This window comes from Campylobacter concisus (assembly GCF_902460625.1).
GTDB lineage: Bacteria > Campylobacterota > Campylobacteria > Campylobacterales > Campylobacteraceae > Campylobacter_A > Campylobacter_A concisus_AD.
The window spans coordinates 268274-314968 of sequence record NZ_CABPUT010000006.1 but is presented as its reverse complement, the minus strand read 5'-3'; the positions used below and the strand labels follow the sequence as shown (position 1 = coordinate 314968).

The following is a 46695-nucleotide window of genomic DNA, read 5'->3' as shown; positions in this document are numbered from 1 at the left end:
GAGCTAAATTTAGGGAAAAAGTATTGTATTTTTTTTTAAAAGAGTGTAATATAGCCACATAACTTCTTAAAAGGATGGTTCATGAAAAAAGCTGAATTTATTCAAGCTGTTGCCGATAAGGCTGGTCTTTCAAAAAAAGATACTCTAAAAGTTGTTGATGCTACTTTGGAGACAATCCAAGCAGTTCTTGAAAAAGGCGATACAATTAGCTTTATAGGCTTTGGTACTTTCGGTACTGCTGACAGAGCTGCAAGAAAAGCTAGAGTTCCTGGAACTAAAAAAGTTATCGACGTTCCTGCTAGCAAAGCAGTTAAATTCAAAGTTGGCAAAAAACTTAAAGAAGCAGTTGCTGCTGGTGCTGCTAAAAAAGGTAAAAAGAAATAATTTCTTTTTAGGGGAGCAAGTCTCCCCTTTTTTCTTTCTTCTCACAAATCTAAAATTTCAATCTTAACTTAGCCCGAGTGGTGAAACTGGTAGACGCGCCAGACTCAAAATCTGGTAAGGGCAACCTTGTGTCGGTTCGAGTCCGACCTCGGGCACCATTATACGTCTAAATACTTTCTAAATTTATCCGATATTATCTGCAACATCTTTAAAAAGGATTTTAGATGAATATTACACCTTTAAAATATAACTTTATAAATTTAAAAGATTTAGAAAATCCTACAGATATGCTCCATACCTTTAAGGATAAACAAGGTTTAGAGATAAATAACGAACAAATTTCAAATTTAAAAGAAAGTATCAAAGCAAGCAAAGTTATAAACATCACTGATTTCGAGATCAAAGAGCAAAACAGATACAAAATCCTACAAAAAGTAGAAGAAATTTTAAATAACTACTCAAAAAATCTCATCTACAGCAACAATAAAATTTACTCCGATGAGCTTTCTAAAGGCTATCATTTTAATGAAAATGCCTACTTTAAAAATATAAAAGCTTCAGATAGTAGCAGCATGCTATCTACACTAAAAAGTGGATACTTAGAAAATACAAAATTTAAAAATTTAAACGATTACGCTTATTCAAACACTCTAAAAACAAAATATGGAGAAGCAGAAGTATTTTTAGATATTTACGGCGATAACGATAAGCTTGGCACTACAAAATTAGAAAATAATAGCTATCTTTTTAGCTTTGATAGCAACAATGACGGCGTGCTAGATCAAAAAGATATACTCTTTGATAAGCTAAAAGTAAGAGGTTATGACAAAGACGGAAATGAAAAAATAGCAAATTTAAGCGATGTAATGCCAAGGGTTGATCTTAGGCAGTTTATCAGCACAAATGTCATAAATCACAACCAAATAAAAAGAGAAGAGCTAAATCGTAAAGCAACGATCACAAATAATCCCGATCTTTACGTGGATACAAAAGATATTGATTATAGGCACTCTTACTACGCCTCAGATCCAAATACTTTGTTCGCTGCAGAAAACAGATATGAAAAGATAGAGAAAAATGATATAAATAATTTCTTTAAAAAATATGCCCAAAAAGATGACTGGGTCGACCTAAGACACAATAATATCTTTGGCAAAGATAGCTCTTTTAAAAATTTTGCCTATCTTAAAGTGGGCTTTGATGATACCGCAAGATTAAGCGAGTTTAATCCGATCATTGAGCCAAGTAAAGATTACAAAAAAGATGAAAATTTCTCATATACAAAATTTCAAAAAGATAGTTTTATGAAATTTTACAAAGATTATAACGCTGAGTTTGACGCATATAATAAAATGATAGAAAATCTTGGCAATAATTTAAAGAAATTTGAAGAAAATGCAGACGCTTATATATCAAAGCTTGAGAAGACGAAATCAGCCAAAATGATCGCAATGGAAAATGAATTTAAGCAAGCAACTGGACTTGAGTTTAGTATCTCAAATTTAAAAAAGGTAAAAAAGGCTTTTATAACAAATGAAGCCACAGCTGCCGCATCTTTGCAAGATAGCGATAGCGTCATAGCTATGAAGCTAAACAAAGACGGCACCATAAGGCTAAAATTTGACAGTGGCAGAGAGATAGACGTAAAAGAGCTTTATAACGATACTGGCAAGCTAAACACATCAAGCGAGCTAAAAACTAGTATAAATTTAGAGGCAAAAGAGATGAATAATGTGCAGCTAAATAGCTTGGATTTTAAAGATATTGGCTTCATGCAAGGTGATAAAATCGTAAGTCTAAAAGATGCCGGAGCGATCGCTATTGCCAATCTATCTAATAAATTTGAGAGTAAATTTTTAATCAGTCTAAATAATGGCAAAAGCATATCTACAAGAGAAATTTATAATATCAGCTATCTTGAAAACGATTTAAAGAGTAAAGAAAAGATAGATGAGAGAGATAAATTTTATAAAAAGGTTGATATTAAGGTATAAATTTTGAGAGCAAATTTTAAAAAAGGTTTATTGTAATTTAATCTTATGGGTCCTATAATCAATTTTCCGTAAAAATTTAGATTTAAAAGAGAATGCTATGAACTTCACTCCACTTTTTGCAATTTTTTTCATAATCGCAACTGGTTTCTTTGCTAAAAAAGTCGGCATTGTTGAACAAAAGCACTCGATCCCATTTGTGGATTTTGTCCTTTGTTTTGCAATGCCTGCGCTAATCTTTGACAAAATTTATCACGTAAACGTCGATGTTTCGCTTATAAATACAATTTTAATTGGCTTTGGTTCAACAGCTATCAGCGCTGTCATGGCATTGGTGCTTGGTAAGATTTTTAAATTTACTAAAGTAACAACTGTTAGTATGGTCATGTTAAGCCTTTTTGGTAATACCCTATTTGTCGGTATGCCTGTCATTCAAGGCTTCTTTGGCGATGCGATGGTAAATGAAGTCATCTTTTACGATCAAATAGCCACTGGTATCCCACTTTCGATCCTTGGGCCACTTATCCTCTCTTTTGCTGCACCAGAAAAGGTTTCGCTATTTCAAAATACGATGAAAATTTTAAAATTTCCACCATTTATCGCGCTTATTATGGCTCTTATCTTAAAAGAAGTCCCACTTCCAGATTTTATCTTTGCGCCACTTAGGATGTTTGAAGGCAGCGTCACTCCAGTGGCACTTTTTGCGATCGGTGTTGGTCTTAACTTTAGCAGCATCACAAGCTCATATAAAGGCGTTAGTGTCGTGCTTTTGTGTAAGATGATCTTGCCAGCTATCGTATTTTTCATCATATTAAAATTTTCAGGTATCCAGATGAGCAAAACTTGGGTCGTTGGTCTCTTTCAATGTGCGATGCCAACATCAGCTCTTGCAAGTGCGATGGTCATAAAAGCTGGCCTTGATAGCTCGCTAGCCATCTCATCAGTGGCCATAGGCGTGCTGTTTTCATTTATCACGCTTCCAGTTATCTATTTTGTATTTGCATAAATTCACGCTCACTTCACACTAATGAGATAGTATTTCATCATATTTCATTTAAAGGAGACGTTATGAAGAAATTACTACTAGTTGCACTTGGTGCTATGTTTATGCTTGGTGGTCTTGCAAATGCTACTGAAATGATGAAAAAAGATGACATGGGTAAAGACGAGATGATGAAGAAAGAGCAGATGATGAAAGATGACATGGGCAAAAAACCCATGATAAAAAAAGATGAAATGAAAAAAGATGACATGGGCATGAAAGACGAAATGAAAAAAGACGACATGGGTATGAAAAAAGACGAAATGAAAAAAGGTATGTAAAGGTGCTTGATGGTTAGAATTTTGCTCGTTGAAGATGATGAAATTTTACTTGATCTCATCAGTGAGTATCTAAGCGAAAATGGCTATGAGGTCACTACTTCAGATAATGCCAAAGAAGCGCTTGATCTCGCCTACGAGCAAAATTTCGACCTGCTTATACTTGACGTCAAACTCCCACAAGGAGATGGCTTTTCACTTCTTTCTTCCTTAAGAGAGCTAGGTGTTAGCGCACCTAGCATCTTTACCACCTCGCTAAATACCATAGACGATCTTGAAAAAGGCTACAAAAGTGGCTGCGACGACTATCTAAAAAAGCCATTTGAACTAAAAGAGTTACTCATACGTATACAAGCGCTTCTAAAGAGAAATTTCTCACATCACAGTGGCGATGCGATCAAAATTTCAAGCGAATTTAGCTTTCATCCACAAAGCAAAACACTAAGCAAAGATGGTAAAAACGTAAATATCTCTAGTAAAGAGAGCGACCTACTCGCCCTATTTTTGCAAAACAAAGGCAAAATTTTAACCAAAGATGAAATTTTTAATAAAATTTGGAAATTTGACGAGGAGCCAAGCGAGCTTAGCCTTCGTGTCTATATCAAAAATTTACGTCAAATTTTAGGCAAAGATGCCATTTTAAATAGGCGTGGGGACGGCTATGTCTATGTCTGAAAAGACGCAAATTTTATTTAAAATTTTATCCCTTTATCTTGTTAGCACTGTGCTATTTTTAGGATATTTTTTCATACATGATTATAAAAACAAAAAAGAAACGCTCATTTTAAACGAGGTAAAGTCTTTAAAAGAGATAAAAATGGGCATTTACATGAAAGCTAGAATGAATGGACTTGATTCAATTTCAAGTCTAACAAAAGAAAAAGGCGTGCATGCTTGCATCGTGTTAAAAAATGGCGAGAAAATTTATAAAGACTTTGACTGCCAAAAGATCGACAAAAGCAAAAATGTAAATTTGATCGGCGGCAAGGTCGCGATATTTGAAAAGATCCAGTACATGGACGACAACACTACAGACGAGCTCTCATACGCAGATATTTTTCTAGTTGGTAAAGATATCAAGGCTGAAATTTTATCTTTACAAATTTCAACCACGCTAAAGGCGCTCTTTTTCTTTTTTGCCCTACTCTTTGTCGCCTTTTACCTAGCAAAACTAAGCCTAAGACCGCTTTATGAAAAGATAGATACGCTAAACCGCTTTATAAAAGACTCAACACACGAGATAAACACGCCTCTAAGCGTCATCTCGATGAGTATAGAAACAGCCGATCTTGACAACCTAAATGAGCGAAATTTAAAGCGTTTTAACAATATCAGCCTTGCCGCAAAGAGCCTAAATAACATTTATGACGCGCTCGTTCATCTAAGCTTTAACCTAGATAAGCCTAGCAAAAAAGAGCTCATAGATCTAAATTTGCTAACCACACAAAGACTGAACTATTTCTCGCCATTTTTTGCCAAACGCGGACTTGAGATAGATACTAGCCTAAAGCCAAGCTTTATAAATGCAGATCTTGGGGATGTGAGCAAAATTTTAGATAATCTCCTAAGCAATGCCGCAAAATACGCAGCGCAAAATTCAGAAGTACGCATCGTTTTAGAGCCAAATTTCTTTAGCATAAGCAACCTTGGCATTGGTATCAGCAAAGAGCAACAACTACAAATTTTTGATCGCTACACGAGATTTAACGACGATCAGGGTGGCTTTGGCATAGGACTAAGTCTAGTAAAAAGCTGCTGCATAAAAAATGGCATAGATGTAAAATGCCAAAGCGAACTTGGCAAAGAAACTACTTTTTCACTTTCTTGGAAAGACTAAACCCAAAATTTCTCATATTAGATAATAAATTTTATTAAAAAAGATAATTTATAGCAAAAATTTATTTTTGATAAATTTTATTAATATTATAATCCTTTTACAAAATCTTAATCGAGGAGAAAAGTATGAAGTTACTAGAAAAATATGGGCTTTTCATAAATGGTGAGTGGCGTGACGCAAAAGACGGCACTACCCTTGATGCTAAAAATCCAGCAAACGGCGATCACCTTGCAAAGATCGCAGATGCGACTGAAGAAGATGTAAATGACGCAGTTCGTGCTGCACGTGAGGCTTTTAAGAAATTTAAACACACTACAATTAGCGAGCGAGCAAAACTGCTAAACAAGATCGCTGATATCATTGATGAGCACAAAGAGCACCTCGCAAAAGTTGAGAGCATGGACAACGGCAAGCCGATCCGTGAGACGCTAAATGTCGATATCCCTTTTGCAGCCGAGCATTTTAGGTACTTTGCTGGCGTTATCATGGGTGAAGAAGGCAGTGCAAACGTACTTGATGAGAAGCAACTCTCTATCGTTTTACGCGAGCCACTAGGCGTCGTAGGTCAGATCGTACCTTGGAATTTTCCATTTTTAATGGCAGCTTGGAAGCTAGCTCCAGTGATCGCAGCAGGCGATGCGAGCGTATTTAAACCTTCAAGCGAGACAAGTCTAAGCGTGCTTGAACTATTTAGGCTGATAGATAAAATTTTGCCAAAAGGTTTAATAAACATCGTAACTGGCAAAGGTAGCAAGAGCGGCGAGTGGATCAAAAACCACCCAGGCCTTGACAAGCTAGCATTTACCGGCTCAACAGAGATCGGCCGTGATATCGCCATAGCAGCAGCTAGACGCATCATCCCGGCCACACTTGAGCTTGGCGGCAAAAGCGCAAACATCTTCTTTAGCGACGCAAATTTAGACAAGGCACTTGATGGTCTTCAGCTTGGAATTTTATTTAACCAAGGTCAAGTTTGCTGCGCAGGGTCTAGAATTTTCGTAGAAGAGAGCTTTTATGACAAATTTATCGAGGCTGCTGTTAAGAAATTTAGCACTATAAAAGTTGGCGATCCGCTTGATCCTAACACTCAAATGGGCTCACAGATCAATAAAAAACAAGCCGAGCAGATCTTAGAGTACGTCGAGATCGGCAAAAAAGAAGGTGCAAAAGTAGCAGTCGGTGGCAAAGCCTACACCGCAAATGGTTGCGACAAGGGCGCATTTGTCGAGCCAACACTGTTGGTTGATGTGACAAACGATATGAGAGTGGCTCAAGAAGAAATCTTTGGACCAGTTGGCGTTGTCATCAAATTTAAAGATGAAGCCGAGCTTATCAAAATGGTAAACGATAGCGAGTATGGCCTAGGTGGCGGAATTTTTACTCAAGACATCACAAAAGCTCTAAGAGTTGCAAGGTCTATGGAGACTGGCAGAGTCTGGGTCAATACTTATAATCAAATCCCAGCAGGAAGCCCATTTGGCGGATATAAAAACTCAGGAATCGGCCGCGAGACACACAAGATCATACTTGAACACTACACTCAGATGAAAAATATCATGATCGATCTCACCGGCAAGGTCAGCGGATTTTACGCACAATGATTTTAGGGAGCTTAGGCTCCCTACTGCTTTAAATTTCTAAATTTAACCTTTTAAATTTAACCCTTTTCTAAATTTATCATCAAACAACAACCTTCATTTTTAAGCTTAATAGACTAAAATTTGGCACAAAGGAGAAAATTTGAGCGAGCAAATTTATATTATAGGCGATGTGCACGGCTGTTTTAATACACTTTTAAAGCTCATTGATCAGTTTCCAAACAAAGAAAAATCACAAATTTGCTTTGTAGGAGATGTGATAGATAGAGGGCCTTGTAGCTGCGAGACAGTCGAGCTAATCATACAAAATAATTATAAAATGGTAATGGGAAATCATGAGCGAAGGCTGCTAAGCAACAAAGATTTCTTTTTAAAAAACAAAATACCATTTGATACAAGTTGGTTTTACAATAATGGCGGCGAAGAGACATACAGATCATATCTAATTCAAAGCATAAATTTCAGAGAAAAACACATAGAATTTTTAGAGAGTATCCCAGTATATTTAGAGTTTAAAAACCACAAAAACCAAAATGGCGAGCATTTGGTCGTTTCGCACTCGGCCGTTGGCAAATTTTGGACTTTAAGAGATGATGATAGTTCAAGAGATGAGTTTAGAAGGCATGTACTATCAGGCAGAGGCGATATGATACAAGTTGAAGGCATATTTAATGTCTATGGTCACACGCCAGTGCGCGAGGCTAAGCTCTATACAAATAGCGTAAATATCGATACGGGATGTGTTTTTAATGAAGAGGGATATGACAAGCTAAGTGCCTTAGAATTTCCATCGATGAAAATTTATACGCAAAAAAATGTTGAAAATTTTAATAAACAAGGATAAAAATGTGGTTTTCTAAAAAGAGCTCTAGTTTTGCAAGCAGAGTTAATAAATTTTGGAGCGAGTTTGGCAAAAATTTAGACGCCATCAAACAAAATTTAGAAGATAAAAATTTTGAAGCTGCAAGCAAAATGACCGAAGAAGCGCTAAATTTATGTTTAGTTGATCCAACTTTTATGATAGGCCTTATTGATGGAAAGATCGATCTGGTACTCACTCCAGAAGGACTTAAACATAGGCTTTTGTGGCTTAAATTTATAAAATCGCGCATGCCAAAAGAGTATGAGGCAAAGCTTACTTGCACACTTGGCAAACCACGTGCACCACGAAACGTCGCTACTATACAGATGTATGGCGTAAGCGTTGATGCAAATGAGGTCATGGTCTATGCAAATTTCAACGACAAAAGTGTAGATATGTGCCTATATAACGAGACTCTAAGCAAGCTTAAAAGCGAAGATGAAAATAAGGCTTATACATTATCGCTCATACTTTGTGACAACGTAGTTGGCGAGATGATTATGATAAATATGCTTGGAGAGTTTGAGATAATAGACGAGCCAAGAGAAAAAGGCGTGCCGCTGATCGACTTTGCCGATCTTATAGATGAGAAATTTGGTAAAGAAGCCTCAAACGAGCCGCTTAAGAATTTTATGGTCTATGAGCTAGAGCCTCGTTCAAATAAACTACGTGACGACGTTTTTACAGGATATACATCTCTTAGTGAGCTACTAAACGAGTACTACGACGGTATAAGCGATACCTATAACGAAGCTTTTGAACTTGGCATAAATTTTTGCTTTTTAGCCATATCTCACAGTGGCGACATACAATTTGGCGTTGATAGCAAAAACAAAATTTCAGATGCGCTAAAAGAGAGTGAAATTTGCGAGATCATAGGTGAAGCAAATGGCGAGATGAGATCTTATATAGATCTTATCTGCTTTGACAAATATGAGCTAGAGAAAAAGGCTAAAGAATTTAGTAAAGAGCTTGGCGTAAAGATAGAAATTTGCGAGTTTAAACGTTGATTTTACATAAGATTTTACATAAAATAATACAAATCACGCTAGCTGGTAAATTTTTATAAAAATAGATTGCCAGCTGGTACTAACTATTAAATTTATCTTTTAAATTTTGAGCTGTTTGAGAGATAAGCACAAAGCTTTAGCCCATATAAAAAGATGATCCACGATATATAGATCCAGACAAAAAAGAAAAGTACGGCTGAAAACGAGCCATAAACGCTTAGATAGGTTTTATTATAAAGGACATAATAGACAAAGGCCGACTTGCCAATATACCAAACAAGCGAGGCGACAAATGAGCTAAAAAATGCGCTCTTAAATTTTATCTCGTCATTTACTGAGATGAGATATGTGACACAAAATATCGCCCAGATGATGAGGTATGGAAAGATACTTAAGAAATTTATCGAGCTTGTGATCACGTTTGAGTTTAGCATCTCTTGAATGAGACTTGAGAGATAAAAACTACCAGCAAGACCAAGTGGCGCAAGCGTGATAAGCGTCCAATACGAGCTAAGTGCTGACCAAAATCCTCTAGCCTTATTTGCACGTGTCACTTTTAAAACTACATACTCGTAGTCACTAAAAAACATAGCCGATGTAAATATCATGGCCACAAAGCCCACCAAGCCTAAATTTCCGCTATTTTGTAAGAAATTTTGCAAATAGTTTGAGATGATCTCTTGGTTGCTTGGCAAAAGAGCTGAAAATATAAAATCTTGAATCTTGGCGTAATATTCCTCAAAGCTAGGCAGTTTTGTAAAGATAGAAAACGATATAAGAAGTATTGGAATGATCGATAAAATCGTATGAAAACTAAGGCTTGAGGCATAGTGAAAGAGCTCTTTGTCCTTAAGCGTTGGGAGTAAATTTAAAAACTCCTTTAAATTTTGCTTACTTAAGGACAAACGGCTCATTTATCAGTTGTCTTCTTCAAAAAGTTTTTCATAGTGAGCATCGTAGTTGTTGATGTGCTCACTATTTAGCTTCCAAAACACAGTGTCTATATCGCTAACTCTTGTATAAAATGGCAGCTGATAGTACTCAACCTCGCCACTTTTAAATTCTTTTAGTACTTTAAAGCTTTGGCAATCAGCAAAAACGCTTCTGCCATCCATCGCTACGAAAATTAGACCAGCTGCACTTTGAGCACACATTTTTCTAAAGTCATCTCTGCTTGGATTTGGCTTGTATTCGTAGCTTAGATATGCTCCTATAATATCTGGGTGGATAAATATCATATTTGGAAACGCAGATGTGATCTCTTCGTAAATTTCTTTATTTGGCACGATGATTAATGAGCGGTTATAAAGATAGTTTAGCACGACCATATCACCATTTGCAGGTGCAATGCCTGGAAGTGGGAGCGCCTTTTGCTCAAGCAGATCAAACACCTCAAATCTAATCTTAGCAAAGCCAGAATTTTTTGAGATAACACTAACTCTTGCGATGATAGAGCTATCAGTATCAAATTTATGAAGCACGACACCACTTGAGCCGATTAAAATTTCTGGACTATCAACTATCGTCGCTGTGCCATCACTATCGACGCTAATTATAGGAGTTCTATACTCATTTAAAGAAAAATCAGCCCCAAAAGCAAAGCCAAAAACTAGCGATAAAATCACAAATATACGTTTCAAATATATCTCCTAAGTTTAAATTTTTAGAGCGATTATAGCCTAAAATGCTTTATCTTTTGCAAAATTAAAGCAAGTTTTAGTTAAAATCCCACCAGCTTTTTAAAAGGACATTAATGCCTCGTATTTTTATAATTTTTGCAATATTATCTATAAATTTATACGCTATAAAGCCAAGTGTCGACGAGCTTAGCTGGCCAAATGGAAGTAACTTCTTAAATTTCTTAGAGACAAACAAAATCCCACTTTCACTTTACTATAACTTAGCAACCGAAGATCAAGAGCTAACAGAAGAGATCATCGCTGGTACAAAGTATCAAATTTATAAAGACGACAACGGCAACACCAAACAAGTGCTAATCCCTGTTAGCGACGAGCTTCAAATGCATATTTTTAGAGATGACAATGATAAATTTAAGCTCGAATTTCTTCCTATCTCTTATCAAAGCGAGGATAAATTTTTAGCTTTAAAGGTGGACAAATCAGTCTCTGAAGACATTTTTGACTACACTGGCTCTGGCACACTAGCTCTTGGCTTTAAAGAAATTTTTAAAGGAAGTGGCATTGATTTTAAAAAGATAAATAAAGGCGATACGATTGCTATCGTTTATAATCAAAAAATACGCATGGGCCGCTCTTTTGGCACTCCAGAAATTTATGCTGCGATGATAGAAACAAAAAATAAACGATATGTTATGTATAAATTTGAAGATAAATTTTATGATAAAAACGGCAAGAAAAATGATAAATTTTTACTAGTCCGCCCTCTTGCAAACGCTAGAATCACATCAGCTTTTACTCTAAAAAGATGGCACCCTATTCTCCAAAGATATAGAGCGCATCTTGGCGTTGACTACGGTGCTCCAAAAGGCACACCTATCAAGGCAGCAGGCGATGGTACGGTTAAATTTGTCGGACAAAAAAGCGGATATGGAAGAACTGTCATCATCTCTCACGCTGGTGGCTACGAGACACTTTATGCTCACCTAAATGGCTTTGCTAAAGGCATGAAAGGTGGTTTAAAAGTCAAGCAAGGTACACTTATAGCCTACGTTGGCACAAGTGGTATGAGTACAGGACCACACCTGCATTTTGGTCTTTATAGAGACAATAAGCCTATCAATCCAGAAAGTGCAATAAAGGTTGTTAAAAGCCTAGAAGACAAGAAAGAATCAGCTAAATTTAAAGCAGTTGTCAGCAAAAATGATGAGCTAATAAAAAATGCTTTAAGCAATGAAAAAGAGTATCACAAAGTGGAATTTTTTCCTAATGTAATAGAATTTTAAAGGTAAAACTTGAGCCAAGAACTAGAAGAAGCAAAAGAGCTAATAGATCAGCATTTAAATGAAAATTTAGAAGATAATGAACTCTCACCTTATGAGCTAGCCCAACACCTAAAAACACTTAAAAAGCACGACGAGGAGCTCTTTGCTCACTATCTTGAGAAGCTAGATCCTGAAATTTTAGGTGATGTTGCTATTGAGCTACCTGATCACATGCTAAAAGACGTGATCGACACACTCCCAGCCGAAAAGATCGTAGAAGCACTTGAAGAACTAGAGAGTGATGATGCGACTGATTTGCTTCAATACATCGAGGACATTGACGAGGATAAAGCTAGAGAGCTTTTTAACGAGCTTGATAGAGAAAACCAAAATGAAATTTTAAGACTTAGAAGCTACGAAGAAGATAGAGCCGGTGCGCACATGCAAACAGAGCTTTTTTCGGCTCACCTTGAAGAAAAGCTTGGCAATGCAGTAGCAAGACTTAGACGAGAAAAGCAAGAAGGTAAGTTAGAAAATATCTCACAGCTTTTTATCATCGATAAAAATGGAGTTTTACAATATGCTATTCCGCTTGAAGATCTTATACTTTTTGATTTTACAAAGACGCTAAAGCAAAATATTGAGTCAGCGCAGATTGATCACTACAAGCCACATGTTGCAAATGATATGGACCTTATGCAAAATGTCGCTGATATGTTTCAAGAGTACGATCTAAACGTTATTGCAGTTACAAGTAGCACTGGAATTTTGCTTGGTCGTATCACATCTGATGATATTCACGACTACATCCAAGAGAGTGCAACTGAGCAAATTTATAACCTAGCCGGCGTTGATGACGAGTCAGAAGAGGACGATACGCTTTTTAAGGCTGGTCGTGGTCGTGCGGTTTGGCTTGGTGTAAATTTACTAACAGCTCTTTTTAGCTCGTCTATAATCGGACTTTTTGACGAGACAATAGCAGCCTACGTCGCTCTTGCTGTTTTAATGCCAATAGTTGCGTCAATGGGTGGGAATACCGGCACACAAGCGCTTACCGTTACGGTTCGCCGTTTGGCACTTGGTGAGATCGAGTTTAAAGATGCCAAAAATGTCTTAAAACGCGAGGTTAGTATTTCACTCATAAATGGACTAATCTTTGGTGTGGTAATGGGTATAATTGCCTCTGTTTGGTTTGACAAAGGTATGCTTGGCGTTGTTATCGGGCTTAGTATGGTTACAAATTTATTCTTTGCTGGTTTTTTTGGCACGATCATACCTTTGACGCTAAGGCGCTTTAACATAGATCCTGCAGTCGGCTCAGCCGTCATTCTTACTACTTTTACTGATGCGATAGGATTTTTTAGCTTTTTAGGACTTGCGAAATGGATACTACTATAACTAATTTAGAAATTCTGCCTCTTGGCGAGTCAAAATACCTAAAGCCATTTAAGATGAAATTTATGCAAAATGGCGTCCAAAGAGATTGGGACTGCGTAAAAGTGATGAATAGCGTTAGTATTTTTTTATATCACGAGCAAAAAGATGCCTTTTTATTTGTCAAGCAGTTTCGCCCAGCTGTTTGGTACTCACAAGAGAAAGAAGGCATCAAAACAAATGAGCAAGGCTTTACTTACGAGCTTTGCGCAGGGCTTATGGATAAAGGACTAAGCGAAGAGCAAACAGCTAGAGAAGAAGCGATCGAAGAAGTGGGCTATGAGCTAAAAGAGACAGAGCGTATCACGATGACATACGGTGCTTTTGGCTTTGGAGGCAACACACAAACGATGTTTTACGCAAAGATCGATGAGAGCATGAAGGTAAATTCTGGTGGTGGCGTCGATGGCGAAGATATAGAGCTTGTTTTCATAAAACGAGAAGACATGATGAAATTTGCCTTTGACGAGAGCAAAGTCAAGGGCTTTGGGCTTATCTTTGCTTATTTGTGGTGGGAGAAATTTAAAAGCTAAAACGATATCTTTTTAATAAGTGCAAAAACAACGACTGCCACTAAAAAGATACCAACCAATATCACATAATCAGACATAACAAGCCTTTAAATTTAAATTTTGGCTTATTGTAACCAAAAATTTAAATAAAGTAAGAACTTTATAACCGCATATATCATAAAATAACTCAAAAACACACAAGGAGAAGATGATGAGCGAAAATGAAACTCTTTTTATAAACCGAGAATTAAGCTGGCTACGCTTTAATTCAAGGGTACTCGCTCAGTGTGAAAAGGAAATCCCTTTACTTGAAAAGCTAAAATTTATAGCCATTTATATGACAAATCTAGACGAGTTTTATATGATCAGAGTCGCTGGCTTAAAGCAACTTTTTGCAGCTGGAGCTACTACAAGCAGTGGCGATGGCATGAGCCCACTTGATCAGCTAAGAGAGATTAGAAAATATCTACAAAATGAGCAAAATTTAGTAGAAGATCACTATAAAAAAACAGTAAATGCTCTTAGCAAAGAGGGGCTTTTTATAAAAAATTATGACGAGCTTGATGATAGCTTAAAGCAAAAGTGCGACGAATACTTTTTCTCAAATATCTTGCCAGTCATCGTGCCTATCGCTGTCGATGCAACTCACCCATTTCCGCATCTAAACAACCTTAGCTTCTCGCTTGCAGTTAAGCTTGCTGATATTGAGCATCCAGAAATTTTAAAATACGGCATGATAAGAATTTCAAGAGTCTTGCCACGTTTTACACAGCCAAGTAGCAATGTTTTTGTGCCGATTGAAACGATCGTACATCGCCACGCAGAAGAAATTTTCCCAGGATATAAGCTACTTAGCTCAGCTGCTTTTAGAGTGACAAGAAACGCTGATATCGTCATCGAAGAAGAAGAAGCGGATGATTTTATGATGATACTTGAGCAAGGGCTAAAGCTTCGCAGAAAAGGGGCTTTTGTTCGTATGCAAATCGATAAAAACGTAGACGCTGATATCTTGGACTTCTTAAATTTTCATATGAAAATTTTTCATAAAGATGTCTATTTTTCAAGCATTCCACTCACTCTTAGCTCGCTTTGGGAGATAGCTGGAAGTAAAAATTTTACCCACCTAGCAAATACCCCTTACGTTCCAAAGACACTACCGCCATTTGGCAATGGTATCTCGGTATTTGACGCCATAGATAAAGAAGATGTGCTCTTAGTGCATCCATTTGAGAGCTTTGATCCAGTCGTTAGCTTTATAAAAGAAGCCAGCAAAGATCCAAAAGTTATATCTATTCGAATGACACTTTATAGAGTCGATAAAAGCTCACCAATAATTCAAAGTCTAATAGACGCCGCAAGTGATGGCAAACAAGTAACTGTGATGGTTGAGCTAAAAGCAAGGTTTGATGAAGAAAATAACCTGCACTGGGCAAAGGCGCTTGAAGACGCTGGAGCGCACGTGATATACGGTATCACAGGCTTTAAGGTGCATGCAAAAGTTAGCCAGGTCATTCGCCAAATCGGTGATAAGCTTAAATTTTATATGCACTTTGGCACAGGCAACTACAACGGCAGTTCGGCTAAAATTTATACCGATGTGAGCCTATTTACGAGCAAAGAAGAATTTAGCCAAGATACGACTTCGTTTTTTCATATCCTCTCAGGATATAATAAAAATCGCCGTTTAAACGCTCTTAGCATGTCGCCTTTTCAGATAAAAGAGCGCATTATCGAAAAGATAAGAGTAGAGGCGAGCAAAGGCAGCGAGGGTAGGATTATTGCCAAAATGAATGCACTAATCGACGAAGATGTGATAAATGAGCTTAGCCGCGCATCAAACGCAGGCGTGAAGATCGATCTTATAGTTCGTGGTGTGTGCGGACTAAGGCCTGGCATAAAAGGCAAAAGCGAAAATATAAAAGTTCGCTCAATAATCGGCAAATACTTAGAGCATGCTAGAATTTTATACTTTAAACATGCTCAGCCAAAAATTTACATCTCAAGTGCTGACTGGATGCCAAGAAATCTAGAGCGTCGCTTGGAGCTTATGACGCCTATCTTTGAGCCAAGACTTCAAGAGAGGTTGCTTGAAATTTTAGAGCTTCAGCTAAGCGATAACGACCTAGCTTTTGAGCTACAAAATAGCGGTGAATACGTAAAAGTAGCAAGAGGTGAAAATGAAAAAGTAATATCTTGCCACGAAGTTTTGGAAAATTATATATCTAAAATTTATAAATCCGTAAAAAAAGATACAGATAAAGCAAAAGCCGATATGCTCGCAAGCAAACTCTTAAAAGAGAGCTAAAAACAAATTAAGCTTTTAGACTAGGTCTAAAAGCTATTTTGTAATCAGTATAAAAAACACTAGCATTTGATTAAGCAAGTCTTATTAAAAATTTCAAATTCGCAGCAAAAAGCAAAATTTATAAATTTACTTGAGCCCCTCAAAGCTAGCCAAATATTTCAAATTTTTTAAATAGCTCTGGCTCATCTTTTACTATACCGCGCTTAACTAGATCAGCAACTACTTCGCGATCACAATCTGTTTGAAGCGGCCAGCCTCTAGTATATCCTTCGCGCTCATCTTTGCTAGTGGCATCTACGCAGAAATTTTCACCATCTATGAAAATATCACGCAAAGCATCGATATTATTTGTCACACGCCAAAGTAGCATATATGGGTTTTCAAGGTGATTTTGCATATCCACAACGATAAGGAGTTTAAAAAATTCTCTAAATGTCAAAAGCTTGTCAAAAAGCTCTTTTACCACACAATCTTTTTCAAATTTCACCACACAAATAGGCGTTTTGGTATCCGTTTTAAACTGCTTAAGCTCTTTTACATTTGGTGCAACGCTTTGAAATTTAGCCAACAGCTCATCATCGTTTAAAAGCTTTGGTATAAATTTACAAAAATCCTGCGTTGCATCTACGCCGAGTTTGCCGCCAAAACACGAATTTGGACTAGCATGATCAAGCTGATCGCACACACCTTGGCTTATTAGCACACTCTGGCTACCAAAACGATTTAAAACAAAGCTAGTAAATTCATCATAATCTTTAAGCTCAGGCGCATCGGCTCCAACAAAAATAGCATGTTTTACAAAGCTCATCTGCCCAACGCCCCAAAATGCGTGCATAGCCTGCTTTGCATGAGCTGGATAGAGCGTATTTATCTTGGCTAAGATTAGGTTGTGAAAGACGCCGTTTTCAGGCATGTTATAGTCCAAAAGCTCAGGCACGGTCGTTCGCAAAAGCGGCAAGAAAATGCGCTCGGTCGCCCAGCCCATATATTTATCCTCAAGTGGCGGCTTTCCAACCACAGTCGCATGAAATACCGGTTCACGCTTGCTAGTTATCGCCGTTACATCCATCACCGGAAAAGGCTCGATAGGAGTATAAAAGCCAGTATGATCGCCAAATGGCCCCTCAAGCTCGCTCTTAGTCGTATCCACAAAGCCTTCTATCACGTAGTCTGCATCATGCGGGACGTAAATTTCATTTGTTAAGGATTTTACAAGTTTGGCTGGCTCTTTACGGATAAAACCATAAAGCAAAAGTTCAAAAATTCCCTTTGGAAGCGGTGCTTGCCCACACCAAATATAAAGTGGATCACCGCCAATGGCTACTGAAACTGGCATTTTTTTGCCTGCACGCTTGTACTCGTGAAAGAAATTTGCACCGTCTTTGTGGATCTGCCAGTGCATGCCAAGGCGGTTTTTGTCATAAATTTGTAGGCGGTACATACCTAAATTTTGCAAAGCGCCATCCAAACTTTGCGTATAAACCTGCCCCATCGTAATAAAAGCGCTACCATCATATGGCCATGTCTTTAGCGCAGGTAGGCTCAAAAGATCAGCCTCCTCACCTATAAATTTTACCTGCTGGCACTCGCCCTCACCTTTTAGCCTTTTAGTAAAAATTTTTCTCATATTAAAAAGATAGGCTAAAAAATCAAGCTTTTCTTTGAAATTTTCAGGTTTTTTGGGCTTTAAAAGCTTTTCTATCTCGGCTGCGATCTCATCAGGATTTAGCCCAAAGATAAGCTCAAGTGCACGTTTTGAGCCATAGATATTTGTAAGCACTGGGGCAAATTTATGCCCAGTTTTTTTACAAACTGGGTTTGCAAAAAGTAGCGCTTGCGAGCCCTCACGCTTGACCTCAATATAGCTAGCGTGTGCGATCTCAAGATCAATATCTGTTGGCTCATCGATAACACGAAGTAGATTATTTTCTTTTAAAAGCTTGATGTAGTCCATATTTCGCCTTTTTGATTTTTGGGCGATTTTAGCCAAAAATAGCTGAAAAAGGCGAAGCAAAGCGGGTATTTATTATTTGCCGCACGCACCGATAGCTATCAGAGTATCCGATCGCTGTTTCGGACGCAGTCTTTGCGATATTGCCTCGCCGTTTAAATAGACACAAGCACTAAATTTATACTCCATTGTCATAACGTCCGCAAACTAGTGCTCAACGCACAGCCACACATGGCCGGCATACTTATGTCTTTTCAAAGTAATTCATTGCAAATTTTTTGTTAGGTTAAACACTAGATGGCATCACAGTTTTGAAAACGGCAGTAAATTTTGTAAATTTAATCTTTTTTGCAAATTGATTAAATTTATAGCTACTCTAACAACTCGCCAAATGTCTCTTTGCTATATTTTATAAAACGCTCACCAAGCTTAACATCCTCAATATCAACGCAAATGCGGCTATCTTGCACCTCAAAAATGATAGTTTTATCAGTGATCTTTACTCGTTTTCAGGCGTTGTAGCAAATATCGCCATTACACTCTGCATATAGGCCGTTTATGTTGGCGTTTTCGTCGTCATCTTTTTTGAGTCTGATCGGTCTTTGAAAGATTATGTAGTTTATAGCCCTATTTACCCTCTGCAAGACCGATCATATAGTAGTTGTCTTTGCTATTTTTGGTTGCGCTTAGGGCTTTTGCTTTAAATTTTAGCTCAAACACACTCTAAGCCATCTCTTCAGCGCGTTTTAAAAGCTCTTTTGCCCCTTTTTCTATAAATTTATGAGCTAGCTCCTTACCAACGCTTTGAAATTTATCTTTGCTGACCTTTAAGCTATCTTTTATAAACTCGCTTCCATCAGGTAGACCAACGATCGCATCGATAGAAATTTCATCATCTTTTAGCCTTGCGCTTATGCCAATTGGTACCTGACATCCGCCCTCCAAAACGCTTACAAAATCACGCTCTATGGTCGTTTCTATAACCGCATTTTCGTCGTTTAAAAAAAAGATCTCATCTAAAATTTTCTTCTCATCTCTAGCCTCTACCCCAAGAGCACCCTGCCCCATTGCAGGTATCATCTCGTCAAAGCCAAATGTGTAGATGTGCGCCACTTCAGCCTTGATATTTAAGCGATTTATGCCAGCCATCGCCAAAATAATCGCGTCGAATTCACCCTCTTTTAGCTTTCTAAGTCTAGTTTGCACATTTCCACGAAGCGAGATAATCTCAAGATCAGGCCTCATGATAAGTAGCTGCATCTTGCGGCGTAGGCTCGTTGTGCCAACTTTCGCGCCATGTGGCAAGTCGCTAAATTTAGCAAATTTCTCGCTTATCATCGCATCTCTTGTATCCTCGCGTGAGCAAATCGCTGCTAGTTTAAGTCCTTTTGGAAAGACTACTGGCACGTCCTTTAGGCTATGCACCGCAATGTCAGTCTCGCCTTTTAGCATGCTATCTTCAAGCTCTTTTGTAAAAAGCCCTTTGCCTCCGATCTTTGCAAGCGGCGTATCAAGGATCACATCGCCCTTTGTCTTCATGCCAACAAGCTCAACTTTTATATCATTATGTTTTGATTCTATTCTAGCTTTGATATGCTCGCTTTGCCAAAGCGCTAAGATACTCTTTCTGGTTGCTATTTTTATCTCTTTCATCATCTCTCCTAATTTACTCTTTTTGGCTCTTCTATGACCTCAACATCGATAATCTCGCCATCATCTTTTTTAGTGCCATGCTCGCTAAAATTTTGAAATTTAAACTCCTGATAGCTCTCGTTTTTGGCTGCATTTTTCTTAAACACTAAAGAAAAAACGATTACAGCTATGCCAAAAATATCTGTTAAAATTCCTGGTAGAAACAAAAGCATTCCACCAAGGCTAAGCCCTAACTGGCTAAATAAATTTCCACCAAGAAAGCTTTTAAACGCCACTTGAGGCGAATTTAGACTAGAAAATCCAGCATTTAAAAGAAGTGCGATACCCACAAATCCAGAAACAAGCACCTCAAGAAAATAGTTCAAAAAACCAAATTTATTAACAAAAACGTATATGAGCGCCGCCTCTATGATAAAAAACAAAAATGCAAAAAATCTCATAAGCTTTCTTTTATCTTTTTAAAGGCTTCGTTTACGCCGATCGTTTCTTTGCTTAAACCATCTCTTGTTATAAACTCAACCTTGCCATTTGCAAATTCTTTACCCACAAGCAGCGCATAAGGGAAGCCGATGAGTTCAAAGTCATTCATCTTAACGCCAAATCTCTCGTTTCTATCATCGATGATGACGCTAACGCCAGCTTTTTTAAGGCTCTCATAAAGCTCAAATGCAAATTTTACGCCCTCTTCATCTTTTAAATTTGAAATGATGATCTCCACATCAAACGGCGCGCACTCTTTTTTCCAGATGCAGCCCTTCTCATCGTGGCTAGCCTCTATCATTACGGCAATCAGCCTGCTGATACCGATGCCATAGCAACCCATCAAAAATGGCTTAGCCTTACCGTTTTCATCAAGATATGTCGCATTCATCGCAGCTGAATATTTATCGCCTAGCTGAAAGATATGACCGACTTCTATACCCTTACTAAGTTTTAAATTTCCGCCACACTCTGGGCATTTATCACCCTCTTTTACCTTTACAAGGTCTTTAAATCTCTCTTCGTTAAATCCGCTAACACTAACGCCAACGAAGTGGTAATCCTTTTCGTTGGCACCACATATCATATTATTTGCACCTTTTAGCTCGTTATCTATGTAAAATTTCACATCCTTTAGCCCAACTGGTCCACAAAATCCAGCTACTAAGCCAGCTTTTATAATCTCTTCTTCGCTAGCATCGACAAGTTCAAGTGCCTTGCAAGCATTTTGTGCCTTTGTCTCTTGAAGCTCGTCATCGCCTCTTACAAAAAAGACTACAACCTCTTCTTTGTCTTCATAAATAGCTTTTTTAATGACAGCTTTTATGCAGTAAAATTCGCTAACTTTGAAAAATTCTGCCACACCTTTTATAGTCTTTGTATCTGGCGTTTTAAATTTAGCCGCGTCAGCCTCTGGCGCTTCAGTATCGGTTGTTCTAGCTTTTCTTCTAGCAGCCTCTATATTTGCAGCGTATTTGCAAGCCTCACAGCAAAGGATGTCATCTTCGCCATTACTTGCAAGCACCATAAATTCTTTACTACCACTGCCACCGATAGCTCCACTATCAGCCTCAACGGCTCTAAAATTTAGCCCCAGACGAGTGAAAATTTTACTATAAGTTGCCTCCATAAGGTCAAACTCACGCTTTAGATCCTCTTTGCTAGAGTGAAAGCTATAAGCATCTTTCATTGTAAATTCTCGTCCTCTTAGCAAGCCAAAGCGTGGTCTTGCTTCGTCACGAAATTTAGTATTTATCTGGTATAAATTTAGTGGTAGCTGCTTATAGCTAGTCACCTTGCCACGCACCAAAGCAACGGCTGCCTCTTCGTTTGTAGGGCTTATAACAAAGTCATTTTCTTTTCTATCTTTAAAGCGTAAAAGCTCCTTGCCAAAGACGTTGTAACGTCCACTTTGCTTCCAAAGCTCACCTGAAGTAACCACGCTAAAGCTCACCTCTAGCGCCCCAGCCTCATCCATCTCCTCTCGTGCGATACGAGAAATTTTATCGTGCATGATCTTTCCAAGCGGTAGATAGTTATAAAGACCAGAGCCTATTTGCTCGACAAATCCACCTCTTATTAAAAATTTATGACTTGGCAAAGAGGCGTCTTTTGGCGCTTCTTTGGTCGTTGGTGCATAAAATTTACTAAATCTCATCTATATCTCCCACTTGAAAATTTTGCTCTTCTTTTATATCAAATAAAAATCTAACTCCATTTGAAAGCTCGCTAGATCTCTCCTCGTCCGCAAGGCTTTTTAGCTTCATCGTTGGCTGATGTAAAAATGCTTTAAAAACTTGATGAATGAGCTTTTGTGCCTCCTCATAATCACTATGCTTTAAATATCCTTTTTTTATCGCTTTTTCTAGCTCATTTTTAGCGCAAATTTCAGCTTGTTTGCGGATCGATTTTATGAGTGGCACACTCATATCTTCTTTTAAAATTTTTAGAAATTCACTTGTGCCTTGACCTACGATCGAATAAGCCTTTTGTGCCTGCTCCTCTCTTAGAGCTAAATTTTTCCTTACTATCTCCTCTAAACTATCGACCGTATAGACACTAATAAATTCTGTATTTATAAGATCAATATCCCTTGGCACGGCAATATCAAAAAAGTATCTATGAAATTCTCTTGGTTCGATTATGGCGTTTGTGATGATCGCGTGCGGGGCTGCGGTGCTTGAAAATATCAGATCGTAATTATTTACATACTCTTTTAATTTTAAAATGCTATCCCAGCTCGCGTTATCTCCTAGACTATCAACTAGCTGCTCAACACGCTCGGAGCTTCTGTTTATGATGATGACTTCTGCGCCACTTGAGATTAGGTGTTTTGCCGCTAGCTCGCCCATTTCGCCAGCTCCTACAACGATAGCAGTTTTTCCTTCAAGCGTACCAAAAATTTCTTTTGCTTTTGCCACAGCAACGCTTGAAACAGAGATCGGGTTTTTAGAAATTTGAGTTTCATTTCTAACTTTAGCAGCACATTTACATGCATAGTGGATGATTTTACTGATTTGTTCGCCGCAAGCTGAGCTATCGTAAGCAAATTTAAAAGCATTTTTTAGCTGACCAACGATCTGTGTTTCGCCGACAACTAGGCTATCAAGCGAGCTTGCCACGGCAAAGAGGTGGTGCACAGCTCCGCTATCTTCATAGATGTCAGCCCTCTCATAAAGCTCATCTTCAAAAACACCTGAAAATACAGACATGCATCTAAACGCATGCGTCGTTGCACTTTCTAGATCACTAACGCTTGCAATTATCTCGACGCGGTTGCATGTGTTTAAAACCATACATTCGTTTATACTTTTGTTTGATCTTAGTAGTTTTAAAATTTGCTCTTTTTTCTCATCGCTATCGAATGCAAGCTTTTCTCTGACTGAAATATCAGTATTTTTATATGTAAAACTTATATCTAAATAGTGCATTAAAATTCCCTATCTATCATGCTTTTTATGATCCCTTCAAGCTCGGCGTTTTTATACTCTTTTATCGATTCTATCGCTTCATTTCCAAGCCTTTTTGCTTCATTTACTGCTTTTTGAAGCGAATTTGTCTTAACAAATTCCTCTTTTAGCCATGAAATTTCGCCCGCGTTTAGCTTCTTTGACCAAAGCGATTTAAGCTTTGTCTTACCAGCTTCGTCTAAGCTCTTATAAAGATAAATGTAAGGAAGTGTAGTTTTTCCTTCGACAAAGTCATTGAGTGCTGGCTTGCCAAGCGTTTTCTCATCTTGAGTTATGTCTAATATATCATCAACGATCTGAAACGCAAGGCCTAAATTTTTGCCATAAATTCCAAATTTCTCACTATCTTTGCCAGCTAGCTTCGCCCCACAAATAGCCGTGGCTTCTATCAAAACAGCTGTTTTATAATAGATCATTTTTAAATATTCTTGCTCATTTTCATTAAAATTTTCAGCCATTTTTACATCCATCATCTCGCCGATACTTAGCTTGCTTACTGCGTCTGAAATGATAGCCGCGATGCTTGGATCAAATTTTGTAAGCTCAAAATAGGCCTTTGAGTAGAGAATATCACCTAGCATGACTGAGTTTTTACTGCCAAAAAGTGCGTTTATGCTTGGTTTGCCGCGTCTTATATTTGCCTCGTCTATGACGTCGTCGTGAAGCAAGCTTGCAAGATGAATGAGCTCGATGATAGCGCAAAGCTTAAGAGAAATTTCACTTTCTCCTGCGATCTTTAAAAGAAGTTTTGAGCGAAGCTTTTTGCCTGAGCTTATCTTTAAAAACATCTCAAACGCCTCTTTGTAGCCAAGCTCGCTTATAAATTTACCCATTATTTCATCGATTTTATCCATTTTTATCCTTCTATTTAGCCTCATCTGGATCTCTAAAACCCACATCCACACGCTTGCTCTCATCTAGCAGCGCCACCCTAAAATGCGCCTTTTTATCCTTAAAATCAATAAATGATATATAAAGGCTTACGCTCTCATTTGGCGGCATCGTAAAATCAGGCAAAACTCGCTGCATGTATATGTTTTGCCCTTGTCTTAGCGAAAAAACCATCTGCCTTGGATAGCGCCTAAAAAAGCTTTGCACGGTGATGTTTGTGCTATCAAATAGCGTCCAGCTAAAGTCAAACGTTTCAACCCTTTGGGTTCGCTTTTCAGTTATAAAAACCCTCGCCCACTCATCTTTTTTAAGCTCAAATGTATGCACCGAACTTGGGTCAAAATTTGGCTCTTTTGCAAAAACAAGAGCAGCAAGCAAAGCAATGAGTGCAAAAATCTTACTCATTTTGGCTTAAAATTTCTCCGCTAAGCTCGATATATAGGTCATTTACTCCGTTATAAACTTTATCTTGCTCTGAGGCTATAAAATTTCTGATCTCGTCCTCGCTAACGCCATGCTTTTCACAAAGCTCGCTCATAGCCACAAATTTCTCAAAAATTTTATCTATCTCGTTTTTAACTAAAACGGCATTTGCGTTAAACAAAATGTCATAAAATTTATCCCTCGCACTGCCCTCAAATATATCTATCATCGCTGTTTCTTTGAAAATTTCTTAAGATTATAGCCAATTAAAACTAAGTTAAAAATTTAATATTATCTCCCAAGCCTCGCTAACATTTTTAGCGTTATAGGTCGCAGTTTTACTCTCCTCACCAAATCCCCAGCTAACTTGCACATAAGGCATATTTGCATTTTTAGCTGCTAGCTCGTCTTTTAGGCTATCTCCGACAAATATCGCCTTACTAGCTTTAGTTTTACTAACAGCTAGGTGAAGCATCGCAGGATCTGGCTTTTGCGGTATCTCTTTGCTAGCGCCGATAACCTCGTCAAATAGCTCATAAATTTCATTTTTCTTTAAAATTTTCTCTAGCGTATCGTGTGGTGCATTGCTTGCCAAAACGACCTTATAGTGAGCCTCTTTGCACTTTTGCAAAAGCTCTTTTACGCCCTCATATGTAGTCGCGCACTCATCGTAAAATTTCTTAAATTTCTCTTCAAAACCCTCTTTTAAGCTCCTGCTTGGCGTATCGATGCCATAAAACTCAAGGGCTAAATTTCTACCTGGCTCGTTTATCGCTTTTATGATAAATTCTTTTTCAAGTGGCGGCAAATTTAGCTCATCTCTTACTTCATTCACCGTTTTATATATCGCCTCGCCGCTATCGATCACCGTGCCATCCATATCGAAAATAACTACTTTCAATCCTCATCCTTAAATTTATTTTTATGTTTTTCTTTTTTATATGTCTTTTGATTTTTGAGCTTATCAAGTAGGTTTGCCGCCTTTAAAAGTTCCTCTTTTGGGGCATTTTTGATAAGCAAATTTATAAAATTTTCTAGTGCCTTTGAGTATGGCTGATCAAGATAGACAGCCTCGACTTTTTCGATGATCTTTGCGTTTTTCTCCACTCTTTGGCGAAATTCAGCCTCGTCAAAGTCATCTCTTTTTAGCCCATTTATCGCTGATTTTGCAAATTTTTCTAACGCACGAAGATATTTTACACGCTTAAATTTGTCCGTAACTTGGTTCAAATTTTTCCTTTTTTTAGCAAATTATATCAAAATTTGATTTTATCCCCTAAATTTTGGCTTTGCTAATGTATAATTTACGCCAAAATTACCTTAAAAGGAGCAAAAATGAGGCAAGAAACCGCTGCGATCCACGTAGGCTACGACACACATGAGGGCTTTGGCACGATGGCTGTGCCTATTTTTCAAAGCACGGCTTACGACTTTGGAAGTGCCGAGGTTGCGGCTGCTAGATTCGATCTAAAGGATGGCGGCCACATCTACACAAGACTTGGCAATCCAACGACAGATATCTTTGAAAAAAGGGTCGCCGCACTTGAGGGCGGAGCCGCTGCGATAGCGACTGCGAGCGGTCAATCAGCTTTGTTTTACAGCATCATAAATTTAGCCCAAGCAGGCGATAACATCATCATCGCCAAAAAAATTTATGGCGGCACGACAGTACTTTTTACGCACACACTAAAAAGATTTGGCATAGAGGCTAGAGTCTTTGACAGCGACACGGCTGATGATCTGGAGAGTTTGATAGATGATAAAACAAGGGCTATATTTTTTGAAACGCTCTCAAATCCGCAAATTTCTATCCCAAATATCGAGAAAATCGTAGAAATCGCAAACAAATATGGCATCATCAGCATCACCGATAACACCGTGCCAACGCCTATCATCTTTCAGCCACTTCGCCACGGTGTCGATGTTTGCGTACATAGTGCTAGCAAATATATGAGCGGTCAGGGCCTTAGCCTAGCAGGTGTGGTCGTAAGTGCAAATCACCTAAACGAAAAGCTAAAAGGCAACAAACGATATGAGCACTTTAACGTCCCAGACGCGAGCTATCACGACATCGTTTATGCTGATATGACCGATCGTTTCGATATCTATACGCTAAGAATGAGGCTTGCTATCGTGCGCGACATCGGTGCTGTGATATCTCCGTTTAACTCTTGGCAGCTCATACAAGGGCTTGAAACGCTTGCTGTTAGGGTTGAGAGACACTCGCAAAACGCGCTAAAAGTAGCTAAATTTCTAAACTCCCACAAGCATATAAAAAGCGTGGCATACCCAGGACTTGCCGACAACGTAGATCATGCAAAGGCGCAAAAATACTTTAAAGATGGCATGGCAAATGGGCTATTTTGCTTTGAGACTGATAGCTTTGAGCGCGCAAAAAAAATGCTAGAGCGCGTAAAACTCTTTAAGATCGTGGTAAATATCGGCGATACAAAGTCGCTCATCACACACCCAGCCTCAACGACTCATCAGCAGCTAAGCAGCGAAGAGCTAATCAAAGCTGGCATCACAAAAGAGCTGATAAGAGTTAGCATAGGCCTTGAAAACGCCGAGGATCTGATAGCCGATCTGGCTCAAGCCCTAGAATAAAGAAATTTCTAGCTCATTTTGGGCTAGAAATTTAACTTACGTTATAGACAGCATGCAATTATGCTAACACACTGTATGTGTTTATGTTAGAAAAATTTTAAAAATTTACGAGCGAGTATATCACGACTCTAAATTTAGTAAAAAAGCTTGCGAGAGTTAAATTTAGTAGTCTGCTAAGGCAAGCGAGTAAAGTTTTAAAAATTTACAAAGAGAAATGAAATGTGGCAAGTTTTATCAAAAATTTTAATAAGTCAAATACTTAATCGTATCTTGATAAAGCACTTGATTTTCGCATTGTATCAGTAGCAGATCATTTTCTTCAAAGATTGTTGAACCAGTTGGCTTTTGATACTCGTTTTTACGCTTTATTAGGATTATTAAAAACTCAGTTGGAAGCTCAAGCTGAGCCAAATCTTTGCCAATTAGTTTTGAGCCATAGTGAATGGTATGCTGGCGAAGTGTATAGCTTAGGATCGGAGAGTTTTCTACTGCCTTAACATCCTCTTGCTCGCTCTCTTTGACCTTAAATTTATCAGCCGCAAAGCCAAGTGACATACCCTGTATCAAAATAGAAATCAAAACCATAAAAAATATAATATTAAAAATCATATCCGCATCACGTACGCCATCGACATAAACATAGGTAGCTAGTACAACTGGCACAACACCTCTTAGCCCAACCCAGGAGATAAAAATTTGCTCATTTATCTTAAATTTTGAAAATGCAAGCGATGCAAAAACACCAAGTGGCCTTGCAAAAAACATAAGCCATAAGGCCAAAACAAGCGCCATTAGTGCCGTTGCTGGAAGCTCGGAAGGATTTACCAAAAGACCAAGCGTCAAAAAGACAACTATTTGCATAGTCCAAGCGATGCCATCGTGAAAACCGACTAAATTTTTCTTATGAGAAAACTCTTTTTTATTTATAAAAATTCCAGCTATATAGACAGCTAGGTAGCCATTGCCACCGATTTTAAAGCAAAGTGTGTATAAAAGCAATATCCAAGCGATAGAAAAAACTGGATAAAGGCCCCAGCTTTTTAAGCGAAGTCTATTAAAAATGGCCGGCAAAGCAACGCCAAATAAATAGCCCATAGCGATACCTATACCAAACTGCTTAACTAGTGTAATCGCCCACTCTGACGCACTTGGAGTGCTATTTAGTGAGATCATTTGAATGATCGTCATAGTTAAAAATATCGCCATTGGATCGTTTGAGCCAGATTCAAGTTCAAGCAATGGCGCAATGCTATTTTTAAGTAAAATTTTCTTAGCTCTTAGTATGGCAAATACCGCTGCTGCATCCGTCGAAGAGATGATGGAGCCTAGCAAAAAGGCCTCTGCCCAAGTAAAATCAAGCAGATATTTTGCTACTGGAGCGATAGCTAGCGCGGTTAAGAAAACGCCAAGTGTAGCAAGCGCCAAACCTCTACCAAAAATCGGTTTAATCGCTGCAAAATCAGTATCTAGCCCACCAGCGTAAAGTATAAAAATAAGTGCTAGCATGCCAACATTTTGAGCGATTACTTGGTCGTCAAAATTTACACCAAGCAGCCCATCTGAGCCAGCTAGCATACCAACGCCTAAAAATATTATTAAAGATGGAATTCCAAATTTATCAGAGATCTTACTTAAAAGAATGCTAGTTATAAGCAAAACTGCAAAAAATAGTAGTAAATTCTCCAAATAAACTCCACAAAATTATATTAAATCATACTTTCAAAAGCTTCAAATTTTTCTTGATTTGAAAGCATTTCAAGCAATACGCCATAATTGTCTTTTATCTCATCTTGAAGCTTAGTAGTAAGCTCTTTAGCGTTTATTCCGTCTTTTGGATAGCTTACTATCAAATCAATTGGCTCAGCGTTTAAAAACTCTTGAATACCAGATAATAGCTCACTAGCTCCTCTTTCATTTGTTCCATGAAGTACAACCACATAATGCTCATTTTCTCTTACAACAACATCAGTTTGTCTTAAAAATTTTTCAAATAGTTCACTATACTCTTTGGTGCTTGGCAAAGAAAAATATATCAAAGATAAATTTTTTGCATAATCTTTTACATTTTTATAACGATTTATAAAAGCTATTTCAAGATCTATTATTGATAAGATATCAACTGGTGAGAAAATTTTTGCTGCCATTTTTAGCCCTTTTTTGTTTATTATGTTTTATTTAAGTCACTATTATATCTTGTAAATTTTCAAAAACAAAGACATTCATTCCGTTTTTATATTCGTATCTAAATTTGAGTCCATGAGCATCAAGTATATTGCTAACTATATATAAACCTAGTCCAAAACTCTTTTGAGTATCCTCTCCTTTGATAAATGGCTGGACATAAAAGTCAAGATCATTTTTTAGCTTCTCACCTTGAGTTATAAATTTCATATGATCCTTGCTAACAACGATATTTACGTGCTTATCAGTTGAGTATTTTATGCCATTATCTATCATATTTTTTATGGCAACTGAAAATAGTTTGAAATCAACAAGCACTCTAACCTCATCAAGCTCACTGACACCAACACACTCTTTTTCAACCATGGCTATATCGATAGCCTCATCGATGAGATCCCTCATAAAACATGGTGTTTTATTGCTAAGTCCTATTTTTGATGTTATCTGCTCGATCGCCGCAAGTTCGTTTATCAAATTTTCAAGCTTGTGAAAGACAGAGATTAGCCTCTCTTGATTTTTACTTTTTTCTATCATTTGGGCAGCTATTAGGCCTTTTGTGATAGGAGTTTTTAGCTCGTGCATTATATTTCTTAAGAAAAGATGCCTCGAGTCATTAAGCGCCTTGATCTGACAAACCGCCTCATAAAATGCCTCTGAAACTTCAGAAATTTCATCCTTGCCGTTGCCAACATTTTGCACACCATCAAGCTCACCATTTGCAAATTTTACGATCTGACGCTTTAGCTTTCTAAGTGGTTTTATCTTATAGATAACAAAAATGTAAGCACCTAGCAAAATGACCGCAACCACCAAAAAAACAGCCTTTATCACCTCGTATCTGTAAGGCTGAAATTCTTTATCCATTAAAAGCTTTAGCTCGTCTAAATGCTCAATCCTTAAGTAGTGGTGCTTGTCATAAAGCAAGATCGCACTTGAGCCTAGATCACTTGAAATTTCTTCTAAAACGGTCGCTTGTTTTAAAATTTCATCCTTTTTCTTCTCGTCTTTAATCTCTGGCATATCGATATTTGAAAGCTGTCGGTCGTACTGAGCTTTATTTATGATGCCACCCATATAAAATAAATTTGTCCTAGCAACGTTTGAGTATTTGTTGTTTAGCTCTCTTGTATAGTTTTGCTTGTCAAAACCCATGAGCCACAAAAAAGCTAGAAATATCGAAACGAGCGCGAGTCCAAAGATAAACGTTATCGTGATAAATATAGAAGATCTTGGCATCAAAGAACCAATTTATAGCCGATACCGCGGATCGCGTGGATGTATTTTGGCTCTTTTGGATTTTCATTTAATTTTTGGCGAATCCTACCAATGATAACATCTATACTTTTATTTGAGCTATCTTCATTTATGCTCTCGCAGTTGTAGATGAGCTCCTCTCTAGTAACCGCTCCGCCCTCTTTTAAAAGTAGGTATTTTAAGATGTCGTATTCTGCGGCAGTTAAATTTAAGACGCTGCCTTTAAATAAAATTTCACGCTCAAATTCTTTTAAAACTAGGTCTTTATTTAAATTTCTTGCCTCATTTGCTGGGGTGATACTCTGCCTTCTTAGATGACTTTTGATACGAGCCAAAAGCTCTTGTGGGTCATATGGCTTTGGCAAATAATCATCCGCTCCGTTATCAAGAGCATTTACCTTATCTGTTATATCATGTCTTGCACTTGATATGATAATAGGTATATTGTGATTTTTCCTGATCTCTTTACAAACTTCCAATCCATCCATACCAGGCAATGTAAGATCTAGTATAACTAGGTCAAATTTACTTGTATTTAGCGTAGATAGTCCGATATATGGCTCTTCAGCAGTTACTACTTCAATATCATAGTTTTCTAGATATTCAGTTAAAATTTCAGCAAGCTCCATATCATCTTCTATCATTAAAATTCTAGTCATGATCTTTCCTGTTGTAAATTTATTTTTAAGGATTATAGCAGATTAAGATTTTAAAAATTTAAAAGGGTTAAGAGCTGAAATTTCAGCTCTTAGATGATTATTTTATAACAAGGCCTTGTATGATACCACCGCGATTTATCCAAACTAGTGTCTTTTTGCCTTTTGTATTTTTGATTGTATTTGCAAATGTTTGAAGATCTTTTATGCTCTCTTCACCAACTTGCACGATCACATCGCCTCTTTCAAAGCCAAAGTCTTCAGCTTTTGAGCCTGATTTTACATCAGTTACTAGCACGCCTTGAGTATCTGGGCTGATTTTGTATTTATATCTTATCTCATCGCTTAGATTACTAACGCTAAGTCCTTCGATGATAATGCTTTTTGCTATGTCTTTTGAATTGTGATCAGCATTTGCAAGCTTGATTTTTGCATTCATTATTTTATTTGATCGCTCGTAAGTTATATCAACGCTGCTATTTGGAGTTAGTGAGCCAATGAAATTTTTAAGATCATTTGCGTTTTTGATAGCTTTATCATTAGCTGATATAACCAAATCGCCTCTTTTTAGTCCAGCTTCATCTGCTGGCATGCCTTGCTCTACGCCACTTATTAAAGCACCCTCTTTATTTGTGTAAAGCTCTTTTTGCTCATCTGTTAAATTTGCAATCGTAACGCCGATAAAGCCACGCTCGATCTTGCCGTCAGTTATCAGCTTTTTAGCGATATCTTTTACCATATTTGATGGGATCGCAAAGCCAATGCCGTTATTGCCACCACTTTTTGAAAGTATGGCTGAGTTTATTCCGACTAAATATCCTCTGCTATCAACTAAAGCGCCGCCTGAATTTCCTGGGTTTATAGAGGCGTCTGTTTGGATGAAATTTTCATATTGATTAAGGCCGATATTATCTTTATTTAGGCCTGAAATGATACCTTGAGTGATACTTTCACCAACGCCAAATGGATTGCCTATTGCAAATACAACATCTGCATCAAGCAGCTTTGATGAGTCCGCAAAAGTGATCACATTTAGTCCGTTTGCCTCTATCTTTACGACGGCTAGATCGGTTTTTGGATCACTTCCTATTAGCTTTGCTTTATACTCTTTGCCGCCATTTGCAAGAGTTACGACTATTTGATCGCTATCTTCTATAACGTGATTGTTTGTAACGATATATCCATCATTTGAGATAATAACGCCAGAACCAAGCGAAGTAGTTTTTTCTTTTTCTTTTGGTTTAGCAAAGTTAAATCCAAAAAATTCATTGAAAAAAGGGTCGTTGAACATCTGCTCAATACCAGCGTTATTCACCGTTTTTGTAGTTGAAATATTTACAACTGAAAGCTTTGCCTGAGCGATCGAGTCATAATAAGAAAGTACGCTATTTTTATCGCTAAGTGGCGAGACTCTCGTGATATTAGAGTTAGCTTCATTAAATTTAATATCAGCCCCCACTAAAAAAGAAGCTGCTACTAATGAAATTAGCACAATCTTTTTCATTTTTTTCCTTTAAACTAAAAATTTTTTGCAAATTATAAATATAGTGAAAAAATAAAATCTTAACACTTTTTCTTGTTATTAAACAAAAATAAACTTGACTTGCATAGACTAAAGCTTTGTGATATAATCCGTATCAAAAAAATATAAGGAGAATATATGAGTGAAAGCTTATATGAGACTTTAGGGGTTTCAAAGGGTGCCTCAAGCGACGAGATAAAAAAAGCCTATAGAAAACTTGCCAGAAAATATCACCCAGACATCAACAAAGACCCTGGAGCAGAAGATAAATTTAAAGAGATAAATGCCGCTTATGAAATTTTAAGCGACGATAAAAAACGAGCTCAATACGACCAGTACGGCGATACTATGTTTGGCGGTCAAAATTTCCACGACTTTGCTAGTAGTTCAGCCGATATGGGCGATCTAAATGAAATTTTAAAGAATATCTTCTCAGGTAGCTTTGGCGGTGGTGGAGCTAAATTTAGCAGCGGATTTGGTAGCAATTTTGGAGGCTTTGACGGATTTAGTAGTGGTGGATTTGGCTTTGGCGGAGCTGATCTAGACGTAAATGCAAAAATTTCTATACCATTTGATGTAGCTGTAACTGGTGGCGAACATAAGATAAATTTTAATGGCGAAAGCATTAAGATAAAAATTCCAAGTGGTATAGAAGGCGGCGAAAAGCTTCGTGTAAAAGGCAAAGGCAAGAGTGCTGGTGGTCAAAAAGGCGACCTCATACTTGCTATTAGCGTTGAGCCAAGCGACGAATATGAAAGAGTCGGAGATGACCTTTATAAAGATATAGAAATTCCACTAAAAACTATGCTTTTTGGCGGAAAAGTCGATGTACATACTTACAAAAAAGATGTCACGATTAAGATCGCTGAGAACTCAAAAACAGGCACAAAGATCCGTTTAAAAGGGTATGGCGTGCAAAACAGAAAGAGCGGAATTTATGGCGATCTTTACTTAAAAGCCAGGGTAAAACTTCCAAATATTAGTGAGCTTGATGAAGGCTTAGTAAAAGAGTTAAAAGAGAAATTACCGGAGTAAAAAATGCAAAATTATGAAGAACCACTTTTTTTAATAAGCGTTGTTGCAAAGGTTTTAAGCATACATCCACAAACTTTAAGACAGTATGAAAGAGAAGGGCTTATCGAGCCATCAAGAACAGATGGCAAGATGAGGCTCTACTCGCAAAAAGACGTTGATCGCGTAAAAACTATACTAAATTTAACCCGAGAACTAGGTGTAAATTTAGCCGGCGTTGATGTGATACTTCAGTTGAAAGAAAAAATTGACGATTTAGAATCAACTATTGATAAGCTAAATAAAAAATTGCACGAAGCTACCAGTCAAACTAGCACAAAAAGATCACTCGTAAAAAGAAAAAGTAGCTTTGATCTAGTCTTTTATGAAGGTAAAAAATAATTTATGGAACAAATTTTAGAAGGTTTCTTGCTTGTTGCAGCGATCTCAGTCGCATTAAACGTCATTTTTAAAAAATTTCAGATACCAACCATTATCGGCTACATCGTAACAGGTACGCTTATATCAGAATTTTTCAACCTAAAAAGCAATGATGAAATTTCTCATATCGCGGAATTTGGTATCGCATTTTTGATGTTTACCATTGGGCTTGAGTTTAGCTTTAAACACTTAATGGGAATGAAAAAAGAGGTTTTTTTAAACGGTGGCTTACAGGTTTGTTTAAGTGGCTTTATAATGGGCGTTATGCTTTATTATGCCCTTCACTTAAAAGACGAAACGGCACTTATTGCAGGCCTTGCACTTGCACTCTCATCAACTGCGATCGTGCTAAAGACGCTAAATGATAGTGGCGATGTGAGTAAAATTTACGGCAGAAAAGCACTTGGAATTTTGCTATTTCAAGATATTGCCGTCATTCCTATTTTACTTATGATAGATATGTTTAGCTCGCAAGATGCTTCAATAAATGAGCTTTTACTAAAGACATTTACAAGTGCGATTATTCTTATTGTTGTGCTATTTTTACTTGGTAAATATGTCATCAACTGGATATTTTATAAAGTTATTCAAACAAATTCGCAAGAGGTTTTTATAGCTACGATTTTATTTATGGTCGTTGGCTCTAGCACTTTGGCTCACTTCTTTGGCTTCTCATACTCTTTGGGTGCATTTTTGGCCGGTATGATGATGGCTGAGACGCAATATAAACACCAAATCGAAGTTGATCTCATACCTTTTAGAGATCTACTTCTTGGGCTATTTTTCATAACCGTTGGTATGCAGATAAATTTTGCTGTCGTTATCTCAAACATCTGGCTTGTTCTAGGCCTAGTATTTAGTGTCATGATGATAAAAGCAGTTGTCGTTTTTGCTATCTTAAATATCTATTTAAAACGAAGAGTTGCTGCAAAAACCGCACTTAGTGTTTGTCAAATAGGCGAATTTGCACTAGCTGTTTTTGGACTAATGACTACTAGAAATTTACTTGATATACAAACTGCTCAAATTTTTATCGCAGCCTCAGTTGTGTCGATGTTTGCTACGCCTTTTATACTTAAAAAACTAGACGCAATAGCAGACCTCATAGAACGTGAGATCGTTGTTGAACCAAATGAAACCCTAAAGCCACAAAAAATAAAAAATCATATCGTGGTTTTTGGCTATGAGAGACTTGGACAAGAAGTCGTTTTAAGACTAAAAGAGACAAAGCTTTTATATCTTGTGCTTGATAATGATATTAGTCTAGTTGAGCTTGGTAGGAGCCGCGGGGAAAATGTATTTTTAGGTAACGTTCTTCAAAGCCACACACTTGAAAATGCCTGCCTAAGCGATGCAGCCGCTGTTATTATAACCGTTAACAATGAGCAAAGAGTGGAGCTCATCGCACAAAAGATAAAAGACTACGGCGTAAATACCCAAACTATAATAAAAATAAATGGCGAGGGTAATAAAGATATCTTTGGTGAGCTAGGTAAAAATTTTCACCTAATAAATGAAGAGCGTGTCATGGCAAAAACACTTGTTCACGAGGCTCTTCAATGCAAAATCGATCATGATATAAGAGCGTAAAAGTATAAATTTATTCTAGAATTTTACGAGTTTATGCTAGTTTTAAAATAATATTTTAAAAATAACTTTTACAAGCAATGAGCAAGCCTAAATCTCTAGGCTCTACTCATTTCTTAAAGTTTGAAGCACGTTTACTTCTGTGGCTTTTTTAGCTGGGTAATAAGACGATATAGCAACTATAAAAATAGCTCCAACAATTATAAGTATAAAGTCAATCAAAGAAAGCTCTAATGGAAGTTTGCTTGAGCCATAAACGTCAGCTGGCAAGTCTATGATGTTGAAATTCCCAAGTAAAAATAGCCCTAAAAAGCCAAGCACTAAGCCAAATATAATGCCGCCACCGCCGATTACTAGCCCTTGATAGAAAAAGCTTCTTTTTATCTCGCCTTTACTAGCTCCAAGCGCTAGAAGCAAGGCGATCTCCTGCCTGCGGTTCATCACAGTCATTAGTAGCGAGCTTATGATATTTAGCGACGCCACAAGGATAATAAGCATCAAAACGATAAAAAGTGCCCTTTTTTCAAGTGCGAGCGCTGAGAAAAAGTTGCCATTCTGCTCCCACCAGCCAATAGCTACCGTGCCAGCCGGAAGTCCCTCACGCACTCTTTTTATATCATCAAATGGCTTACTTGAAAAGATATGAATTCCATCATAAACGCCTTTTGGATAGTCTAAAATTTTCCTCAAAGCATCAACTGAAGTATATGAAAATGCCTTGTCATAGGCAATTAGCCCAGATGTAAATGAGCCACCTATATCAAAGCGCTTCATCTTTGGCGTTAGTGAAAAGCCAGCTGGATCGGCCTTTGTAAAGATAAGTGTTAATTTCTCATCGTTTCTTAGTCTAAACTCACTCGTTATGCCACTTCCTACAAGTATCTCAAAACCATCTAGCTCTTTATCTTTTAAAGCTTCATTTACGACTGAGTTTATCTGCTTTTCATCTTTAAAATTTACGCCATAAACCAGTCCGCCCTCAAGCGCATTTGCCGAGCGGTAAATGACCTGCGTGCTTATAAATGGACTAAATTTTAGGTCGCTAAATCTAGCCTTTAGCTCATCAACAAAGTCATCATCAATGGAGCCCTTAAAGGCGCTTTGAACGGTTATTGGATAGTTCATCGTAAAAAGTTTACGCTCAAATTCTTTGTCAAATCCATTCATAATCGCCATCGCAACGATTAAAACCATAAGTCCGATGCTAACACCAAGAAAGGCAAGCAAGGCACTTAGGGTGATAAATGGCTGAGTTTTATCAAATCTTAAATATTTAAAAAGTAGGTACTTTGGTAAGCTTGTCATCAAATAGCCTTTAAAAGATTAAGGCGCTTTTGGCGCCTTAAAAGTAGAAATTTTAAGCAAATATGCCTTTTTTAGGGCCACTTTTTCCGTGGCAATCTTTATATTTTTTACCACTTCCACAAGGGCATGGAGCGTTTCTTGGTATCTTTTTTTCAGGCGTAAATTTATCATCCTCGCCTTGATTGTTATAGCTTAAATTTTCATTTTCAGCATTTTGACTAGCTTCAAGCATCATTCTAGCTTGCTCTTCTTGCTCCTCACGGCTCTTAAATCTTACAACCTGAAGCGTCTTAACGCTCTCACTTTTTAGCCTGCTAACTAGCTCCATAAAGAGGTTATAGCTCTCTTTTTTGTATTCGACAAGCGGATCTTTTTGATTATACCCTCTAAGGCCGATACCGGTTTTTAGGATATCCATTTGATAGAGATGCTCTCTCCACGCATTATCAAGCACTTGAAGGTATAAAATTTTCTCTATCTCTTTTCTTTGATCTTCATTTAGCACGCTCATTTTTTCGTTATATCTTACTTCAAAAATTTGCGCAAGTTTTTCTATTAACTCATCATACTCTAGGCCTTTTAGCTCACTCTCGTCTATCTCTTCGCCACAATCTGCAAGGATGATAGAACATAAATTTTTAATATCAAAGTCATCTTTCAAGCCACCATGGAAAATTTCAGCCGTATCAAGTAAATTTGCAGCGTACTCTTTTCTATTTTGAGCTATCTTTTCGCTCATATCGTAGTTTTTATCAAGTAGTTCGTCGCGGTATTTGTAGATAGTTTTTCTTTGCTCATTTGCCACGTCGTCATACTCAAGCAAGTGCTTTCTAGCCTCAAAGTGCAAGCTCTCAACTTTCTTTTGGGCATTTTCAACAGCTCTTGTCACCATGCGACTCTCGATACTCTCGCCCTCGTCGATACCAAGTCTATCCATGATCGCTTTTATGCGGTCACTACCAAAAATTCTTAAAAGATTATCCTCTAAGCTTAGATAAAATCTACTCATACCAGGATCGCCCTGACGTCCAGCACGGCCACGGAGCTGATTGTCTATCCTTCTACTCTCGTGCCTTTCAGTACCTATGATATATAGACCGCCTAAATTTCTAACCTCATCATCGATCCTGATATCAACACCGCGTCCTGCCATGTTTGTAGCGATAGTCACAGCGCCTTTTACACCAGCTTGCGCGATGATCTCAGCCTCTTTTTCATGATTTTTAGCATTTAGCACAGAGTGTGGGATGCCAGCTTTTTTAAGCATCTCGTGAAGCACCTCACTGCGCTCGATACTTGCAGTTCCCACAAGCACTGGCTGACCTTTCTCGTGAGCTTTTTTAACCTCATCAATAACTGCTTTAAATTTCTCGTTTTGAGTTTTATAGATAAGGTCGTTTTGATCGATCCTCTTAACTGGCACGTTTGTCGGGATCGAGATAACTTCAAGGTTATAAATTTGAGAAAACTCAGTAGCCTCTGTCTGAGCCGTACCAGTCATACCTGCAAGCTTTTTATACATCCTAAAGTAGTTTTGATATGTTGTATCGGCTAAAGTTTGGCTCTCTTCTTGAATTTTTACGCCCTCTTTTGCCTCAAGTGCTTGGTGGAGTCCCTCGCTAAAGCGTCTGCCTTCGCTTAGACGTCCAGTAAATTCATCAACAATGACTACCTCGCCATCTTTTACGACATAATGAACATCTTTTTCAAAGAGGTTGTGAGCTTTTAGAGCTTGATCTAAGTGGTGGCTTAGTATGGCATTTTCAAGGTTATATAAATTCTCAACACCAAATAGTTTTTCAGCCTTGCTGATGCCAGCTTCTGTGATCATTATCGTTCTATTTTTTTCATCGACTATAAAGTCCCCTGTTGGCTTTGAGCCTGGCACATTTGGATCAGCTGGAGTGCCTCTAGTAAGCTGTTTAGCGACCTGATCAGCTCTTATGTAGCCATCAAGTGTGCGGTTTGTAGGACCAGAGATTATAAGTGGTGTTCTAGCCTCATCTATCAAGATACTATCGACCTCATCCACGATAACAAAGTTATGGCCTCTTTGCACCTTTTGACCAGCTTCAAATTTCATATTGTCGCGTAAATAGTCAAAGCCAAATTCTGAGTTTGTGCCGTATGTTATGTCGGCGTTATACGCAGCTTGTCTTACGTTATCATCGTATCCGCCGCTTAGTATTACATCAACGCTTAAGCCTAAAAAGTTATAAAGCTCGCCCATTTGCGTAGCGTCACGCTTTGCAAGGTAGTCGTTTACGGTAACTACGTGAACGCCCTTGCCACTCATCGCATTTAAGATAACTGGTAAAGTCGCCACCAAGGTCTTACCCTCGCCCGTTTTCATCTCAGCGATCCTGCCCTCGTTTAGCACCATGCCGCCAATTAGCTGCACGTCAAAATGGCGCATCTTAAGCACCCTTTTGCTAGCCTCTCTAACTATCGCAAATACGTCATTTAAAATTTGATCTAAAGTGACTTTTTCTTCTACTACTTGGGCTTTTAGCTCGTTAAATTTGATCTTAAGCTCATCGTCACTCATCTTCTCATAAGTAGGCTCTAGCGCGTTTATCTGCGCCACACGTTTTATATATTTTTTGACTTCTCTATCGTTTTTCGTGCCAAAAATCTTTCTAAATACCGATGAAATCATTATTTTACCTTCCTAAATTTTTAAACTTTGGATATTAGCATAGTTTAACTATTTATTTAATTAAACTGGGCTAGAATACGCCAAAAAAGGATAAAAAATGAGAAAATTTTTAGTTGCATCTCTCGTTGCAGTTTGCTCATTTGGTGCTGGATTAAATTTCAAAAGCCTTCAAAGTGACTTTACGCAAACTGTATTTAGCGAAGGCAAAAGCATAAATTACAAGGGTAGATTTTACGCAAAAAACGACAATACTGCACTTTGGATATATGAAAGTCCAACGCCAAAGAGAATTTATTTTAACAAAGAGCGTGTGATCGTGATTGAAGACGAGCTTGAGCAAGCTATCATTTCAAAGCTTGATGATACGCCAAATTTGACGCAAATTTTAGCTCATGCGGAGCAAATTCAACCAACACTTTACAAAGCAATATATGACGGAGTTGAATACTTTATAACTATTAAAAACACGCTTCCAACGACGATTGACTATAAAGATAAACTTTCAAATAAGATAAAAATAACTCTAAGCAACCCAGTAAAAGACGCGCTCATACCACAAGAGACGCTAACTCCTGTCATTCCTCAAGGTTACGACATCGTAAATCAATAAATTTGGCTAGCTTTAGCCAAATTTACTCACTTCTCTCCAAAATCTTTTCCAAATTCCTGCACGTTATTTAGATCAATAGGCTTTTGAACTACATCATTTGGGTCTGGTGAGATGATGATCTCATTGCCTTTTTTCTTCTTTTCTGGTTTTGTTACAATCTCTTCATTAACACTTGGATCAGAGCATAAATTTTGGCTTTTTATTGCTTTTATGATCTCGCTTAGCTCAAGATTATTTATCACTTTTATATTCAAGATAAGCACATCATCAATATCAAGAGAGTGCTTTTTGGCTGCGTATTTTATGAAAAGCTCTTTAAATTTCTCTTTTCCCATTGAGGTTAGTATATCTTCCACGTAAAAGCTACCAACTATTATGTTTAAAGCATCAAGCACATACGCTTCATTTTCTTCAACATCACGTCCAACGACTTCAAGGTTCATATTTATCTTTTTTGTTAAATTTTGTCCAGCTTTTGAGTAGATATCTGTTTGAAAGTCACTCACTTTTAGCACGTCTGCAAATGCAAAGACACCAAAAACAAGGCTTAAAAATAGCTTTTTCATAAACTCTCCTTAATATGCAAAAATACGTTTTCTTGGTAAAATTTCTTAACTTCTTCGTCAATTTTAACCACTTTTCTTAAATGCTGCCTAAAATCACTTTTTTTATCATAAAAAAGTTTTAAATTTTTAGGACTTACTGCACGAGAAAGTGCGACGTAGAGTTGCCCTTTGGCAAAAATATGGTTGATATTGCAAATGAGCGAGTTTATGCTCATTCCTTGGGACTTGTGGATAGTTAGAGCGTAAGCGAGCTTAAATGGAAACTGATATAGCGATGCCTGTACATTTTCTTCGATCTCATCTTCGTTTAAATTTAACGAACTAAATATATAAGCGGCTTTTTCTATCTCGCAAATTTCGCCGCTATCTTTTTTCACGATCACACTTGAAATGGCGCCATTTTCTTTTAAAATTTGCATGATCTTGCCTTGCTCGCCGTTATAGTACTCGCCCCATTTATTTGACGTAAAGATAATCTTAGCGCCTATCTTCATCTCCAAATCCCTTGAGATATTTAGCGTATTTGCCCATTTTTCAAACTCTTTTTTATCTAAATTTTCATCCAAAATGCTTACATCTGAGTTTGAAATTTCAAGTGGCGTGCTAAGCTCTGAGAGCCTTTTTTGATTTAGCATTTCAGCCTCGGCGTTTCTGCCAAAAAGCACGCTCGTATCATCATCTGGCTCTATCTTGGTCACTCTTAAACTCTCTATATAGCTAATTATTTCATCATCTAGCTCGCCAACTCTAAGACGAGAGAGAATCTCATAAAATTTAAGATCGTTTGTACGCTTTGAGACCAGTAGCTCGACATTTGTAAATTTCATATCCTCCCACGCACTGGAGTTAAAAGCGTATAAAAAATTAAAAAGCCTATTTTCGTTTTGCTCCTTTTGCACTGGCGGAAGCTGATAAAAATCACCCACTATAAGCACCCTACCTTTAAATTTGGAAGTAAGTAAGCGGTATCTTATCATCTCCATTAAATCTGAGCTCACCATTGAAATTTCATCAATTACAAGCAGATCACATGCATCTAGCATATTTCTTAGCTTGCTTAGTTTGTCTTTTTGATGATAGTCAAAGCGCCTTAGCTCCTCATAGTCCTTACAGTAGCCAAATTTAAAAAAACTATGCAAGCTAACTCCTCCAAGGCTAACGGCACTTATACCAGTTGAGCCAAGGATTATGACGTTTTTAAAATTTTCTTTGTAGTATCTGATGACAGAGGCAGTTAGATAGCTCTTGCCAACACCGCCACCGCCTGTTAAAAAGACGTTTGAGCGAGATAAAATTTCTAAAATTTGATCTTTCATCTACTCAAACATCTCTGGGCGATACTCAAAATGCATCGTATCAAAGTGCTTCCAGCGTCCACCCCAGATAAATTTATGTTTTTCAAAAACACGCACTATCTTTTCAGGGATGAGGTTTTGATAGCCATTGCTCCACTGCCAGTAGTGGCTCTTTTTCACATTTATATCGATCGCAATGCCGTAGCTGTGCGGACTCAAGCGGTTTGTGCCAGCGATGATGCGCCACTTAAATGTCCCGCCTGGATCTTTTAAATACTCGAGCAAACTCATATCATGTTTTACCATCTCATTTAGCTCATTACTTACATCTTGTAAAGCAGCTGCGGCTCCATTTTTAGAGTTAAATGGTAGTTTCATCGCAAAGCTATCTTTTAGCCAAACGACATCTACCAAATTTGCTTTTACCTCGCTCTCGCTTGAGCCATAAATTTTGCCTAAAAGCTCGTAGTTTCTACATCTGCCAACATCACTTAGTGCAGTGCTAAGCGGCGAAAATGCAGCGTAATCAAGCGCATTCATATCCTCTATATCAGCACCAATACTACACTCATCATCTTTTTGTTTAAAGTCATCATAGACAAATATTGTTCCATCACCGAATTTGACCAAATTATCCTCAACCTTAACATCATAAGCCCTTTGTAAAGCTGAAATTTTTCTAGCTTTATCACTTATTACATTTTCCGGCTTTATCACATTTATAGAATCTACCTTTGAAATGAGCAAATTTGAGTTTTGTATATCGCTTCTGTTTTGTCCGATGTTTAATGTAGTTACTGCCGTAGCACCGATTAACGCTCTGCCGTTATTTTCGGTTTTTAACCCCCAAGCATCATGCACCACATATATATCATCGCCCTTGTATCCGGCATAAAGCATGATATGTCCTGGCAGGTGCACAAGTGTAAGATATGGCACGCCTTTTTCTTTTATCTCTTTTGTCTTAGCGGCGTTACTAAGTCCTTTTAGATCAAATTTTTGTCCCATATTTGCTTGAGCCCTTGAGTTTCTAGGCAGCCACACGCCAAAACTTGCTAGCAAATCTTTAGTAAAAAGCGAGCAATCTCTTAGCTTATCGACCCCACCCCAACCATAAGGCTGAGTAAGAAGAGAGCTAATAAGTGTTTTTAGATTTGAGTCATTAAATTTAAGAGGAAAAAGAGCGCCAAGAGACTTTGGTAACACAAATTCTCTCAAGAGATTTCTTACATAAATTTTACCGTAGTAGTTTTTACTATCCTGCGCCAAAACAGGCAGTATCGCTCCAACTCTTGAGTAAAACAAGAAATTTCCGGCCTTGTCATAAACTGGCATTTTATCCGTTTTTATAGTCACAAAACTTGACTTTTGATAGGCATTTGCCTCATCGTCGCTTATAAATTTTATATCCTCGACCTTTACCCAGCCCCAAACCGCATCATCGCTAACAAACGCCCATGCCCTATCTTTAGAAAGATGTGACACAAAAAGCGGATGAGCGATGCTTAGGGTTGATTCTTGCAGATAATCAAACGGATATCCCTCGCCTGGAGTTTGCGGATTTAAAAATATCGGCTCATCGGTTGGAAAATTTCTTAAAGCTGTGTTTGCCGAAGTTAGAGCATAAGCAGAGATGCTTGAAAGAGCTGAAAAATTTGCATTGTCCTTTTGTGTGTCAAACCAGCTTTGTGGGATCTCTCTAAAATTTGAGCCAAAATACTTTCTCTTTTCGCTTGGCTTATATATATTAAATGCCCAAAAGACATCGTTTGGATTAAATTTTACGCCCCTTAATGTAAAAACCTTAAACCTTCTTTTTAAAATTTCTTCTTGGTCAAAGCTTACACTTTGCATATTTTGCGGTAGCGACGAGGCATCCTGCTTCATTTCAAAATCAAGCAAATTAATGCGTTCATTTGGCTTATATACATTTTCATCCGGTAAAGAATTTTGCACACTTGGCTTTGGCTGGGTCTGTGAACATCCCAAAAACAAAGCAACACTAAATGCTAAAAATATACCTTTTTTCAAATTTTTTCCTTATCCTTAAAAATAGCTTCTACAATCAAAACAAAAATATAAAACATCTTTTCATCGTTGTTTTTACAAATTTGCTTCATAGTCTCATTCTCGCTTTTTACTTTTATGTCATTTGATTTTAAAATTTCTACAATATCAGAGCCAAATTTCTTTGAAAGATCGCCCACTTTTACATCATTTAGAGCGTTTAAAAACCTAGTTGTATTGCAGTCCATCTGCACTGGCTTGTGATTCAAGATATTTTTAAACTCAAGACTTAGCTTCTTTAACTTTTTCTTCTTAACATAACTATGGACAATCGTCAAAACAACCAAACTAAAGCCAAAGAAAATGTGTAAATTCAGCAAATTTTCACTCATCTCCCCATTCAAGAAAAGAACGCCACTCATAAAAAGACCGATCACACAGATAAAAAGCAGCAACAAGATGATGTACTTAAAAATCACCTCAAGCATAATGTTGTCTTTTAACCTATCAAACATCAAGCCCTACTATCTCATCTTCGCTGTAAACTAAAATTTCATTTTCTTTTAGTAGTTTTGCTGTGATGCCATCGCCTAAAATAAGCCTCTTGCTAAAGCTTCCGTCATAAATTTGCCCACTTCCACAACTTGGACTTTTTGATTTTAAAATAGCCTTTTTGCAGCCATTTAACTTTGCTATTTTTAGGCAAATTTCTGCTCCACTTTTGAAATTTTCACTCACATCTTTACCTGAAAATTTACAAACAACCGCACCATTTTTCATCTCAGCTGGTTCCCTTGGCGTGCTAAGTCCACCAAAAACCTCTGGACAAACAAAAAGCAGATGATATCTCTTTGAAATTTCATCTAAAACATCTTTATTTAAGAGATTATTTTCGCCGTTAAATTTACAATTTATGCCAACTAGGCAAGCACTTATTAGGATTTTTTCTTTCAAAGTCCAGCTTCTTTTAAAAGTTCACCAGCATAAATTTCTCGAAGTTTGCTTGAAATTTCTCCTACTTTTGCGCCATTTATCGCCTTACCATCAGCATAAACGACTGGCAAGAGTATGAGTGTCGCAGCCGAGATAAAGACTTCATCAGCACTATAAACTTCATCCATGCTAAATTTTCGCTCCTCTATCTTAAGGCCAATATCTTTAGCGATCCTTAAAAGTCTCATACGGCGAATTCCCGGCAAAATTTCATTTGACAGTGGTTTTGTGATTAAAGTTTTATCCTTGATGATAAAAGCACTTGAGCTGCAGCCCTCTGTGACAAAGCCATTTTCCACCATAAAGCCCTCGTCTGCGCCTTTTTTGTGAGCTTCATTTTTAGCATAGCACTGAGCTAGAAGCGAGATAGACTTGATGTCACGCCTTTTCCACCTGATATCCTCGACACTTACGACTTTTATGCCAGTTTTTGCAGCAGGATTGTTTAAAATTTCACTCTCGTAGCAAAAGATAAAGACGCTTGGTGTTAAATTTTCCATAAAATAGAAATTTCTAAAGGCCACACCTCTTGTTACTTGCATGTAAATTCCGCCCTCTTTTAAGGTGTTTTTAGCGATTATCTCGCTTAAAATCGCTTCAAATTTTTCCTTTTCGTAGGGCAAGCTTATATCTATCTCGTTTAAACTTCTCTCAAACCTCGCCCAAAATCCATCTTTATCAACCATTTTTGAATTTATCACAGGCACAACCTCATAAATTCCATCACCAAATATAAATCCTCTATCAAAAGCACTAACTTTTGCCTCGTCTTTTTGCAAAAATTCTCCATTTAAAAAGACGGTTTGTAAAGCTTGATCTGCCATTTTTAGCTCCTTAAATTTTGGGCAAATTGTATCTAATTTTGTTTGAATTTATAGATTCTTAGATATAATGAGTCAAAATTTCAAAGGTAAAAAGTCTATAAAAAATGCAAGAAACTTTAAAAGATAGAATCATAAAAAACGTTTTTTTTGTTTCAAAACAGCCAGTTTTATTCAGGGATCTACTTGAAGCAAATGCCCTTTTTAACGAAGGTATGCTAATAGATGGAGCAAAGCTAAATTTTAGATTTAATCACATCAAGCTCTATCAGATTTATGCACTTATCTGTTTTGTCATTTTATTTCCATTGTTAATCATCACGCATCATTTTTTAGCAAAAACTGACGCACACATATCTATAATAGCGACTGCTGTCGTCACTTCGGCCGTTTTCATTGGCTTTGATATGTTTAAAGTTTGGGCAAGAAGAGAGATAAGTCACGATCTTATCAAGAAAGCTTGGAGCGTGCATTTTCCCTATTTTAGCTATGAAAAATACTCAAGCAAGGTCGAAGAAATTTATAATACTGCTATAAAAAATGACATATCAAAAAAAGATTTAGAACAATATATATATGAAAAGCTAATCTCTCAGAAAGAAAGTAATTAGCAAGTTAAAAATAGGCTTTATTTATTGAGCTAATTTTATTTTTGTGC

Annotated in this window: 43 protein-coding genes, 1 tRNA gene and 3 pseudogenes; 20 read left to right on the top strand and 27 right to left on the bottom strand. The window is 37.5% G+C overall.

Annotated elements, in window-relative coordinates; translation table 11 throughout:
• Positions 1-81 precede the first annotated feature (81 nt).
• From F3G69_RS05985 to F3G69_RS05940, 10 genes are all read left to right on the top strand, one after another.
• Positions 82-384 (top strand): HU family DNA-binding protein, encoded by a 303-nt coding sequence (locus F3G69_RS05985; protein ID WP_012001719.1) that lies wholly within the window; start codon positions 82-84, stop codon positions 382-384.
• A gap of 71 nt (positions 385-455) precedes the next feature.
• Positions 456-542: transfer RNA gene (locus F3G69_RS05980), tRNA-Leu, on the top strand.
• 66 nt (positions 543-608) lie between these two features.
• A complete protein-coding gene (locus F3G69_RS05975; RefSeq protein ID WP_149714681.1) occupies positions 609-2378 on the top strand; it encodes a response regulator in 1770 nt (589 codons plus the stop codon).
• Positions 2379-2475: 97 nt separating this feature from the next.
• Positions 2476-3381, top strand: a complete 906-nt coding sequence (locus F3G69_RS05970; protein WP_149714680.1) for an AEC family transporter — start codon at positions 2476-2478, stop codon at positions 3379-3381.
• Between the two features lie 62 nt (positions 3382-3443).
• Positions 3444-3698 carry a pyruvate kinase gene (locus tag F3G69_RS05965; protein ID WP_054196512.1) on the top strand — a complete coding sequence of 85 codons (255 nt, stop codon included), beginning with the start codon at positions 3444-3446 and terminating at the stop codon, positions 3696-3698.
• Positions 3699-3707: 9 nt separating this feature from the next.
• Positions 3708-4370 carry a response regulator transcription factor gene (locus F3G69_RS05960; RefSeq protein WP_087585790.1) on the top strand — a complete coding sequence of 221 codons (663 nt, stop codon included), beginning with the start codon at positions 3708-3710 and terminating at the stop codon, positions 4368-4370.
• Complete coding sequence (locus F3G69_RS05955) at positions 4363-5532, top strand: sensor histidine kinase (RefSeq protein WP_149714679.1); 1170 nt, start codon at positions 4363-4365, stop codon at positions 5530-5532. The genes F3G69_RS05960 and F3G69_RS05955 overlap by 8 nt, the downstream gene beginning before the upstream one ends.
• Positions 5533-5657: 125 nt before the next feature.
• The gene (locus F3G69_RS05950; RefSeq protein ID WP_149714678.1) at positions 5658-7133 is read left to right on the top strand and encodes an aldehyde dehydrogenase family protein; all 1476 of its coding nucleotides are present in this window, start codon (positions 5658-5660) and stop codon (positions 7131-7133) included.
• A gap of 139 nt (positions 7134-7272) precedes the next feature.
• Positions 7273-7974: a metallophosphoesterase gene (locus F3G69_RS05945; protein WP_149714677.1), complete on the top strand. Its 702-nt coding sequence runs from the start codon at positions 7273-7275 to the stop codon at positions 7972-7974.
• A gap of 2 nt (positions 7975-7976) precedes the next feature.
• Complete coding sequence (locus F3G69_RS05940) at positions 7977-9002, top strand: hypothetical protein (protein ID WP_149714676.1); 1026 nt, start codon at positions 7977-7979, stop codon at positions 9000-9002.
• 92 nt (positions 9003-9094) lie between these two features.
• Here F3G69_RS05940 and F3G69_RS05935 read toward each other — a convergent pair whose 3' ends face one another.
• Positions 9095-9916 (bottom strand): YihY family inner membrane protein, encoded by an 822-nt coding sequence (locus F3G69_RS05935; protein ID WP_149714675.1) that lies wholly within the window; start codon positions 9914-9916, stop codon positions 9095-9097.
• A 3-nt stretch (positions 9917-9919) separates the two neighbouring features.
• A complete protein-coding gene (locus tag F3G69_RS05930) occupies positions 9920-10642 on the bottom strand; it encodes a plasminogen-binding N-terminal domain-containing protein (protein ID WP_021090557.1) in 723 nt (240 codons plus the stop codon).
• A gap of 113 nt (positions 10643-10755) precedes the next feature.
• Here F3G69_RS05930 and F3G69_RS05925 point away from each other — a divergent pair, with 113 nt between their 5' ends.
• From F3G69_RS05925 to F3G69_RS05910, 4 genes and pseudogenes are all read left to right on the top strand, one after another.
• On the top strand, positions 10756-11925 hold the full coding sequence (locus F3G69_RS05925; RefSeq protein WP_103600124.1) for a peptidoglycan DD-metalloendopeptidase family protein: 1170 nt from the start codon (positions 10756-10758) through the stop codon (positions 11923-11925).
• A gap of 9 nt (positions 11926-11934) precedes the next feature.
• Entirely contained in the window at positions 11935-13302 is a 1368-nt protein-coding gene (mgtE, locus tag F3G69_RS05920) for a magnesium transporter (protein ID WP_149714674.1), read from the top strand.
• On the top strand, positions 13287-13871 hold the full coding sequence (locus tag F3G69_RS05915; protein ID WP_149714673.1) for an NUDIX domain-containing protein: 585 nt from the start codon (positions 13287-13289) through the stop codon (positions 13869-13871). Before mgtE ends, F3G69_RS05915 begins: the two co-directional genes overlap by 16 nt.
• Positions 13872-14049: 178 nt before the next feature.
• Positions 14050-16155: pseudogene (locus F3G69_RS05910) on the top strand (RNA degradosome polyphosphate kinase); the annotation flags it as partial.
• 145 nt (positions 16156-16300) lie between these two features.
• Here F3G69_RS05910 and F3G69_RS05905 read toward each other — a convergent pair.
• From F3G69_RS05905 to F3G69_RS05855, 11 genes are all read right to left on the bottom strand, one after another.
• Positions 16301-18109, bottom strand: a complete 1809-nt coding sequence (locus F3G69_RS05905) for a menaquinone biosynthesis decarboxylase (RefSeq protein ID WP_149714671.1) — start codon at positions 18107-18109, stop codon at positions 16301-16303.
• 506 nt (positions 18110-18615) lie between these two features.
• Positions 18616-18750, bottom strand: a complete 135-nt coding sequence (locus F3G69_RS09550; protein WP_262483418.1) for a hypothetical protein — start codon at positions 18748-18750, stop codon at positions 18616-18618.
• 79 nt (positions 18751-18829) lie between these two features.
• Positions 18830-19759 (bottom strand): hydroxymethylbilane synthase, encoded by a 930-nt coding sequence (gene hemC, locus F3G69_RS05895; protein WP_149714670.1) that lies wholly within the window; start codon positions 19757-19759, stop codon positions 18830-18832.
• Positions 19760-19767: 8 nt separating this feature from the next.
• Positions 19768-20199: an FxsA family protein gene (locus tag F3G69_RS05890; RefSeq protein ID WP_149714669.1), complete on the bottom strand. Its 432-nt coding sequence runs from the start codon at positions 20197-20199 to the stop codon at positions 19768-19770.
• Positions 20196-21896: a proline--tRNA ligase gene (locus tag F3G69_RS05885; RefSeq protein WP_149714668.1), complete on the bottom strand. Its 1701-nt coding sequence runs from the start codon at positions 21894-21896 to the stop codon at positions 20196-20198. Before F3G69_RS05885 ends, F3G69_RS05890 begins: the two co-directional genes overlap by 4 nt.
• Complete coding sequence (gene hemA / locus F3G69_RS05880) at positions 21886-23169, bottom strand: glutamyl-tRNA reductase (RefSeq protein WP_072594950.1); 1284 nt, start codon at positions 23167-23169, stop codon at positions 21886-21888. The genes F3G69_RS05885 and hemA overlap by 11 nt, the downstream gene beginning before the upstream one ends.
• On the bottom strand, positions 23169-24062 hold the full coding sequence (locus F3G69_RS05875; protein WP_103600133.1) for a polyprenyl synthetase family protein: 894 nt from the start codon (positions 24060-24062) through the stop codon (positions 23169-23171). Before F3G69_RS05875 ends, hemA begins: the two co-directional genes overlap by 1 nt.
• Positions 24063-24072: 10 nt before the next feature.
• The gene (locus tag F3G69_RS05870) at positions 24073-24504 is read right to left on the bottom strand and encodes a YjbH domain-containing protein (RefSeq protein WP_149714667.1); all 432 of its coding nucleotides are present in this window, start codon (positions 24502-24504) and stop codon (positions 24073-24075) included.
• Complete coding sequence (locus F3G69_RS05865; protein ID WP_012001636.1) at positions 24497-24751, bottom strand: DUF2018 family protein; 255 nt, start codon at positions 24749-24751, stop codon at positions 24497-24499. The genes F3G69_RS05870 and F3G69_RS05865 overlap by 8 nt, the downstream gene beginning before the upstream one ends.
• Positions 24752-24799: 48 nt before the next feature.
• Positions 24800-25423 (bottom strand): HAD family hydrolase, encoded by a 624-nt coding sequence (locus F3G69_RS05860; protein WP_149714666.1) that lies wholly within the window; start codon positions 25421-25423, stop codon positions 24800-24802.
• Positions 25420-25752 carry a hypothetical protein gene (locus tag F3G69_RS05855; RefSeq protein ID WP_103600137.1) on the bottom strand — a complete coding sequence of 111 codons (333 nt, stop codon included), beginning with the start codon at positions 25750-25752 and terminating at the stop codon, positions 25420-25422. Before F3G69_RS05855 ends, F3G69_RS05860 begins: the two co-directional genes overlap by 4 nt.
• 105 nt (positions 25753-25857) lie before the next feature.
• On the opposite strand from F3G69_RS05855, the gene F3G69_RS05850 reads away from it, so the two are divergent.
• Positions 25858-27129, top strand: coding sequence for an O-acetylhomoserine aminocarboxypropyltransferase/cysteine synthase family protein (locus tag F3G69_RS05850; RefSeq protein ID WP_103600138.1), 1272 nt, complete (start codon positions 25858-25860; stop codon positions 27127-27129).
• A gap of 243 nt (positions 27130-27372) precedes the next feature.
• On the opposite strand, the gene F3G69_RS05845 is transcribed toward F3G69_RS05850, so the two are convergent.
• The 5 genes from F3G69_RS05845 to F3G69_RS05825 form a co-directional block, all read right to left on the bottom strand.
• Complete coding sequence (locus F3G69_RS05845) at positions 27373-28815, bottom strand: potassium/proton antiporter (protein WP_149714665.1); 1443 nt, start codon at positions 28813-28815, stop codon at positions 27373-27375.
• A gap of 20 nt (positions 28816-28835) precedes the next feature.
• Entirely contained in the window at positions 28836-29273 is a 438-nt protein-coding gene (locus tag F3G69_RS05840; protein WP_149714664.1) for a pyridoxal-5'-phosphate-dependent protein, read from the bottom strand.
• Between the two features lie 31 nt (positions 29274-29304).
• Complete coding sequence (locus F3G69_RS05835; RefSeq protein WP_149714663.1) at positions 29305-30546, bottom strand: ArsS family sensor histidine kinase; 1242 nt, start codon at positions 30544-30546, stop codon at positions 29305-29307.
• Complete coding sequence (locus tag F3G69_RS05830) at positions 30546-31223, bottom strand: response regulator transcription factor (RefSeq protein ID WP_149714662.1); 678 nt, start codon at positions 31221-31223, stop codon at positions 30546-30548. Before F3G69_RS05830 ends, F3G69_RS05835 begins: the two co-directional genes overlap by 1 nt.
• 97 nt (positions 31224-31320) lie before the next feature.
• Entirely contained in the window at positions 31321-32724 is a 1404-nt protein-coding gene (locus F3G69_RS05825) for a Do family serine endopeptidase (RefSeq protein ID WP_149714661.1), read from the bottom strand.
• 156 nt (positions 32725-32880) lie between these two features.
• On the opposite strand from F3G69_RS05825, the gene F3G69_RS05820 reads away from it, so the two are divergent.
• Genes F3G69_RS05820 through F3G69_RS05810 form a run of 3 tightly spaced genes read left to right on the top strand, consistent with a single transcriptional unit; the run spans position 32881 to position 35784 of the window.
• Entirely contained in the window at positions 32881-33777 is an 897-nt protein-coding gene (locus F3G69_RS05820) for a DnaJ C-terminal domain-containing protein (RefSeq protein WP_021090570.1), read from the top strand.
• Positions 33778-33780: 3 nt separating this feature from the next.
• Positions 33781-34155 (top strand): heat shock protein transcriptional repressor HspR, encoded by a 375-nt coding sequence (locus tag F3G69_RS05815; protein ID WP_149714660.1) that lies wholly within the window; start codon positions 33781-33783, stop codon positions 34153-34155.
• A gap of 3 nt (positions 34156-34158) precedes the next feature.
• Positions 34159-35784 (top strand): cation:proton antiporter, encoded by a 1626-nt coding sequence (locus tag F3G69_RS05810; protein ID WP_149714659.1) that lies wholly within the window; start codon positions 34159-34161, stop codon positions 35782-35784.
• 102 nt (positions 35785-35886) lie between these two features.
• Here the strand turns inward: F3G69_RS05810 and F3G69_RS05805 are convergent, their stop codons facing one another.
• From F3G69_RS05805 to secA, 3 genes and pseudogenes are all read right to left on the bottom strand, one after another.
• Positions 35887-37086: an ABC transporter permease gene (locus F3G69_RS05805; protein WP_103600795.1), complete on the bottom strand. Its 1200-nt coding sequence runs from the start codon at positions 37084-37086 to the stop codon at positions 35887-35889.
• Between the two features lie 52 nt (positions 37087-37138).
• Positions 37139-37240 (bottom strand): annotated as a pseudogene (locus F3G69_RS09630) (SEC-C metal-binding domain-containing protein); the annotation flags it as partial.
• Between the two features lie 108 nt (positions 37241-37348).
• Positions 37349-39745, bottom strand: a pseudogene (secA, locus tag F3G69_RS05800) (preprotein translocase subunit SecA); the annotation flags it as partial.
• Between the two features lie 97 nt (positions 39746-39842).
• On the opposite strand from secA, the gene lolA reads away from it, so the two are divergent.
• Complete coding sequence (gene lolA, locus F3G69_RS05795) at positions 39843-40355, top strand: LolA-like outer membrane lipoprotein chaperone (RefSeq protein WP_054196481.1); 513 nt, start codon at positions 39843-39845, stop codon at positions 40353-40355.
• A gap of 26 nt (positions 40356-40381) precedes the next feature.
• On the opposite strand, the gene F3G69_RS05790 is transcribed toward lolA, so the two are convergent.
• The 6 genes from F3G69_RS05790 to F3G69_RS05765 are packed head-to-tail and all read right to left on the bottom strand — an operon-like array spanning position 40382 to position 46040.
• Entirely contained in the window at positions 40382-40921 is a 540-nt protein-coding gene (locus F3G69_RS05790) for a hypothetical protein (protein ID WP_149714657.1), read from the bottom strand.
• Positions 40918-42237, bottom strand: coding sequence for an ATP-dependent DNA helicase (locus tag F3G69_RS05785; RefSeq protein WP_149714656.1), 1320 nt, complete (start codon positions 42235-42237; stop codon positions 40918-40920). The genes F3G69_RS05790 and F3G69_RS05785 overlap by 4 nt, the downstream gene beginning before the upstream one ends.
• Positions 42238-44247 carry a bifunctional C40 family peptidase/M15 family metallopeptidase gene (locus F3G69_RS05780; RefSeq protein WP_149714655.1) on the bottom strand — a complete coding sequence of 670 codons (2010 nt, stop codon included), beginning with the start codon at positions 44245-44247 and terminating at the stop codon, positions 42238-42240.
• The gene (locus F3G69_RS05775) at positions 44244-44738 is read right to left on the bottom strand and encodes a chemotaxis protein (RefSeq protein ID WP_149714654.1); all 495 of its coding nucleotides are present in this window, start codon (positions 44736-44738) and stop codon (positions 44244-44246) included. Before F3G69_RS05775 ends, F3G69_RS05780 begins: the two co-directional genes overlap by 4 nt.
• On the bottom strand, positions 44731-45177 hold the full coding sequence (locus F3G69_RS05770) for a 2-thiouracil desulfurase family protein (RefSeq protein WP_103600801.1): 447 nt from the start codon (positions 45175-45177) through the stop codon (positions 44731-44733). The genes F3G69_RS05775 and F3G69_RS05770 overlap by 8 nt, the downstream gene beginning before the upstream one ends.
• Positions 45174-46040 (bottom strand): D-amino acid aminotransferase, encoded by an 867-nt coding sequence (locus F3G69_RS05765; RefSeq protein ID WP_149714653.1) that lies wholly within the window; start codon positions 46038-46040, stop codon positions 45174-45176. Before F3G69_RS05765 ends, F3G69_RS05770 begins: the two co-directional genes overlap by 4 nt.
• 104 nt (positions 46041-46144) lie before the next feature.
• Between F3G69_RS05765 and F3G69_RS05760 the strand changes: the two genes are divergently transcribed.
• Positions 46145-46648: a hypothetical protein gene (locus F3G69_RS05760; protein ID WP_021090515.1), complete on the top strand. Its 504-nt coding sequence runs from the start codon at positions 46145-46147 to the stop codon at positions 46646-46648.
• The last annotated feature ends 47 nt before the right edge of the window (positions 46649-46695 follow it).

What these genes read in the sequence shown, in the direction of transcription:
- F3G69_RS05985 (WP_012001719.1), top strand. Translation starts at nt 82, where the DNA reads ATGAAAAAAGCTGAATTTATTCAAGCTGTTGCCGATAAGGCTGGTCTT.
- F3G69_RS05975 (WP_149714681.1), top strand. Translation starts at nt 609, where the DNA reads ATGAATATTACACCTTTAAAATATAACTTTATAAATTTAAAAGATTTA.
- F3G69_RS05970 (WP_149714680.1), top strand. Translation starts at nt 2,476, where the DNA reads ATGAACTTCACTCCACTTTTTGCAATTTTTTTCATAATCGCAACTGGT.
- F3G69_RS05965 (WP_054196512.1), top strand. Translation starts at nt 3,444, where the DNA reads ATGAAGAAATTACTACTAGTTGCACTTGGTGCTATGTTTATGCTTGGT.
- F3G69_RS05960 (WP_087585790.1), top strand. Translation starts at nt 3,708, where the DNA reads ATGGTTAGAATTTTGCTCGTTGAAGATGATGAAATTTTACTTGATCTC.
- F3G69_RS05955 (WP_149714679.1), top strand. Translation starts at nt 4,363, where the DNA reads ATGTCTGAAAAGACGCAAATTTTATTTAAAATTTTATCCCTTTATCTT.
- F3G69_RS05950 (WP_149714678.1), top strand. Translation starts at nt 5,658, where the DNA reads ATGAAGTTACTAGAAAAATATGGGCTTTTCATAAATGGTGAGTGGCGT.
- F3G69_RS05940 (WP_149714676.1), top strand. Translation starts at nt 7,977, where the DNA reads ATGTGGTTTTCTAAAAAGAGCTCTAGTTTTGCAAGCAGAGTTAATAAA.
- F3G69_RS05935 (WP_149714675.1), bottom strand. Translation starts at nt 9,916, where the DNA reads ATGAGCCGTTTGTCCTTAAGTAAGCAAAATTTAAAGGAGTTTTTAAAT.
- F3G69_RS05925 (WP_103600124.1), top strand. Translation starts at nt 10,756, where the DNA reads ATGCCTCGTATTTTTATAATTTTTGCAATATTATCTATAAATTTATAC.
- F3G69_RS05915 (WP_149714673.1), top strand. Translation starts at nt 13,287, where the DNA reads ATGGATACTACTATAACTAATTTAGAAATTCTGCCTCTTGGCGAGTCA.
- F3G69_RS05905 (WP_149714671.1), bottom strand. Translation starts at nt 18,109, where the DNA reads ATGGACTACATCAAGCTTTTAAAAGAAAATAATCTACTTCGTGTTATC.
- hemC (WP_149714670.1), bottom strand. Translation starts at nt 19,759, where the DNA reads ATGAAAGAGATAAAAATAGCAACCAGAAAGAGTATCTTAGCGCTTTGG.
- F3G69_RS05890 (WP_149714669.1), bottom strand. Translation starts at nt 20,199, where the DNA reads ATGAGATTTTTTGCATTTTTGTTTTTTATCATAGAGGCGGCGCTCATA.
- F3G69_RS05885 (WP_149714668.1), bottom strand. Translation starts at nt 21,896, where the DNA reads ATGAGATTTAGTAAATTTTATGCACCAACGACCAAAGAAGCGCCAAAA.
- hemA (WP_072594950.1), bottom strand. Translation starts at nt 23,169, where the DNA reads ATGCACTATTTAGATATAAGTTTTACATATAAAAATACTGATATTTCA.
- F3G69_RS05875 (WP_103600133.1), bottom strand. Translation starts at nt 24,062, where the DNA reads ATGGATAAAATCGATGAAATAATGGGTAAATTTATAAGCGAGCTTGGC.
- F3G69_RS05870 (WP_149714667.1), bottom strand. Translation starts at nt 24,504, where the DNA reads ATGAGTAAGATTTTTGCACTCATTGCTTTGCTTGCTGCTCTTGTTTTT.
- F3G69_RS05865 (WP_012001636.1), bottom strand. Translation starts at nt 24,751, where the DNA reads ATGATAGATATATTTGAGGGCAGTGCGAGGGATAAATTTTATGACATT.
- F3G69_RS05850 (WP_103600138.1), top strand. Translation starts at nt 25,858, where the DNA reads ATGAGGCAAGAAACCGCTGCGATCCACGTAGGCTACGACACACATGAG.
- F3G69_RS05840 (WP_149714664.1), bottom strand. Translation starts at nt 29,273, where the DNA reads ATGGCAGCAAAAATTTTCTCACCAGTTGATATCTTATCAATAATAGAT.
- F3G69_RS05835 (WP_149714663.1), bottom strand. Translation starts at nt 30,546, where the DNA reads ATGCCAAGATCTTCTATATTTATCACGATAACGTTTATCTTTGGACTC.
- F3G69_RS05830 (WP_149714662.1), bottom strand. Translation starts at nt 31,223, where the DNA reads ATGACTAGAATTTTAATGATAGAAGATGATATGGAGCTTGCTGAAATT.
- F3G69_RS05825 (WP_149714661.1), bottom strand. Translation starts at nt 32,724, where the DNA reads ATGAAAAAGATTGTGCTAATTTCATTAGTAGCAGCTTCTTTTTTAGTG.
- F3G69_RS05820 (WP_021090570.1), top strand. Translation starts at nt 32,881, where the DNA reads ATGAGTGAAAGCTTATATGAGACTTTAGGGGTTTCAAAGGGTGCCTCA.
- F3G69_RS05815 (WP_149714660.1), top strand. Translation starts at nt 33,781, where the DNA reads ATGCAAAATTATGAAGAACCACTTTTTTTAATAAGCGTTGTTGCAAAG.
- F3G69_RS05810 (WP_149714659.1), top strand. Translation starts at nt 34,159, where the DNA reads ATGGAACAAATTTTAGAAGGTTTCTTGCTTGTTGCAGCGATCTCAGTC.
- F3G69_RS05805 (WP_103600795.1), bottom strand. Translation starts at nt 37,086, where the DNA reads ATGACAAGCTTACCAAAGTACCTACTTTTTAAATATTTAAGATTTGAT.
- lolA (WP_054196481.1), top strand. Translation starts at nt 39,843, where the DNA reads ATGAGAAAATTTTTAGTTGCATCTCTCGTTGCAGTTTGCTCATTTGGT.
- F3G69_RS05790 (WP_149714657.1), bottom strand. Translation starts at nt 40,921, where the DNA reads ATGAAAAAGCTATTTTTAAGCCTTGTTTTTGGTGTCTTTGCATTTGCA.
- F3G69_RS05785 (WP_149714656.1), bottom strand. Translation starts at nt 42,237, where the DNA reads ATGAAAGATCAAATTTTAGAAATTTTATCTCGCTCAAACGTCTTTTTA.
- F3G69_RS05775 (WP_149714654.1), bottom strand. Translation starts at nt 44,738, where the DNA reads ATGTTTGATAGGTTAAAAGACAACATTATGCTTGAGGTGATTTTTAAG.
- F3G69_RS05765 (WP_149714653.1), bottom strand. Translation starts at nt 46,040, where the DNA reads ATGGCAGATCAAGCTTTACAAACCGTCTTTTTAAATGGAGAATTTTTG.
- F3G69_RS05760 (WP_021090515.1), top strand. Translation starts at nt 46,145, where the DNA reads ATGCAAGAAACTTTAAAAGATAGAATCATAAAAAACGTTTTTTTTGTT.